The organism is Xanthobacter dioxanivorans, from assembly GCF_016807805.1.
Lineage (GTDB): Bacteria > Pseudomonadota > Alphaproteobacteria > Rhizobiales > Xanthobacteraceae > Xanthobacter > Xanthobacter dioxanivorans.
The window spans coordinates 3,691,046-3,745,630 of record NZ_CP063362.1 but is presented as its reverse complement, the minus strand read 5'-3'; the positions used below and the strand labels follow the sequence as shown (position 1 = coordinate 3,745,630).

At 68.3% G+C, this 54,585-nt stretch carries 56 protein-coding genes, 1 tRNA gene and 1 pseudogene (2 of these 58 only partly in view); 25 read left to right on the top strand and 33 right to left on the bottom strand.

Annotated elements, in window-relative coordinates:
* The 3 genes from EZH22_RS17465 to EZH22_RS17455 form a co-directional block, all read right to left on the bottom strand.
* Positions 1-435: the 5' portion of a DUF2865 domain-containing protein gene (locus EZH22_RS17465; protein WP_203191795.1), read on the bottom strand. 291 nt of this gene lie to the left of the window's left edge; 435 of the gene's 726 nt are visible here — the first part of the coding sequence; its start codon is at positions 433-435; its stop codon lies off the left edge, out of view.
* A 249-nt stretch (positions 436-684) separates the two neighbouring features.
* Positions 685-843, bottom strand: a complete 159-nt coding sequence (locus EZH22_RS17460) for a hypothetical protein (protein WP_203191794.1) — start codon at positions 841-843, stop codon at positions 685-687.
* Between the two features lie 156 nt (positions 844-999).
* Positions 1,000-1,296 (bottom strand): hypothetical protein, encoded by a 297-nt coding sequence (locus EZH22_RS17455; RefSeq protein WP_203191793.1) that lies wholly within the window; start codon positions 1,294-1,296, stop codon positions 1,000-1,002.
* A gap of 133 nt (positions 1,297-1,429) precedes the next feature.
* Here EZH22_RS17455 and EZH22_RS17450 point away from each other — a divergent pair, with 133 nt between their 5' ends.
* The 6 genes from EZH22_RS17450 (at position 1,430) to EZH22_RS17425 (ending at position 8,915) form a co-directional block, all read left to right on the top strand.
* A complete protein-coding gene (locus tag EZH22_RS17450; protein ID WP_203191792.1) occupies positions 1,430-2,359 on the top strand; it encodes a LysR family transcriptional regulator in 930 nt (309 codons plus the stop codon).
* 278 nt (positions 2,360-2,637) lie between these two features.
* Entirely contained in the window at positions 2,638-3,132 is a 495-nt protein-coding gene (locus EZH22_RS17445; RefSeq protein ID WP_203191791.1) for a formate dehydrogenase subunit gamma, read from the top strand.
* On the top strand, positions 3,132-4,694 hold the full coding sequence (locus EZH22_RS17440; protein ID WP_203191790.1) for a formate dehydrogenase beta subunit: 1,563 nt from the start codon (positions 3,132-3,134) through the stop codon (positions 4,692-4,694). The genes EZH22_RS17445 and EZH22_RS17440 overlap by 1 nt, the downstream gene beginning before the upstream one ends.
* 13 nt (positions 4,695-4,707) lie before the next feature.
* Positions 4,708-7,548 (top strand): formate dehydrogenase subunit alpha, encoded by a 2,841-nt coding sequence (fdhF, locus tag EZH22_RS17435; RefSeq protein ID WP_203191789.1) that lies wholly within the window; start codon positions 4,708-4,710, stop codon positions 7,546-7,548.
* A gap of 262 nt (positions 7,549-7,810) precedes the next feature.
* Positions 7,811-8,695, top strand: coding sequence for a formate dehydrogenase accessory sulfurtransferase FdhD (gene fdhD, locus EZH22_RS17430; RefSeq protein ID WP_231711548.1), 885 nt, complete (start codon positions 7,811-7,813; stop codon positions 8,693-8,695).
* On the top strand, positions 8,685-8,915 hold the full coding sequence (locus EZH22_RS17425; RefSeq protein WP_203191788.1) for a formate dehydrogenase subunit delta: 231 nt from the start codon (positions 8,685-8,687) through the stop codon (positions 8,913-8,915). Before fdhD ends, EZH22_RS17425 begins: the two co-directional genes overlap by 11 nt.
* Here EZH22_RS17425 and EZH22_RS17420 read toward each other — a convergent pair whose 3' ends face one another.
* From EZH22_RS17420 to EZH22_RS17405, 5 genes are all read right to left on the bottom strand, one after another.
* Positions 8,916-9,788 carry a cation diffusion facilitator family transporter gene (locus EZH22_RS17420; RefSeq protein WP_333473603.1) on the bottom strand — a complete coding sequence of 291 codons (873 nt, stop codon included), beginning with the start codon at positions 9,786-9,788 and terminating at the stop codon, positions 8,916-8,918.
* Complete coding sequence (locus EZH22_RS32635; protein ID WP_333473602.1) at positions 9,746-9,880, bottom strand: hypothetical protein; 135 nt, start codon at positions 9,878-9,880, stop codon at positions 9,746-9,748. Before EZH22_RS32635 ends, EZH22_RS17420 begins: the two co-directional genes overlap by 43 nt.
* A gap of 140 nt (positions 9,881-10,020) precedes the next feature.
* Positions 10,021-10,797: a 3-oxoadipate enol-lactonase gene (pcaD, locus tag EZH22_RS17415; RefSeq protein WP_203191786.1), complete on the bottom strand. Its 777-nt coding sequence runs from the start codon at positions 10,795-10,797 to the stop codon at positions 10,021-10,023.
* Between the two features lie 107 nt (positions 10,798-10,904).
* Positions 10,905-11,729, bottom strand: a complete 825-nt coding sequence (locus tag EZH22_RS17410) for a DUF2189 domain-containing protein (protein ID WP_333473601.1) — start codon at positions 11,727-11,729, stop codon at positions 10,905-10,907.
* A gap of 203 nt (positions 11,730-11,932) precedes the next feature.
* Entirely contained in the window at positions 11,933-13,033 is a 1,101-nt protein-coding gene (locus EZH22_RS17405) for a hypothetical protein (RefSeq protein ID WP_203191785.1), read from the bottom strand.
* A 259-nt stretch (positions 13,034-13,292) separates the two neighbouring features.
* On the opposite strand from EZH22_RS17405, the gene EZH22_RS17400 reads away from it, so the two are divergent.
* The 3 genes from EZH22_RS17400 to EZH22_RS17390 all read left to right on the top strand — a co-directional run bounded on the left by EZH22_RS17400 (position 13,293) and on the right by EZH22_RS17390 (position 15,299).
* Positions 13,293-14,045, top strand: a complete 753-nt coding sequence (locus tag EZH22_RS17400) for an alpha/beta fold hydrolase (protein WP_203191784.1) — start codon at positions 13,293-13,295, stop codon at positions 14,043-14,045.
* A 77-nt stretch (positions 14,046-14,122) separates the two neighbouring features.
* Positions 14,123-15,007 (top strand): serine O-acetyltransferase, encoded by an 885-nt coding sequence (cysE, locus tag EZH22_RS17395; RefSeq protein WP_231711020.1) that lies wholly within the window; start codon positions 14,123-14,125, stop codon positions 15,005-15,007.
* An 82-nt stretch (positions 15,008-15,089) separates the two neighbouring features.
* On the top strand, positions 15,090-15,299 hold the full coding sequence (locus EZH22_RS17390) for a DUF3126 family protein (protein ID WP_203191783.1): 210 nt from the start codon (positions 15,090-15,092) through the stop codon (positions 15,297-15,299).
* Between the two features lie 134 nt (positions 15,300-15,433).
* On the opposite strand, the gene EZH22_RS17385 is transcribed toward EZH22_RS17390, so the two are convergent.
* Positions 15,434-17,233 carry an ABC transporter ATP-binding protein gene (locus EZH22_RS17385; protein ID WP_203191782.1) on the bottom strand — a complete coding sequence of 600 codons (1,800 nt, stop codon included), beginning with the start codon at positions 17,231-17,233 and terminating at the stop codon, positions 15,434-15,436.
* 465 nt (positions 17,234-17,698) lie between these two features.
* Here EZH22_RS17385 and EZH22_RS17380 point away from each other — a divergent pair, with 465 nt between their 5' ends.
* From EZH22_RS17380 to EZH22_RS17370, 3 genes are all read left to right on the top strand, one after another.
* Positions 17,699-17,959, top strand: a complete 261-nt coding sequence (locus tag EZH22_RS17380) for a zinc-finger domain-containing protein (protein WP_203191781.1) — start codon at positions 17,699-17,701, stop codon at positions 17,957-17,959.
* Between the two features lie 46 nt (positions 17,960-18,005).
* On the top strand, positions 18,006-19,193 hold the full coding sequence (locus EZH22_RS17375) for an FAD-dependent monooxygenase (RefSeq protein WP_203191780.1): 1,188 nt from the start codon (positions 18,006-18,008) through the stop codon (positions 19,191-19,193).
* Between the two features lie 309 nt (positions 19,194-19,502).
* Positions 19,503-19,997: a GNAT family N-acetyltransferase gene (locus EZH22_RS17370; RefSeq protein ID WP_203191779.1), complete on the top strand. Its 495-nt coding sequence runs from the start codon at positions 19,503-19,505 to the stop codon at positions 19,995-19,997.
* 4 nt (positions 19,998-20,001) lie between these two features.
* On the opposite strand, the gene EZH22_RS17365 is transcribed toward EZH22_RS17370, so the two are convergent.
* Both EZH22_RS17365 and EZH22_RS17360 read right to left on the bottom strand, forming a co-directional pair.
* On the bottom strand, positions 20,002-20,454 hold the full coding sequence (locus tag EZH22_RS17365) for a DUF6790 family protein (protein ID WP_203191778.1): 453 nt from the start codon (positions 20,452-20,454) through the stop codon (positions 20,002-20,004).
* 77 nt (positions 20,455-20,531) lie between these two features.
* Entirely contained in the window at positions 20,532-21,089 is a 558-nt protein-coding gene (locus tag EZH22_RS17360; RefSeq protein ID WP_203191777.1) for a LuxR family transcriptional regulator, read from the bottom strand.
* 385 nt (positions 21,090-21,474) lie between these two features.
* Here EZH22_RS17360 and EZH22_RS17355 point away from each other — a divergent pair, with 385 nt between their 5' ends.
* From EZH22_RS17355 to EZH22_RS17345, 3 genes are all read left to right on the top strand, one after another.
* A complete protein-coding gene (locus tag EZH22_RS17355) occupies positions 21,475-22,284 on the top strand; it encodes an SDR family NAD(P)-dependent oxidoreductase (protein WP_203191776.1) in 810 nt (269 codons plus the stop codon).
* Between the two features lie 71 nt (positions 22,285-22,355).
* A complete protein-coding gene (locus tag EZH22_RS17350) occupies positions 22,356-23,558 on the top strand; it encodes an ABC transporter substrate-binding protein (RefSeq protein ID WP_203191775.1) in 1,203 nt (400 codons plus the stop codon).
* Positions 23,559-23,715: 157 nt separating this feature from the next.
* Positions 23,716-24,783, top strand: a complete 1,068-nt coding sequence (locus tag EZH22_RS17345) for a DUF3616 domain-containing protein (protein WP_203191774.1) — start codon at positions 23,716-23,718, stop codon at positions 24,781-24,783.
* A gap of 193 nt (positions 24,784-24,976) precedes the next feature.
* Here EZH22_RS17345 and EZH22_RS17340 read toward each other — a convergent pair whose 3' ends face one another.
* The gene (locus EZH22_RS17340) at positions 24,977-26,413 is read right to left on the bottom strand and encodes a class II 3-deoxy-7-phosphoheptulonate synthase (RefSeq protein WP_203191773.1); all 1,437 of its coding nucleotides are present in this window, start codon (positions 26,411-26,413) and stop codon (positions 24,977-24,979) included.
* 279 nt (positions 26,414-26,692) lie between these two features.
* On the opposite strand from EZH22_RS17340, the gene EZH22_RS17335 reads away from it, so the two are divergent.
* The 3 genes from EZH22_RS17335 to EZH22_RS17325 all read left to right on the top strand — a co-directional run bounded on the left by EZH22_RS17335 (position 26,693) and on the right by EZH22_RS17325 (position 28,959).
* Positions 26,693-27,097 carry a DUF6152 family protein gene (locus tag EZH22_RS17335; protein WP_231711019.1) on the top strand — a complete coding sequence of 135 codons (405 nt, stop codon included), beginning with the start codon at positions 26,693-26,695 and terminating at the stop codon, positions 27,095-27,097.
* A gap of 6 nt (positions 27,098-27,103) precedes the next feature.
* A complete protein-coding gene (locus EZH22_RS17330; protein ID WP_203191772.1) occupies positions 27,104-27,574 on the top strand; it encodes a hypothetical protein in 471 nt (156 codons plus the stop codon).
* 77 nt (positions 27,575-27,651) lie between these two features.
* Entirely contained in the window at positions 27,652-28,959 is a 1,308-nt protein-coding gene (locus tag EZH22_RS17325; protein WP_203191771.1) for a multidrug effflux MFS transporter, read from the top strand.
* 24 nt (positions 28,960-28,983) lie between these two features.
* On the opposite strand, the gene gor is transcribed toward EZH22_RS17325, so the two are convergent.
* The gene (gor, locus tag EZH22_RS17320; protein WP_203191770.1) at positions 28,984-30,342 is read right to left on the bottom strand and encodes a glutathione-disulfide reductase; all 1,359 of its coding nucleotides are present in this window, start codon (positions 30,340-30,342) and stop codon (positions 28,984-28,986) included.
* A 164-nt stretch (positions 30,343-30,506) separates the two neighbouring features.
* Between gor and EZH22_RS32415 the strand changes: the two genes are divergently transcribed.
* Positions 30,507-32,627, top strand: coding sequence for a glycosyltransferase family 2 protein (locus tag EZH22_RS32415; protein ID WP_203191769.1), 2,121 nt, complete (start codon positions 30,507-30,509; stop codon positions 32,625-32,627).
* Between the two features lie 78 nt (positions 32,628-32,705).
* Here EZH22_RS32415 and EZH22_RS17310 read toward each other — a convergent pair whose 3' ends face one another.
* The 3 genes from EZH22_RS17310 to EZH22_RS17300 form a co-directional block, all read right to left on the bottom strand.
* Positions 32,706-33,266 (bottom strand): DUF2059 domain-containing protein, encoded by a 561-nt coding sequence (locus tag EZH22_RS17310; RefSeq protein WP_203191768.1) that lies wholly within the window; start codon positions 33,264-33,266, stop codon positions 32,706-32,708.
* Between the two features lie 23 nt (positions 33,267-33,289).
* Positions 33,290-33,994, bottom strand: coding sequence for a ribose-5-phosphate isomerase RpiA (gene rpiA / locus EZH22_RS17305; RefSeq protein WP_203191767.1), 705 nt, complete (start codon positions 33,992-33,994; stop codon positions 33,290-33,292).
* Positions 33,995-34,135: 141 nt separating this feature from the next.
* Complete coding sequence (locus EZH22_RS17300) at positions 34,136-34,591, bottom strand: hypothetical protein (protein WP_203191766.1); 456 nt, start codon at positions 34,589-34,591, stop codon at positions 34,136-34,138.
* A gap of 164 nt (positions 34,592-34,755) precedes the next feature.
* Between EZH22_RS17300 and gph the strand changes: the two genes are divergently transcribed.
* Both gph and EZH22_RS17290 read left to right on the top strand, forming a co-directional pair.
* Entirely contained in the window at positions 34,756-35,484 is a 729-nt protein-coding gene (gene gph, locus EZH22_RS17295) for a phosphoglycolate phosphatase (protein ID WP_203191765.1), read from the top strand.
* 101 nt (positions 35,485-35,585) lie between these two features.
* A tRNA-Val gene (locus tag EZH22_RS17290) sits at positions 35,586-35,660 on the top strand.
* 458 nt (positions 35,661-36,118) lie between these two features.
* Here EZH22_RS17290 and EZH22_RS17285 read toward each other — a convergent pair.
* The 7 genes from EZH22_RS17285 to EZH22_RS17255 form a co-directional block, all read right to left on the bottom strand.
* The gene (locus tag EZH22_RS17285) at positions 36,119-36,727 is read right to left on the bottom strand and encodes a hypothetical protein (protein ID WP_231711018.1); all 609 of its coding nucleotides are present in this window, start codon (positions 36,725-36,727) and stop codon (positions 36,119-36,121) included.
* Between the two features lie 418 nt (positions 36,728-37,145).
* A complete protein-coding gene (locus EZH22_RS17280; RefSeq protein WP_203191764.1) occupies positions 37,146-37,976 on the bottom strand; it encodes an ABC transporter ATP-binding protein in 831 nt (276 codons plus the stop codon).
* 26 nt (positions 37,977-38,002) lie between these two features.
* The gene (locus EZH22_RS17275; RefSeq protein WP_203191763.1) at positions 38,003-38,995 is read right to left on the bottom strand and encodes an ABC transporter substrate-binding protein; all 993 of its coding nucleotides are present in this window, start codon (positions 38,993-38,995) and stop codon (positions 38,003-38,005) included.
* Positions 38,996-39,046: 51 nt separating this feature from the next.
* Complete coding sequence (locus EZH22_RS17270) at positions 39,047-39,841, bottom strand: ABC transporter permease (protein ID WP_203191762.1); 795 nt, start codon at positions 39,839-39,841, stop codon at positions 39,047-39,049.
* A gap of 24 nt (positions 39,842-39,865) precedes the next feature.
* Positions 39,866-40,705 carry a fumarylacetoacetate hydrolase family protein gene (locus EZH22_RS17265; protein ID WP_203191761.1) on the bottom strand — a complete coding sequence of 280 codons (840 nt, stop codon included), beginning with the start codon at positions 40,703-40,705 and terminating at the stop codon, positions 39,866-39,868.
* Complete coding sequence (locus tag EZH22_RS17260) at positions 40,702-41,394, bottom strand: DUF4286 family protein (protein ID WP_203191760.1); 693 nt, start codon at positions 41,392-41,394, stop codon at positions 40,702-40,704. The genes EZH22_RS17265 and EZH22_RS17260 overlap by 4 nt, the downstream gene beginning before the upstream one ends.
* Before the next feature lie 18 nt (positions 41,395-41,412).
* Positions 41,413-42,456, bottom strand: a complete 1,044-nt coding sequence (locus tag EZH22_RS17255) for an NAD-dependent epimerase/dehydratase family protein (RefSeq protein ID WP_231711017.1) — start codon at positions 42,454-42,456, stop codon at positions 41,413-41,415.
* A 226-nt stretch (positions 42,457-42,682) separates the two neighbouring features.
* Here EZH22_RS17255 and EZH22_RS17250 point away from each other — a divergent pair, with 226 nt between their 5' ends.
* Together EZH22_RS17250 and EZH22_RS17245 are read left to right on the top strand one after the other, a co-directional pair.
* Positions 42,683-43,561, top strand: coding sequence for an IclR family transcriptional regulator (locus EZH22_RS17250; protein WP_203191759.1), 879 nt, complete (start codon positions 42,683-42,685; stop codon positions 43,559-43,561).
* A 48-nt stretch (positions 43,562-43,609) separates the two neighbouring features.
* Positions 43,610-45,010, top strand: coding sequence for an enolase-like domain-containing protein (locus EZH22_RS17245; RefSeq protein ID WP_203191758.1), 1,401 nt, complete (start codon positions 43,610-43,612; stop codon positions 45,008-45,010).
* Positions 45,011-45,163: 153 nt separating this feature from the next.
* Here EZH22_RS17245 and EZH22_RS17240 read toward each other — a convergent pair whose 3' ends face one another.
* The 3 genes from EZH22_RS17240 to EZH22_RS17230 all read right to left on the bottom strand — a co-directional run bounded on the left by EZH22_RS17240 (position 45,164) and on the right by EZH22_RS17230 (position 47,509).
* Positions 45,164-45,670, bottom strand: a complete 507-nt coding sequence (locus EZH22_RS17240; protein WP_203191757.1) for a YciE/YciF ferroxidase family protein — start codon at positions 45,668-45,670, stop codon at positions 45,164-45,166.
* A 48-nt stretch (positions 45,671-45,718) separates the two neighbouring features.
* Positions 45,719-45,973, bottom strand: a complete 255-nt coding sequence (locus EZH22_RS17235; protein ID WP_231711016.1) for a stress-induced protein — start codon at positions 45,971-45,973, stop codon at positions 45,719-45,721.
* 240 nt (positions 45,974-46,213) lie between these two features.
* Positions 46,214-47,509 (bottom strand): hypothetical protein, encoded by a 1,296-nt coding sequence (locus EZH22_RS17230; protein ID WP_203191756.1) that lies wholly within the window; start codon positions 47,507-47,509, stop codon positions 46,214-46,216.
* 183 nt (positions 47,510-47,692) lie between these two features.
* On the opposite strand from EZH22_RS17230, the gene EZH22_RS17225 reads away from it, so the two are divergent.
* Both EZH22_RS17225 and EZH22_RS17220 read left to right on the top strand, forming a co-directional pair.
* Entirely contained in the window at positions 47,693-48,532 is an 840-nt protein-coding gene (locus tag EZH22_RS17225) for an alpha/beta fold hydrolase (RefSeq protein WP_203191755.1), read from the top strand.
* Positions 48,533-48,708: 176 nt separating this feature from the next.
* Entirely contained in the window at positions 48,709-49,296 is a 588-nt protein-coding gene (locus EZH22_RS17220; RefSeq protein WP_203191754.1) for a L,D-transpeptidase, read from the top strand.
* Between the two features lie 70 nt (positions 49,297-49,366).
* On the opposite strand, the gene EZH22_RS17215 is transcribed toward EZH22_RS17220, so the two are convergent.
* From EZH22_RS17215 to EZH22_RS17185, 7 genes and pseudogenes are all read right to left on the bottom strand, one after another.
* Positions 49,367-49,573: a cold-shock protein gene (locus EZH22_RS17215; RefSeq protein WP_203191753.1), complete on the bottom strand. Its 207-nt coding sequence runs from the start codon at positions 49,571-49,573 to the stop codon at positions 49,367-49,369.
* 395 nt (positions 49,574-49,968) lie between these two features.
* Positions 49,969-50,991, bottom strand: a complete 1,023-nt coding sequence (locus EZH22_RS17210; protein WP_203191752.1) for an ABC transporter substrate-binding protein — start codon at positions 50,989-50,991, stop codon at positions 49,969-49,971.
* Between the two features lie 23 nt (positions 50,992-51,014).
* The gene (locus tag EZH22_RS17205) at positions 51,015-51,824 is read right to left on the bottom strand and encodes an ABC transporter permease (RefSeq protein ID WP_203191751.1); all 810 of its coding nucleotides are present in this window, start codon (positions 51,822-51,824) and stop codon (positions 51,015-51,017) included.
* Between the two features lie 3 nt (positions 51,825-51,827).
* A complete protein-coding gene (locus tag EZH22_RS17200) occupies positions 51,828-52,676 on the bottom strand; it encodes an ABC transporter ATP-binding protein (RefSeq protein ID WP_408647610.1) in 849 nt (282 codons plus the stop codon).
* Between the two features lie 102 nt (positions 52,677-52,778).
* The gene (locus EZH22_RS17195; protein ID WP_203191750.1) at positions 52,779-53,279 is read right to left on the bottom strand and encodes a DUF2165 family protein; all 501 of its coding nucleotides are present in this window, start codon (positions 53,277-53,279) and stop codon (positions 52,779-52,781) included.
* A 63-nt stretch (positions 53,280-53,342) separates the two neighbouring features.
* Positions 53,343-53,617: pseudogene (gene infA / locus EZH22_RS17190) on the bottom strand (translation initiation factor IF-1).
* Between the two features lie 128 nt (positions 53,618-53,745).
* Positions 53,746-54,585, bottom strand: partial view of a DEAD/DEAH box helicase gene (locus EZH22_RS17185; RefSeq protein WP_203191749.1) — the 3' portion only. The gene runs 822 nt beyond the window's last position; only the last 840 of its 1,662 coding nucleotides appear in the window; its start codon lies off the right edge, out of view; it ends in the stop codon at positions 53,746-53,748.

Genomic DNA, 54,585 nt, shown 5'->3' with positions numbered 1-54,585 from the left:
ATAGGCGTTGGGCATCTCCGAATAGGGGGCCCCATCCCTGGACACGGCCAGATCGATGCCCCGCGCGGTATCGGAGGTGGTGTAGACCGCCATCCGGGCGGCCGGGCAGAAGGCGTTGCACTGGGCCAGCGCGTCCGGGTCCCCCGCGCCATTCGGCCGGCCCTGGAGCGGGAAGTACCGCCCATCGCAGGTCCGCACGCAGAATCCGGCGGCGACGTAGCCGCCGGAACCGCCCTCCCGCAGCTCCGGCAGCGGCGCGAGCGAAGGCTGGTTGAATGCCGGACGCGGCGGGGCTGCACGCATGCCGCCAAACAACATCGAGAAGAAGCCTTCGATGGGGGACGTCGGAGATGGCCTGGCAAAGAAGGTGGTCCGCGCGCCCTGCGCCTGCGCCTCGCCCGCGAAGCCGACTCCGCACAGCAGCGCCGCTGCCAAGATGAGCCGGCCGGCGGAAGGGCCGGCAGATCGTGGAACCGCCCGCGTCGGCGCGTGGTCGCGCCACCCTTCGCCCGGGATCGTTCGTTTCCCCAAAGCCCCCTCCCGAATTCTTTATTCAGAAGCGACGGGCACTCCTCTCCCGCGCCTGCTGTCGCTCCACATCTCACCTTTCGGCAACGTGCAAGCGGCCAAGCTCAAGCGATCACCGGTTTGTGATCAACAGGAAAATGCACGGCGCTCGCCGAATCAGGCGAGGGCGGGCTGCATCATGACGGGACGCGGCGTCTCCACCGGGCGTTCCTGCGGATGCGTCAGGACCGCGAGTGTCGGCGTCGCCACGAGCACGGCGGCGAAAAGCATAGCAACGAGCGAGATTAGAACAGAACCATGAGCCAAGCCGGGCATGGCGGGACTCCCTTTCCCCATTCCGCTCCCCCTCCGGTCCGCCGCACTGGAGACGAGCGTTAATGAAATGTTAATACCCGCCTCCGGGTTCCAACACATTTCTGTCACGTTTCCGAGAGCGTTTCGCAGTCGAATCAGCCGGCTTGACCGTTGCCGTTATCGGCACACCTGCTGCCAGTGCGCCTGCCCCTGCGGTCCCACGCGCCGAATGTAAGAGCAGTTCGGCCGCGTGGGCGGGCCCCAGCTTTGCGCATAGACCGGCACGCGCACCCGCGAGTGGGGCTGCCAGAGGCAGCGCCCGTCATTGCAGACCCACCGCACCGGAACTGGCTCCGCGCCCGGCAGATCCACCGCACCGGCGATGCCGGGGCTCGCCGCCCCCGCCGCAGCGGCGCCGCAGGCTGCCGCCCAGATGCAGGCGGTAAACGCCAGGGTCGCAAGTTTGTGCCGCACGATCCACCTCCATCGACGCCGTCGCGCCGGGATAGCGGGAAGAGGTGCCCTGCTCAAGCGCGCGGCGCCCACCGCTGCGCTGCGGCAACGATAGCGCCTTGCGCGGCACCCGCCGGCACCGTGATATGGAACCATGATAGACAAGCTCGAATACCTGATCGCCCTCGCCCGGGAGCGCCATTTCGGACGCGCCGCCGAAGCCTGCGGGGTGACGCAGCCGACCCTCTCCGCCGGCGTCAAGCAGCTGGAGGACACGCTGGGCGTGTTGCTGGTGCAGCGCGGCTCGCGCTTCATGGGGTTCACGCCCGAGGGCGAGCGGACGCTGGAATGGGCCCGGCGGATCGTGGCCGATGCGCGCGCCATGCGCCAGGACATCGACGCGCTGAAGCGCGGCCTCGCCGGCCCCCTGCGCATCGCCGCCATTCCCACCGCCCTGCCCATGGTGGCGGCGCTGACCACGCCGTTCCGCGCCCGCCATCCCGACGTGCGGTTCACGGTGATCTCGCGCACCTCCATCGAGATTCTCAACCACCTGGAGAATCTCGAGATCGACGCCGGCATCACCTATCTCGACAACGAGCCGCTGGGTCGGGTGAACACGGTGCCGCTCTATCGCGAGCGCTACCGGCTCGTCACCTCGCCTCAGGCGCACCTTGGCGACCGCGACAGCGTGACCTGGGCCGAGGTGGCGGAGCTTCCGCTCGCCCTGCTCACCCCGGACATGCAGAACCGCCGGATCGTCGACAGCCTGCTCGCCGCCGCCGGGGCAAGCGCCAAGCCCACGCTCGAATCCAATTCCATGGTGGTGCTGTTCACCCATGTGCGCACCGGCCTTTGGGCCAGCGTGATGCCGGCCATGCTGGCAGATTCGCTCGGCCTCACATCCGTGGTCCGGTCCATCCCCATCGTGGAGCCGGAAATTTCCCACTCCATCGGCCTCGTGGTGCCGCACCGCGAGCCCACCACGCCCATCACCGCCGCCCTGGTGGCCGAAGCGCGCCGCATCGCACCCAAGCTCGAACAGGGCGCCGTCGCCGATCCAGCGATTGCTGCGATGCAATAATTTCCCCGGCGAACCGGCGGAGCGGCCGTTCCGGAGCCGCCGGGGCATAGAGAAACACGATCAATATACCAAGAACCATCCCAGCCTGACGCGTTTGACGCAGCCCGGCGCCTTTGTTCTGGCCACAAGCTCCAAAGATACCGCTAATTTTGATAGAGATGTTCTATCGCAACATCCCACAGCTGCCTTGATTGAAAGGCCGCATGTGACAGACTTTCCCGCAAGCAAGACGAAGTGGCGGCAGCGCCCTTTGCGCCTTTCGGGAAAGCGAGACGTCCATGGCGGTCTTTGAGGATTGGAGCACCGAGCGCGCGGCGCAGGTGATCGCGGAGCACCGGCACCTCGAGGGCGCCACCATGCCCATCCTGCACGCCTTGCAGGAAACCTTCGGCTTCGTGCCGGACCCGGCCGTGCCGATGATCGCCGAGACCCTCAACCTCTCCCGTGCCGAGGTCTATGGCGTCCTCACCTTCTATCACGACTTCCGCCGCGAGCCGCCCGGCCGGCTCGTGGTGAAGCTCTGCGCCGCCGAGGCATGCCAGGCCATGGGCGGCAAGGCCCTCGCCGCCTATGCGGAGGAGAAGCTCGGCGTGGACATGGGCGAGACCTCCACTGACGGACGGGTGACGCTGGAGCCCATCTACTGCCTCGGCCTCTGCGCCTGCGCGCCCTCCGCGCTGGTGGACGGGAGGCTCGTGGGCCGGCTCGACCGCGAGGTCATCGACGACATCGCCCACTGCGTCGCCAACGGCACCAGCTTCGGAGACGCCTGATGAAATCCCACCGCATCTTCGTCCCCAACGACGCCACCGCAGTGGCCTGCGGCGCCGACCGCGTCGCCCGCAAGCTGGAGGCCGGCCTGCTCGCCCGCGGCATCACCGCCGACATCGTCCGCAACGGCTCGCGCGGCCTGTTCTGGCTGGAGCCCCTGGTGGAGATCGAGACCGAGCTTGGCCGCGTCGGCTACGGCCCGGTGAAGCCCTCCGATGTGGACGACCTGCTGCATGGCGGCTTCCTCACCGGCGCCGACCACCCCCTGTGCGTCGGCGTGGTGGACGAGATCCCCTACTTGAAGCGGCAGACCCGCCTCACCTTTGCCCGCATCGGCATCATCGATCCCCTGTCCCTCACCGACTACAAGGCCCATGGCGGCTATCGCGGGCTCGAGCGCGCGCTCACCCTCGGGCCGGCCGCCACCGTCGAGGAAGTGGTGGACAGCGGCCTGCGTGGCCGCGGCGGCGCCGGCTTTCCCACCGGCATCAAGTGGCGCACGGTCGCGGCCGCACCGGCCGACCAGCGCTACATCGTCTGCAACGCCGATGAGGGCGACAGCGGCACCTTCGCCGACCGCCTGATCATGGAAGCGGACCCCTTCTGCCTCATCGAGGGCATGACCATCGCCGGCCTGGCGGTGGGGGCCACCCGGGGCTACGTCTACTCCCGGTCCGAATATCCCCTCGCCTTCGTGGTGATGGAGAAGGCCATCGAGAAGGCCCGCGAGGCGGGGTTGCTCGGCGAAAACATCCTCGGCTCGGGCCTGTCCTTCGACATGGAAATGCGCATGGGCGCCGGGGCCTATGTGTGCGGCGAGGAGACCGCGCTGCTGGAGAGCCTGGAAGGCAAGCGCGGCCTGGTCCGCGCCAAGCCGCCGCTGCCGGCGCACAAGGGCCTGTTCCAGAAGCCCACGGTCATCAACAACCTCGTCTCCCTGGCCACCATCCCCGTGATCCTGGACAAGGGGGGCAAGTATTACCGCGACTTCGGCATGGGCCGCTCGCGCGGCACCATGCCCATCCAGATCGCCGGCAACGTGAAGTATGGCGGGCTGTTCGAGACCGCCTTCGGCATCCCGCTGGGCGAGCTGGTCAACGAGATCGGCGGCGGCACCCTCTCCGGGCGTCCGGTGAAGGCGGTGCAGGCGGGTGGACCCCTGGGAGCCTACCTGCCGGTGTCGCAATTCGACACGCCGTTCGACTACGAGGCCTTCGCCGCGCGCGACGCCCTCATCGGCCACGGCGGCATCGTGGTGTTCGACGACACTGCGGACATGGCCGGCATGGCCAAGTTCGCCATGGAATTCTGCGCCCACGAGAGCTGCGGCAAGTGCACCCCGTGCCGCATCGGCTCCACCCGCGGCGTCGAGATCATCGACAAGGTGATCGCCGGCGAGCGGCGCGAGGCCAACCTCGCGATCCTCACCGACCTTTGCCACACCATGAAGCTCGGCTCCCTGTGCGCGCTCGGCGGCTTCACGCCCTACCCGGTCATGAGCGCCCTCACTCATTTCCCGGAAGACTTCGGCGCCGCGCCGAAGCTGCCGGCCGCCGCAGAATAATTGGAGGAACGCCATGTCCCTCGTTCACGAAATCGACTACGGCACGCCGGCTTCCAAATCCGAGAAGCTGGTCACCCTCACCATTGACGGCATGAGCATCACGGTGCCGGAAGGCACCTCCATCATGCGCGCGGCCATGGAGGCGGGGAACCAGATTCCCAAGCTCTGCGCCACCGACATGATCGAGGCCTTCGGCTCCTGCCGCCTCTGCCTCGTGGAGATCGAGGGCCGCAACGGGACGCCGGCCTCCTGCACCACGCCGGTGATGGACGGCATCGTGGTGAAGACCCAGACCGAGCGGCTGAAGCAGATCCGCAAGGGGGTGATGGAGCTCTACATCTCCGACCACCCGCTGGACTGCCTGACCTGCTCCGCCAACGGCGACTGCGAACTGCAGGACATGGCCGGCGTCGTCGGCCTGCGCGAGGTCCGCTACGGCTACGAGGGCGAGAACCACACCAAGATGGGGAAGGACGAGTCCAACCCCTATTTCACCTACGAAAAGTCGAAGTGCATCGTCTGTAATCGCTGTGTCCGGGCGTGCGAGGAGGTGCAGGGCACCTTCGCGCTGACCATCTCCGGCCGCGGCTTCGACAGCCGCGTGTCGCCCGGCATGGACGAGCCCTTCCTCACCTCGGAATGCGTCTCCTGCGGCGCCTGCGTGCAGGCCTGCCCCACGGCCACGCTGAACGAGAAGGCCATGTTCGAGATCGGCACCCCCGAGCATTCGGTGGTGACCACCTGCGCCTATTGCGGCGTCGGCTGCACCTTCAAGGCCGAGATGCGCGGCGACGAGCTGGTGCGCATGGTGCCCTACAAGGACGGCAAGGCGAACCGCGGCCATTCCTGCGTGAAGGGCCGCTTCGCCTATGGCTACGCCACCCACAAGGACCGCATCCTCAAGCCCATGATCCGCTCCTCCATCCACGAGCCGTGGAAGGAGGTGAGCTACGAGGAGGCGATCGCCTACGCCGCCTCCGAGTTCAAGCGGATCCAGGAGAAATACGGCAAGCGCTCGGTGGGTGGCATCACCTCCTCGCGCTGCACCAATGAAGAGACCTACCTCGTCCAGAAGCTGATCCGCGGCGGCTTCGGCAACAACAACGTCGACACCTGCGCCCGTGTCTGCCACTCGCCCACCGGCTACGGCCTGTCGCAGACCTACGGCACCTCCGCGGGAACGCAGGACTTCGACAGCGTGGAAGCCTCCGACGTGGTGCTGATCATCGGCGCCAACCCCACGGACGGGCACCCGGTGTTCGGCTCGCGCCTCAAGAAGCGGCTGCGCGCCGGGGCGAAACTGATCGTGGTCGATCCACGCCGCACCGACATCGTGCGCTCGCCCCATATCGAGGCATCCTTCCACCTGCCGCTGAAGCCCGGCACCAACGTCGCCATCGTCACCGCGCTGGCCCATGTCATCGTCACCGAGGGCCTGGTGAACGAAGCGTTCGTGCGCGAGCGCTGCGACTGGGACGAATTCCAGGAATGGGCCGCCTTCGTCGCCGACGAGCGCCACTCGCCGGAAGCGGTGGAGAAGTATACCGGCGTCGACCCGGCCCTGGTGCGCGGCGCGGCCCGGCTCTACGCCACCGGCGGCAACGGGGCCATCTATTACGGCCTCGGCGTCACCGAGCATTCGCAGGGCTCCACCACGGTGATGGCCATCGCCAACCTCGCCATGGCCACCGGCAATGTGGGCCGCAACGGCGTCGGCGTGAACCCGCTGCGCGGCCAGAACAACGTGCAGGGCTCGTGCGACATGGGCTCCTTCCCGCACGAGCTGCCGGGCTATCGCCACATCTCGGACGACGCCACCCGCGCCACGTTCGAAGCCCTGTGGGGCGTGCCGCTGGACGACGAGCCGGGCCTGCGCATCCCCAACATGTTCGATGCGGCGGTGGACGGCACGTTCAAGGGCCTCTACGTGCAGGGCGAGGACATCCTCCAGTCCGACCCCGACACCAAGCACGTCTCGGCCGGCCTTGCGGGGCTGGAATGCCTCATCGTGCAGGACCTGTTCCTGAACGAGACGGCCAACTACGCCCACGTCTTCCTGCCCGGCTGCTCGTTCCTGGAGAAGGACGGCACCTTCACCAATGCCGAGCGGCGCATCCAGCGCATCCGCAAGGTGATGGCACCGAAGAACGGCTATGCCGACTGGGAGGTCACCCAGCTCCTCGCCAATGCGCTGGGCTTCCCCATGACCTACACCCACCCCTCGCAGATCATGGATGAGATCGCGGCGCTCACCCCCACCTTCGCGGGCGTGAACTATGCCAAGCTCGACGAGATGGGCTCGGTGCAGTGGCCGTGCAACGACAAGGCGCCGGAAGGCACGCCGATCATGCACATCGGCGGCTTCGTGCGCGGCAAGGGCAAGTTCATCCTCACCGAGTACGTGCCCACCGACGAGCGCACCGGTCCGCGTTTTCCGCTGCTGCTCACCACCGGACGCATCCTCAGCCAGTACAATGTGGGCGCCCAGACCCGCCGCACGGCAAACTCCGTCTGGCATGCCGAGGACGTGCTGGAGATCCACGCGCACGACGCCGAGAACCGGGGCATCCGCGACGGCGACTTCGTGAAGCTGGACAGCCGCGCCGGCTCCACCTCGCTGCGCGCGGTGATCTCGGACCGGGTGGCGCCGGGGGTGGTCTACACCACCTTCCACCATCCGGTGACGCAGGCCAACGTGGTGACCACCGACTATTCCGACTGGGCGACCAACTGCCCGGAATACAAGGTGACCGCGGTGCAGGTCTCGCCGTCCAACGGCCCCACCCAATGGCAGGAGGAGTACGAGAACCTCTCGCGCACCTCCCGCCGCATCGCCGCCGAAGCGGCGGAGTGAGGGCGGGCGCAACTTACAAGACGCGTGATGGCCGGGCTTGTCCCGGCCATCCAGACGGCCGGGCATCACGGTTTCGACCGGTAACCGGCGGAACAGGCCCATCATCCGGTCGCTGGGGCCACACAGGGCAGGCCGCCTGCCTTTTCGAAACGCCCGGCAACGAGGCGCCGCCTTGGCCTCGAAGCCTTCCTCTGCGGGCGGAGAAGGGCTTACCCTTCCAGGATCAGTGCCTGGCCCCATGTGAACCGATGACATGATCGACATGCCCGACCAGCCCGCCGCCTGCGCCCTGCCGCAAGACCTGCCGCAGGATCTGCCCCCGCCCCCTCCGGCGCGGCGGGTGGCGCGCGTGCAGGTGCGCGATGGCACCGTGTCCTCGGGCGAGCGGTCGGTGCCCGAGGAGGTGCCCGTCGCCCTCACCTTCAACGGCACCACCCATGCGGTGATGATGGCGAGCCCCACGGACATCGCCGATTTCGCCCTCGGCTTCGCCCTCACCGAGGGCATCGTGGCCTCGGCCGCCGAGATCCTGTCCCGCGAGGTGATCGTGGTGGAGGAAGGCATCGAGGCGCGCATGTGGATCGCCGAGGAGAAGATGAAGCATCTCTCCGCCCGGCGCCGCGCTCTGGCCGGCCCCACGGGCTGCGGCCTGTGCGGGGTGGAGAGCCTCGTCGAGGCGGTGAAGCCGGCGGCGCTGGTGGATGCCGCGGGCCTCTTCTCCCCCGCGGCCGTGCTCGACGCCATGGCCGCGCTCGGGCCGCTCCAGAGCCTCAACCACGAGACCCGCGCCGTGCATGCCGCGGCCTATTTCGAGCCCGGCCGGGGTGTGCTGGCGCTGGCCGAGGACGTGGGCCGGCACAACGCCCTCGACAAGCTGGTGGGCAAGGCGGCCGAAGCGGGCTTCGATACCAGCCGCGGCCTGCTCCTGCTCACCAGCCGCGTCTCCATCGAGATGGTGCAGAAGGCGGCGGTGCTCGGCGTTGGCGTGATCGCCGCCGTCTCGGCCCCGACCTCCCTCGCCATCCGCACGGCGGCGGCGGCGGGCATCACGCTCTGCGCCATCGTGCGCGCCGACGGCTTCGAGGTCTTCACCCATCCCGGGCGCATCGCGCTCATTCCATCGGAACGGCAGGACCATGTCGCATAGCACCGCCGAAAAGCTCGTCTACATGGCGAACCAGATCGCCACCGCCTTCTCCATGCAGAAGCACGAGGCGGCCGTGGAAGCGACGCGCATCCATATCCAGAAATTCTGGGACCCGCGCATGCGGGCCAAGATCGCGGAGCACATCGCCCATGGCGGCGAGGGCCTCTCGCCCATCGCGAGGGAAGCCCTCGACGGGCTCCGCCCGGCGAAGGCGGCCTGATCAGACCACGTCCTTCGGGGCGAGGGCGCACTGCAGGTGCCCCTCCTCCACCTGCAGCACCGGATGGGCGATGCCGAAGCGCGCCTTCAGTTCGGCGCAGGTCTCGCCGAGGAAATCGTCGTCGAGAGCCGCGCCCGGCCGCACGAGGTGCGCGGACAGGGCGACCGAGGTGGTGCTGAGGCCCCAGATGTGCAGGTCGTGCACCTCGCTCACCCCCGGCCGCGCCGCGAGAAAGGCCTCCACCTCCTCCGGGTCGATGCCGCCGGGAACCATGTCCATGGCGAGGTTCACGCTGTCGCGCAGCAGCCCCCAGGTCCCCGCGATGATGGCGACGGCGATGGCGAGCGATACCAGCGGGTCGAGCCAGAGCCATCCGGTGAGCGCAATCGCCCCGGCCACCGCCACCACGCCGAGGGAGACGGCGCCGTCGGCCACCATGTGGATGAACGCACCGCGCACGTTCAGGTCGCCCTTGCGGCCGGCCATGAACATGAGCGCCGTGCCCATGTTCACCGCAACGCCCACCAGCGCCACCACCATGACGATGCCGGTCTGGACCGGCTCGGGGTGCGACAGCCGCGAGACAGCTTCGAGGACGATGCCGCCCGTGCCCAGCAGCAAAATCATGGCATTGGCCAGCGCCGCGAGGATGGAGGAGCGGCCGTAGCCATAGGTGCGCAGCCGCGTCGGCGCCCGGCGCGACAGCCACGCCGCGCCCCAGGCCAGCACGAGGCCGAGCACGTCGGAGAGGTTGTGACCAGCATCGGCGAGCAGCGCCAGGGACCCGGCGTAGAGGCCGAAGATCACCTCGACGACGACAAAGCCGAAATTCAGCGCCGCGCCGATGGCAAAGGCGCGAAGGGAATCCGGCACCGCATGGGCGTGGCCGGCATGCCCGTGCCCGGAATGATCATGGCTTGCATGGTCATGCGCATGACCATCGCCGTGCGGATGATCGTGGTCATGATCATCGTGCGAGGCCGCCGGGCCTCCTGCGGGCGCCGTCATGCTTGTCCCCCACACATCCCGTGCTTCAGGTCACGTCCGCCGCGCATGTTCCACAGCCGAGCGCGCGAGTCACCTGTTCTCTCGGCCGCACCCGTCGTCAGCCGAGAAACCGCGCCACCGCCGCGACGAAGGCCTCCGGCTGCTCGACGGCGGAGAGATGCCCACCCGGCAGCCGCTCCAGTCGTGCGCCGGGAATGGCGGCGGCGATGGCCTCGCCCCAGGCTGGCGGCGTGGAGCGGTCGGCGTCGGAGACGAGGACCAGGGTCTGCGTGCGGATGCGATCGAGGCCGGCGCGAAAGTCCATGTCACGCATGGCGCAACTGGTGCCCATGTAGCCGGCCGGCTGCGTGCCCGCCACCATCGCCCGCACGGATGCGACCCGCTCCGGCGCCCGCGCCCGGAAATCGGGCGTGAACCAGCTGTCGATCATGGAATCGGCGATGGGTTCGACGCCGTCGCGGCGCACGGCCTTGATGCGCTGGTCCCAGAAGCGGGCCGGCCCGGCGTGGGCGGTGGTATTGGCGAGCACCAGCCGGGTCAGCCGCTGCGGCGCGTTCAGCGCCAGCCACTGGCCCACCATGCCGCCAAGGGAGAGCCCGCAGAAATCCGCGTGCGCAATTCCCAGCTGGTCCATGAGCGCCAGCACGTCGCGGCCGAGGTCGCCCATGGCGTAGACCTGATCGGGGGCGACGCTCTCCCCATGCCCGCGGGCATCGTAGCGGATCACCCGGCGGGATTGCGCCAGGAGCGGCGCCACCTCGTCCCACATGCCGAGGGTGCAGCCGAGGGAGTGGGCGAGCACCAGCGGCGGGGCATCCTGCGGCCCCGCCAGCTCCACATGGAAACGCTCCCCCGAAAGGTCGATGAGCGGCACCGCGCACCTCTTCTGGATTCAGTATGCCAAAAGAGGTGTAGCGCCTTCGATCGGCGACGCAAGCCTCGCCGCCGGCTTGGCTGCTGCCTTGGCTGCTGCCTTGGCCGCTACGGCACCAGCCGGCGATAAAGATGCCAGGTGGCGTGGCCGAGGATCGGCAGCACCACGGCGAGCCCGATGAAGAACGGCAGGCTGCCGGCCGCGAGCGCGGCGGCGACGATCATTCCCCACAGCAGCATGGTCCAGAAATTGACCGCCACCGCCCGGAACGACGTGCGCAGCGCGCAGGCGAGGGTTACCGGGCGATCCACCAGCAGCGGCAGGGACACCACCGACACCGCCATGGCGAGCAGCCCGAACAGGAGGCCCACCGCATTGCCGGCGATAACCAGCTTCAGGCCGTGCCGCGTCGAGGTGACATCGGACAGGAAGCTCGCGAGGGTGTGCGGGACATAGGCGCCATAGGTCCAGCGGTAGACACCCATGGCCGCCACAAGCCAGACGAGGAAGATCACCATGAGCACGAAGCCGATCATGGCGATGGCGCCGAAGGTGGGCGCATGCCGCACCTCCAGCGCGTAGCGCAGGCCGTGGGGCAGCCCCGCCTCCCGGCGGCGGCTCACCTCATAAAGCCCTACTGCGGCGATCGGGCCAAGGAAGGCGAAGCCCGCCACCAGCGGATAGAGAAGCGGCAGGACGTCGTGATTGAAGGCCAGGCGGGCAAGGAACAGGCCCACCAGCGGATAGATGAGCATCAGGAAGAACAGCTGGCTCGGATGCGCCCTGAAATCCGCCACCCCGGCGCGCAGGGCCGCGACGAGGTCCTCGGGGCCGATGTGGCGCACCCGCAGGGCAGCATCCGCATCGATGAAGGGCATGTAGTGAACAGAAGGCTGGGCAGGGGATGGGGTGGGCGCCGGTGCAGGCAACATGGCATTCCTCCCGTTTCCGGGCGGCCGATGCCCCGAACCAGAGGCATCCGCCCCGCCCGGGCCGCTCGCTGCGGCTCTGAATTGCCGCCATACTACCCCATCTTCCGGCTCCGGCGCCGGAACGGCGAACACGATCTCGGGACAATGGCCCCGCCATCCGGTTGCCGACCGGCCCTTTGCTTTCCGATCGCCACAAAGGCGTGTCAGGTTTTCCGGCAATCACCATGGCCCGCATCCTCGCATTGCTCACGCTCTTCATGACCCTCCTCGCCGGCACGCCCTTCCTGCTGCCGCTGGCCAAGGAGAGCATCAAGCTCGTCGGGGCGCGGGATGATCCCGCCACGCTGGCCGACCTCGGCCTTTCCGGCTTCCCGGCGGAAGATGCCCGCCGCGGCATCGAGACGGCGCTCGCCGACGACGACGCGGCGCTGGCCGCTTCCTTCCTGGCGCTCGCTGACGCACGCGGCCTTTCCGTGCCCTCCGATCTGCGGGCGAAGGTCGCCGCCACCAACAGCACGGCGGCGCAGACCCTGCGCTCGGCGAAGGAGTTCGGCCTCGGCTTCGTCACCGGCCAGCCGCAGGACCTCGCGGGTCTCGCGGGGGCGGCGGCAAGCGACCTCATGGTGTGGGGCGACATCCGCGACGCCGGCCGCGAGGGGCTGAAATTCGCCCGCGGCGAGGATGTGGACGAGCTCATCCTCGGCCTCTCCGCCGTGGGCCTCGCCGTCTCGGCCGGCACCTACGCCACCCTGGGGGCGAGCCTGCCGGTGCGCATCGGCATTTCGCTGGTGAAGGTGGCCAGGCACACCGGGCGGCTGTCCGCATCGCTGGCCCGCAGCTTTACCCGCGCGGTGCGGGAAAGCGTCGACTTCACCGCCCTGCGCCGCCTCGCCGCCAGCCCGGCGGCGGTGGACGGCGCGGCCCTCAAGGCCCTGGTGCGCGGCGACCGCGCCGCCGGCCTCACCCGCATGCTGAGCGACGCCGGTCGCATCCAGGCCAAGGCCGGGACCCGCGCGGCGCTGGAGGGGCTGAAGGTGGCGGAGGGCGGGCGCGACCTCTCCCGCGTCGCCCGCCTCGCCGACGCCAAGGGCGCCCAGACCCTCGCCATCCTGAAGACGCTGGGGCGGGGTGCCATCGCCATCACCGGCGCCCTGTTCCACCTCATCTGGGGGGCCATCGTCGCGGCGGCCTACGCCCTCGCCCTCGTTTCCTCGCTCAATTCCTTCTGCGTTGCCTGCGCCCGCCGCATGTGGCGCGGAAACCGCCGTGGCAAGCGGGAGCGAGGCGGGAGCCGCAAGGCGCATGGCGAAAGCCTCCCTCACCCCGCCGCGCCTGCGCCCCCGCCCTGCCGGCCGATGCCGGCGCGCTGGCGGAGCAACGCTTCGCCGCGGCCGCTCAGGCCGCGCGCGACCTTGCCGCCGAGCCGGCTCATCCCCCGGGATATGGCATGGCGGGCGCGCGCAACGAGGTATCAAGATCAGGATTGGCAGGGTCCGGGGGACCTTCTAGTTTCCCCGCCACGCCCAAGGCACCCGCCCCCATCGTGCCCCGAGAAGATCCGTCATGCCTCATTTCGATTCCGCCGGTGTCGACATCGCCTATTTCGACACCGGCGCGGGCGATCCGGTCCTGCTGATCCACGGCTTTGCCTCCTCGAAGGAGATCAACTGGGTCGGCCCGTCCTGGACCAGGACCCTGCTGGACGCCGGCTACCGGGCGATCGGCTTCGACCATCGCGGCCACGGCCAGTCCGAGAAGCTCTACGAGCCGGCGCAGTACCACACCCGCCTGATGGCGGAGGACGCCAAGCGCCTCCTCGATCATCTCGGCATCGAGCGGGCGGATGTGATCGGCTATTCCATGGGCGCCCGTGTCGGCGCCCAGATGGCGCTGCTGTTCCCGCAGGCGGTGCGCTCGCTGATCCTGGGCGGGCTCGGCATCCACCTGGTGGACGGCGTGGGCCTGCCCCAGTCCATCGCCGAAGCGCTGGAGGCGCCGCGCCTCGACGACGTCCAGGACCCCATGGGCCGCATGTTCCGCGCCTTCGCCGAAGCCAACAAGGCCGACCTGATGGCGCTCGCGGCCTGCATCCGTGGCTCCCGGCAGGTGCTCACCCGCGAGGAAGTGGCGCGCATCTTCCAGCCGGTCCTGGTGGCCGTCGGCACCCGCGACGCGGTCGCCGGGGCCGCCCAGCCGCTGGTGGACCTGCTGCCGGACGGAACGCTGCTCGACATTCCCAACCGCGACCACAACCCGGCGGTGGGCGACAAGGTGTTCAAGGCGGGGGCTCTCGATTTCCTGGCGCGACGGCCCTGACATGCGTTGCCGGAACCTCTCCCCTTCCCTCCGCTTGTGCTAGAAAGGGGTCAAGTTCGAGATCGCAGGAGGCAGGAATGCCGCAGTCACCCATGCCCGTTTCCCTGGCTGAAGAGTTTGCTCCGAAGCTCACCAAGGTCGGGACGGAGCGCTGGCACGACGTGGTCGATCCGGTTTGGGCGCGCCTGCGCAACGAGGCCGAGGAGGCGGCGGAGCGCGAGCCCGTGCTCGCCGGCTTCCTCACCGGCGCCGTGCTCGGCCAGCCGACCCTCGAGGCGGTGATCGGCGAACGCATCGCCGCCCGGCTTGACCATCAGGACGTGCCGGGCAGCGCCATCCGCGCCGCCTGGCTGGAAGCCATCCTCCGCGACAAGACCATCTCCCAGGCCCTGCGCGCCGACATCCTGGCGGTGGTGGACCGCGACCCGGCGGCCACCCGCACCCTGGAGCCGGTGCTGTATTTCAAGGGCTTCCACGCCATCCAGACGCACCGCCTCGCCCACTTCCTGTGGGAAAACGGCCAGCGCGACTTCGCGCTCTACCTGCAGAGCCGCGCCTCCTCGGTCTATTCCGTGGATATTCACCCCCAGGTTCCCCTGGGCCGTGGCATCTTCCTCGACCATGCCACCGGCGTCGTCATCGGCATGACCGCGGTCATCGAGGACGACGTTTCCATCCTGCAGGGCGTGACCCTGGGCGGCACCGGCAAGGAGACCGGAGACCGGCATCCGAAGATTCGCCGCGGCGTGCTCCTCGGCGCCGGGGCGAAGGTGCTGGGAAATATCGAGGTCGGCCGTTGCGCGCGCGTGGCGGCCGGCTCGGTGGTGCTGAAGGCGGTGCCGCGCAATACCACCGTCGCCGGCATTCCCGCCAAGGTGGTGGGCGAGGCCGGCTGCGCCGAGCCTTCCCGTTCCATGGACCAGATGTTCGAGGACAATATCTTCGCCGGTGCGGATATCTGACGCCTCCGGCCCCGCGGCGACTTGAACGCGGGCGCCCCGGCCGCCATAAGGCGGTCCTTCGTTCCCGTGGAGGAGACCACTCTTGGACAAAACCGAGCTCGAACGCGTTCAGCGCTATTTGCGGACGCTCTTTGGCAATCCGCAGATCAAGATCGTTGCCTTCCCCCGGTCCAAGGATTCCGCAGAGGTCTATCTCGGCGAAGAATCCATCGGCGTCCTGTCCAAGGACGAGGAGGACGGCGAGCTCTCGTACAATTTCAACATGGCGATCCTCGACATTGACCTGGAGTGAGCGGCGACCTGGAGTGAGCGGCGGGAGCGACCGGCGCGGTCCACTCCTTGGCTCCTCCGGACGAAAGACATCCCCCGGACGCGCGGGGGATGAGAAGGGGGACGAGAGCCGCGCCGAGTGCGCCCCGCCCCGCATCACGCCGCCAGCCCCCGCGACAGGTCCTGCGCCTGACGCTCGAACAGGCGACGGTAGAGGCCGCCCTCCCGGCGCACCAGGGCATCGTGGTCACCCTCCTCCACGATCCTCCCCTTGTCGAACACCAGCAGGCGATCGAGCGAGCGCACCGTCGACAGCCGGTGGGCGATGACGAGGGTCGTGCGCCCCACCATCAGCCGCTCCATGGCCTCCTGGATGGCTGCCTCCGACTCCGAGTCCAGGCTGGAGGTGGCCTCGTCCAGGATCAGGATGGGCGCATTCGCCAGGAAGGCGCGGGCGATGGCGACACGCTGGCGCTCGCCGCCGGAGAGCTTCACGCCCCGCTCGCCCACCAGCGTGCCGTAGCCGCGGGGCAGGCGCTCGATGAAGTCCGCCGCATTGGCGAGCTCCGCCGCCCGGCGGATCTCCGCGAAAGAGGCATCGGGCCTGGCATAGGCGATGTTCTCCTTCAGCGAGCGGTGGAACAGGATCGGCTCCTGCTGCACCACCGCGATGGCCCGCCGGAGCGAGGCCTGGGTGACCCCGCGCACGTCCTGCCCGTCCACGGTGACCCGGCCGGCGGACACGTCGTGCATGCGCTGGATGAGCTTCACGAACGTGGTCTTGCCCGAGCCGGAATGGCCCACGAGGCCCACCCGCTCGCCGGCCTCGATGGCGACGGACAGGTCGGTGTAGAGCGGCTTCGTATGGCCGCCATAGTGGAAGGTGACGTGCTCGAAGGCGATGCGCCCCGCCTCCACCTTCACCGGCGCCGCGTCGCTGGCATCGGCGATGGCGACGCCCTGATGGTGGATCTCCACCAGTTCCTCCAGCTCGTTCAGCGAACGCTGGAGATTGTGCACGTGCATGCCGATGTCGCGCAGGTAGGAATGCACGACGAGGTAGGTGGTGAGCACATAGGCGATGTCGCCCGCGCTCGCCTCGCCCCGTTGCCACAGCCACAGCCCCGTGCCGATGATGGAGGCCTGGAGCGCCACCAGCGCCAGAAGCTGCGCCGTGCCCGCCCAGGTGCCCGCCATCCAGGTGCGCAGCGTGCGGCTGTTCCACTTGGCCAGCATCCGGTCGAGTCGCTCCTCCTCGCGGGTTTCGGCGCCGAAGCCCTTCACCACGGCGTTGCAGCCCACCGCATCCGCCAGCACGCCGCCCACGCGGGTATCCCACGCATTGGAGAGGCGCGCGGCGGGAGCGACGTAGTTGAGCGACAGGGCAAGTGTCAGCGACACGAACGCCACCGCCCCCACGGCCACCACCACGCCCATCACCGGCCAGTGCCAGCCGAGCAGCACGGCCGAGCCGGCGAGCGCCACCAGCGACGGCAGGAGCGCGACGAGCAGCGTGTCGTGCAGCACGTCGAGGGACCACATGCCGCGCGAGATCTTGCGCACGGTGGAGCCGGCGAAGGTCGAGGCGTGCCAGTCCGCCGAGAAGCGCTGCACCCGGGCGAAGGCATCCGCCGCCACATCGGCCATCATGCGCAAGGTGAGCCGCACGATGACGACGTAAGTGACGTGGCGCGCGCTCACCATCACCGCCCCGAGCGCCACGATGGCGAGGAAGGCCGCGACGGCCGCGCGCCAGCCCACCGCTCGGTCGGCGCCCGACAAGGCGTCGATGAGCCGTCCGGCGAAGAGGGGCACGAACACCTCCGCCACGGTTGCGACCAGCACGGCCGCCATGGTCGCGGCGATCACGCCCTTGCGGCGGCGCCAGTGGGAGAACAGGAAAGCGAAGACGGCACGGATGGACACACCGCGCCGGTGAGCCTGAAAGAGCGACATGACACGTTCCGGCCACGCAAGGCGCAGGGCCGGTCCCTGGTTCGGACAAGGAGAAGGCGGCGCCGGACGCGCCGCGTGAGATGAGTCGGAAGGCAATCGCAGGCGCAGCTGCCGCCGCCCTGCGCCTTGGGCGGCGCCGGCGCAGGGAGGATCTCGCGCGCTACGGGATGGGCCGACCTAGCGGCGAGGACGCCTGGGGATCACGTCCGTATGGTGCGTGCGCCGGAACATGCCGCGCACGAGGGACGGCTCATCAGACATGATGTGATGCATCGACACGACCCTCCCTCTTCTCGGACCTGACGCAAGGATAACCGCGCCGGAACGATCCGTCGAGGCCGGCCCCCTGCTCGCGCAGGGTGGGGCTCCTCCCATGCGGCCGATCTGCCGCGGGACGGGGCCTTTCACCGCGGCGCACTAGACGCTAAGGTCGCGGCGCTTTTTTGAACGCGCACGGGCGGAACCATGGCGGACACCGGTATTCCCCACTTCTGCAACGACCTCGGCGTCACGCTGATCGAGGTGGGCAGCAAGGAGTTCATGTGCATCGGCGCGAAGCCACCCTTCGACCACCCGCACATCTTCATCGACCTTGGCGACGACACCGAGCACGTGTGCCCCTACTGCTCCACGCTCTATCGCTACAATCCGGCCCTCGCGGCCGGCGAGGCGAAACCCGAGGAATGCGTGTGGCATGACGATCCCGAGGCGCGCACCGCCGCCTGAACAAGACGAGAGTTCGCCGGCCCCGCATGCGAGGCCGGAGCAAACCATGGTCCAGCCCATACCCTTTCGACCGAAACCCAGGCCCGCGGCGCGCAGCGCCGTGGTGGTCGGCGCGGGGATCGGCGGTCTTGCCTGCGCGCTCACGCTGCGCCGCGCCGGCCTCACCGTGCAGGTGGTGGAGCAGGCCCGCAAGCTGAAGGAGGTCGGCGCCGGCCTCCAGCTGACCCCCAACGCCACCCGCATCATCCGCGATCTCGGCCTGCTGCCGCGTCTCGAGGCCGTGGCCGTGACGCCGCGCTCCCTGGATGTACGCGACGGGCGCAGCGGCTCCACCATCACCCGCGCCCATTACGGCCCCGCCACCACGCGCTACGGTGCGCCCTTCCTCGTGGTCCATCGGGCGGATCTCCAGAACCTCCTCGCCGATGCGGCGCGCGAGGCGGGCGTGATCATCGCCCTCGGCGCCGACCTGACGGCGGTGGAGCCGGCCTTCGGCGGCGTGCGGGCGGTGGTGAAGCAAGGCGGGAACCTCTACGCCCACGGCGCCGATATCCTGGTGGGGGCGGACGGCGTGCGCTCGGCGGTGCGTGCCCATCTCGGCGTCGCCCGGCCGCCGGTCTTCGCCCGCCGCCTCGCCTATCGGGCGACGGTTCCCGTGCCGGCGCGGCATCCCCCCGACGTGCGGCTCTACCTCGGCCCCGATGCTCATCTCGTCGCCTATCCGGTCAAGGGCGGCGCGACGCTGAATCTCGTCGCCATCGTGAAGCAGGAGGAGCCCGTGGCCCGCTGGAGCGCGCCCGGCGACAGCGCCGCGGTGCACGCGGCCTTCGCCAGATGGGCGCCGGAGGTGCGCAGCCTGCTGGAGAGCGCGCCGCACTTCCTGTGCTGGGGCCTCTACGACATCGATCCCCTGCCCCGCTGGGGCTCCGGACGGGTGACCCTGCTGGGCGACGCCGCCCACGCCATGCTGCCCTTCCTCGCCCAGGGCGCGGCTCAGGCCATCGAGGATGCGGCCAGCCTCGCCAGCGCCATCCTCCGCGAAACCGACGCCGCCGCCGCCTTGCGCGCCTACGAGGCGGAGCGCCGCGCGCGGACCGCGCGCATCCAGAACGAGGCGCGGCGCAACGGCCTCGTCTACCACCTGTCAGGCCCGCCTCGCATCGCGCGGGACCTGGTGCTTCGCCGCTCGGGCGCCGGCCTCCTCGATCGCTACGGCTGGATCTACAAGCAGTAGCCGCCGGCCGGTTTGCCCGGATCCGCTTCACGGGGCCTGCCGGAGCGGGCATGGCAGGGGCAAGGTCGTGCCGATTTCGCCCGCTCGCCAAGCTCGCCCGCCACACCCACTGGACCTTGCCGGGCGGGCATGGTATCGGCCCGCCCCATTCTCGTGAGGAACTCATGGCGATCCGGCTTCAGCGACGACGACAGGACGTGCTGCGCATCTGCGCACGCTGTGCCCTGCCCGCCTGACGCCCGCGCCCACGCCCGGTCCACGACCGAAATCCGCGCGCGGGCCCTCTGCCCTGCCCGCGAAACGAGCCCCATGACCGAGCTTCCCCTGTCCATCGCCGTCGAGACGGCGGCCGATGACCGCGACATCGACAAGCTGCACGAGCGCACCTTCGGCCCCGGTCGGTTTGCCCGCACGGCTTTCCGCATCCGCGAGCAGACGCCGCACGAGCGCACGCTGTCCTACACGGCGCGGGTGGGCAACATGCTGGTGGGCTCGCTGCGCCTCACGCAGGTGCATATCGGCACGACCCCCGCGCTCCTGCTCGGCCCGCTCACGGTGGAGCCGCCCTTCCAGTCGGTGGGCATCGGCGCCCGCCTCATGGACGTGGCGCTCGAGGCGGCGAAGGCGGCGGGCCACCGGCTGGTGATCCTGGTGGGCGACGAGCCCTATTATGCCCGCTTCGGCTTCCGGCGGATTCCCACCGGCCTTGTCACCCTTCCGGGCCCGGTGGATCCCGCCCGCTTCCTGGTCGCCGAACTCGCCGAGGGCGCATTCGCCGGCGTGGGCGGGATGGTCGGCGCCTGAGCCGTCACAGGGTGCGGACGACCAGATAAAGCGCGAGGAGCAAGGCGAGGCCGAGATCGGAGACCATGGCGATGATCTCCTTCCGGCTGCGTTCGGCATTGAACACATGGCCCATGCCGGCGAGCCCCAGGAAGATGGCGCCCGCCACCGCCCCGGGCACGGCGAAGGCCGGGACAGGCAGCGCCAGGAAGCCGACGACACCCATGGCGGTGTTGGCGAAGCCCAGCTCGCGGACCACGATCTGCGCTCGCGGGTCCTCGATACCGAGCATGCCCGCGGTGAATTGCGGCCGCACCATCTGGCTCACGCCCGCCGACAGCAGCCGTGCGCCGATGCCCCACACCACGAACCAGCGTCCGGCGACCATGAGCGGCGCCCCGCCGGCGACAGTGAGCTCCGCCACCGTGGACGCGAGGGGGAGCACGAGCATGGTGAGCAGGACGACGGCGAGATACATGGGAACAGCGCTCCAGAGGCCGGCGCATGCTACAGGCCCTGGGCCGCGAAGGCAGAGGCCGGCGTCGAAAATGCGCCTCAGACGAGCCGGGCCTCGACAAGTGCATTCAGCTCGGCCGCATTGCGCACCTGGAGCTTGCGCATGAGGCGCAGGCGATGGCCCTCCACCGTGCGCGGCGACAGGCCGAGCAGCTTGGCGATCTCCTTGCTCGTGCGCCCCCGCGCCACATGGCAGGCCACATCCCGCTCGCGGCGCGAGAGGGCGCCATCGAGATGGACCGGGGTGGGCAGCTCGGTGAAGCTCCAGACCGCCAGCGCCAGCGGATCGGCCGGCGTCAGGGTCTGCCCGGCGACACGGCACCAGAAGATCTCGCCGTCGCTCCGCTTCATGAAGCGCTCGTCGGCGAAAAGGCCTCGCTCCCGCAGCGGCGCCATCCAGCGGTCCACCACAGCGGCAAAGTCGTCGACACAGGGATAGATCTGCGCCAGCGAGCGGCCGGTGAGCATCTCCACCTCCCGCCGGAACAGCGTGGCGAAGGCGTCGTTGCACGCATGGATGATGCGGTGCTTGGACAAGGCCAGCGCCACGGGGGCCATGCGGAAGCCCAGCACCAGTTCGCCACCCTCGAAGCTCACGCGCCGCCTCTCGCCGAAACCGAATTGCGTGATTCTACGCATTGCGGCGGCGCTGTCACCCGAGCTTACGTGAACGCCAAGCATCAGCGACGCGACGCCGGCCAACCGGCGCGCCGGGGAGCTCGGCTCCTGCAAGGGAAGGACACATGACGCCAAACCATTGCGGCCGCCGTGCCGCATCGCACCGTCATCCGCGCATCGCGGCGGAAGGCCGGTCGTGACCATCTCCCGCCGGCGGCGGGTCGAACGGCGCAACAGCATTTTCAGCACCAGCCGGAGCATGGCGGCGCGCGCCGAAATCGCCGCGAGGCAGGCGACCGCGAGGGCGTGACGCCGCCTGCGCAGGCATCGGCACGACACAACACGGACAAAAGGGAGAAGCGCGATGGCGCAGCGGCTTTCAGGCAAGACGGCGATCGTGGTGGGCGCGGGCTCGGTCGGCCCCGGCTGGGGCAACGGCAAGGCCACCGCCGTTCTGTTCGCCCGTGAGGGAGCGAACGTGCTCTGCGTGGACGTGAACGCGGCGGCGGCGGCCGAGACCGTGGAGATCATCCGCGGCGAGGGCGGTTCGGCGGAGGCGTTCCATGCGGACGTCTCGAAGGGCGAGGAGATCGCCGGCTTCGTTGCCGCCTGCCTCGATCGCTACGGCCGCATCGACGTGCTGGACAACAATGTGGGGCTGGCCGAGGTCGGCGGGGTCGTGGAGCTCAAGGAAGAGGTGTGGGACCGCATGTTCGCGGTGAACCTGAAGAGCTGCTACCTCGCCATGAAGCATGTCATTCCGGTGATGGAGCGCCAGGGTGGCGGATCCATCATCAACATCTCCTCCATCGCCTCCATCCGCTGGACCGGCGTGCCCTACTCCACCTACTACGCGACCAAGGCGGCCATGAACCACCTGTCGCGCACCACCGCCGTGGAATACGCGGCCAAGCACATCCGCGTGAACTGCATCCTGCCGGGCCTGATGAAGACGCCCATGGTGGAGAAGTCGACGGGCCTCGCGCAGAGCTACGCCGCCCCTGGCGACGTGGAGGCCATGTGGAAGGCCCGCGACGCCCAGGTCCCCATGGGCCACATGGGCACCGCCTGGGACGTGGCCTACGCCGCGCTGTTCCTGGCCAGCGACGAATCCCGGTACGTCACCGGCCTCGATCTGGTGGTCGACGGCGGCGTCACCCTGAAAATGGTCTAAGAGACGCCGTGCGACGAACGTCGTAGTTTTCGCGGCGATCCGTTCAACAAGGACGCGAGAGGGAGGACTTCATGAAGATTGGCAAGTTCCTGGCCGCCGCCGCCGTGTGCGGCCTCATGGCCGGCACCGCCCACGCCGAAGACATCGCGGTGAAGCTCGGCGTGCTCAACGACATGTCCGGCGTCTATGCCGACATTTCCGGCCCCGGCTCGGTGGTGGCCGCGCAGATGGCGGCCGACGACTTCATGGCCAAGAACAAGGGCGTCAAGGTGGAGGTGGTCGGCGCCGATCACCAGAACAAGCCGGACGTCGGCTCCGCCATCGCCCGCAAGTGGTACGATCAGGAGAATGTCGACGTCATCATGGACACCACCACCTCCTCGGTGGCGCTGGCGGTCAATGACGTGACGCGCGAGAAGAACAAGATCTTCCTCGTCTCCGGCGGCGGCAGCTCGGACCTCACCGGCGCCAAGTGCTCGCCCAACACCGTGCATTGGACCTACGACACCTGGGCGCTGGCCAACGGAACCGGATCGGCTATCACCAAGCAGGGTGGCTCGCCCTGGTTCTTCATCACCGCCGACTACGCCTTCGGCGCGGCGCTGGAGCGTGATGCGGCCGCGGCCGTGAAGAATGCGGGCGGCAAGGTCGCCGGCAGCGTGAAGCACCCGCTCAGCGCCACCGACTTCTCCTCCTTCCTGCTGCAGGCGCAGTCGTCCGGCGCCAAGGTCATTGGCCTCGCCAATGCCGGCGGCGACCTCATCAACGCCATCAAGCAGGCCTCCGAGTTCGGCATCGTCGAGGGCGGCCAGTCGCTCGCCGGCCTGCTGATCTTTTCCAGCGACGTGAAGGCCATGGGGCTGAAGGCGGCGCAGGGCCTGCTGCTCACCGAGGCTTTCTACTGGGACCTCAACGACCAGACCCGCGCCTTCTCCAAGCGCTTCGCCGACAAGTTCGGTGGCAAGATGCCGACGAGCTCGCAGGCCGGCGTGTACTCTAGCGCCATGCACTACCTGGACGCCGTAAAGGCTGCCAACACGAAGGATGCGCCGAAGGTGATGGCGCAGATGCGCGCCACCCCCATCGACGATCCGCTGTTCGGCAAGGGCGAGGTGCGCATCGACGGCCGCGCGACCCATCCCATGTACCTGTTCAAGGTGAAGAAGCCGGCCGACTCCAAGGGGCCGTGGGACCTGTACGAGCTCGTGGCGACGATCCCCGCCAACGAGGCCTTCCGCCCGCTGGCCGATGGTGGTTGCCCGCTGGTGAAGTAGGACAGGCGAGGCCGGGCCTCCCCGGAGCCAGCGGCCAGTGATCCGGCCCTCCCCCGCGGGGAGGGCCTTTTTATTGGCGGGCGCTGCGCCGGGGGGATGGCGAAGCGCACCAGAAAGTGCGACTTGATTACCCATACTCTTTTTGCGGGAAGACCTCATGCGCATCGCGGCATCCGTGGGGCTTGTGCTGCTCTCGGCTCAGGTGGCATCCGCGGACATCGTCCGCGCGCCGCAAGCGTGGCGCGTCGACCCGGCCCCCTTCCGCCAGGCGGACGGCAATAAGAACAAGGCGAACGAGGAGCTCAGCGGCGCCGCCTGCGCCACCGGCACCAACCGCTGCCTGGTGGTGAACGACGAGGGGCGCTTTGCCCAGTTCTTCGAGATCAACGGCACCACCATTGCTCCCAAGGAGGTCATCGGCCTGCTGCCGCCGAAGATCGGCGGCAAGACCATGAAGGAGCTGGATGCCGAGGCCGCCGACTACGTGGCACCACGCGCGGGCGCGGTGGGGGCGTCCGGCTATTTCTACGTCACCGGCTCCCACGGCGCGTCGCGCAAAGGCAAGGCGCAGCCCTCGCGCTCGTTCGTGCTGCGCTTTCCGGTGGATCCGGCCACGGGGCACCCCACCTTCGCCTTTGATGCCGAGGATGCGGCGCCGCAGATCGAGCGTAGCGCGGCCCTGCGCGCCGCACTCGCGAAACTGCCCGAGGTGGGGTCCTTTGCCGAGCGCAGGCTGGATGAAAATGGCGTGACGGTGGAGGGCTTCGCCGTCCTGGGGCAGGAGGCCCTGTTCGGCCTGCGAGGCCCGTGCATTGCGGGTCATGCCTTCGTGGTCCGCACCCCGGTGGAAACGCTGTTCTCGGGCGAGCCGGTCGTTGCCGGGGCGAGCCGGCTCGCCCTGGGCGACAATGTGGGCATCCGTGATCTCGCGCGCGTCCAGGGCGGCGTGCTCATCCTCAGCGGCCGCAGCAACGACACGCGCGATCAGGCCGCCTTCAATTGCGAGAAGCCCGGCGTCGCGCCGGAGCCGGGGGCGCAGGTGTGGTTCTGGAGCGGCAAGGACGGTGATGCCGCCCGCAACCTCGGCACCCTGCCCGGCCTTCCCGCGACGCACAAGGCCGAAACCCTGCTGGTGCTGGGGGAGGACGCGGCGCGCTATCGCGTCCTGGTCTGGTTCGACGGCGTTCCCGACGGCGATCCGACGGAGTTCTTCATCGGCAAGTGATGGCGGGGGGCGCGACGCTTAGCCCGTCCCACTCGCCAAGACCTCCGCAAGCGGGGTTTCCGGCACACGGGCCGCCGACAGCACACGCTCGCGGCCTCTCAAAAACGCCCCCGGAACGATGGTTCCGGGGGCGTTGATGTTCCCAGGCCCCGTTATGAGCCCTTTTCCTGCGCACCGTCACCGGCTCTGCGGATCACTCCGCCGCGACCACCTGCGGGCGGCCGCGGGCGAGACGCTCGCGCTTGAGCAGCTCGGCCACAAGGAAGGCGGTCTCGATGGCCTGCTCGGCATTGAGGCGCGGATCGCAATAGGTGTGGTAGCGATCCCGCAGATCCTCGTCCGAGATGGCCCGGGCGCCGCCGGTGCATTCGGTGACGTTCTTGCCGGTCATCTCCAGATGCACGCCGCCGGCGAATGTGCCCTCGGCCGCATGGATGTCGAAGAAGGAGCGGATCTCCGACTGGATGCGCTCGAACGGCCGCGTCTTGTAGCCGGAGGCGGCCTTGATGGTGTTGCCGTGCATGGGATCGCACGACCACGCCACCACGCGCCCCTCCTTCTCCACCGCCCGGATGAGGGCGGGCAGGTGGTCGCCCACCTTGTCCGCGCCGAAGCGGCAGATGAGGGTGATGCGGCCCGCCTCGTTGTCCGGCTGGAGGATGTCCAGCAGGCGGATCAGCCCATCGCCCGAGAGCGAGGGCCCGCACTTGATGCCGATCGGATTGCGGATGCCACGGAAATATTCCACATGCGCATGGTCCGGCTGGCGGGTGCGGTCGCCGATCCACAGCAGGTGGCCGGAGGTGGCGTACCAGTCGCCGGACGTGGAATCCACCCGCGTCAGCGCCTGCTCGTAGCCGAGCAGCAGCGCCTCGTGGCTGGTGAAGAAGTCCGTGGTCCGCATCTCCGGGTGGCTCTGCGGATTGATCCCGCAGGCGCGCATGAAGTCGAGCGCCTCGGTGATGCGGTTGGCCAGCTCCTGGTAGCGCGAGGACTGGGGTGAGTCCTTCACGAAGCCCAGCATCCACTGATGGGCGTTCTCGAGGTTGGCATAGCCGCCATTGGCGAAGGCCCGCAGCAGGTTGAGCGTGGCCGCCGACTGGCGGTACGCCTCGATCTGCCGGCGCGGGTCGGGAATGCGCGCCTCGGGGGTGAAGGCGATGTCGTTCACGATGTCACCGCGGTAGCTGGGCAGCGTCACGCCGTTCTCGGTCTCGGTATCCGAGGACCGGGGCTTGGCGAACTGGCCGGCGATGCGGCCCACCTTCACCACCGGCGAGCCGCCGGCGAACGAGAGCACCACCGCCATCTGCAGGAACACGCGGAAGAAATCGCGGATGTTATCGGCGGAGTGCTCGTCGAAGCTCTCGGCGCAGTCGCCGCCCTGGAGCAGGAAGGCTTCGCCCTTCGCCACCTTGGCGATCTCCGCCTTCAGGCGGCGCGCCTCGCCGGCGAAGACGAGGGGCGGGTAGGAGGCGAGCTTGGCTTCCACCTCGGCGAGCACGGTCTTGTCCGGATAATCGGGCATCTGCACGCCGGGATAAAATCGCCAGCTGTCCGGACGCCAGCCTTCGGCGCGGCGAGAAACCTCGGCGCCAGGGACAGGTGCGGATTGCGGGCGGGTCACCATTTCACTCTCCATTTTCGAAAGCCGGCCGGTTCTTCCGTGCCGGTCCGCCCCGCTGGTGCGCCGTTGGCGTTCCTCTTGTGTTCGCGAGGCCGGAAGGCGGGCTTATACACGAAGGCGCGCCGCGCCGAAAGCACACGCCGCAACAGGCTCGCCCCTGCGGCCGGCCGGCTTGACGGCCATGTGATGTCGATGCGGGGGCAGCGCCTTCATTCCGTTACGGAACAAGGCCATCCTCCCGGCACTTTCCCCTGGTCGACAACCCGCCCGGAGATTCCAGCGATGACCTCGACCCACCATCCGCCGCTTCCGCATCACACCCCCGCCCGGCGGACCTCCCGCACCCTCGTGCCATGGGTCCTCGCCGGATTGCTTTCGTCCGTCGGGGCGGCCGTCGCCCATCACGGCTGGGGCAGCTACGACACCTCCAAGGCCTTCACCATGACCGGGCCGGTCGCCCATCTCGAATGGTCCAACCCGCATGCGCACCTCGCCATGCAGCATGATGGCTCGACCTGGATCGCCACCCTCGCCCCCATCTCGCGCATGCAGACCCGCGGCCTCACCCCCGAGATGCTCCAGACGGGCACGCAGGTGAGCATCTACGGCTATCCCTCGACCCGCACCGTGGGGGAGATGCGGGCCGAACGCATCACCGTGGGCGGCAAGACCGTGGAACTGAGGTAGGCGTCGATGGAGAGCCTGTTCGCCCTCGCCGCCGCGCTGGAGGGCTCCGCGCTCGGACAGGCGGCGCGCGCGAGCATCTGGCTTTATCCCGTGGCGAACCTCACCCACGTCCTGGGCGCGGCCCTGCTCGTGGGCGCGTCCGCCACCTTCGACATCGCCATCCTCAGGGGCGACCGGGCGGCACGGTGGGTGCTGCGCGCCGGCATGTGGCTGGCAGCGCTCGGGCTCGTCGTCCAGGTGGCCTCCGGGGTGGTGCTGTTCGCGGCGGAGGCCGGACCGCTGCTGCGCAATGCCGCCTTCCTCGCCAAGCTCGCCTTTATCCTCGTGGGGCTGGCGAACATCGCCGTCTTCCACCTCTTCTTCCGGCCGGAGCCGACCGGAGGACGGTATGCGCGAGGCGCACGGCTCGCGGCGGGGGTGTCCCTTCTCGCCTGGGTCGCCGCTCTTCTCCTGGGCCGCACCATCGCCTATGTGTGACCCTCAGGCTGCCGCCCCGCGCGGCGCCCCGTCCAGTCCGTGTCTGTTGCGGGACACGTCCAACACCAGAGCGTATCATGTCCCTGCCCCAGCGTGCCGCCGCAACCCGCGACCCTGCCTCCGGAGCGGGGCAGGCGGCCGCCAAGTCCTCCGCCGGAAAGACTCGGACGCCCCAGCCCCTGCGCCCCGCCTTCCCGGAATTCGTCGCCCTCATCGCCCTGCTGATGGGAATGACGGCCTTCTCCATCGACAACCTGCTGCCCGCCTTCGGCGCCATCCGCGCCGACTTCGCGCTGGCGGATCCCAATCGCGTGCAGGTGATGGTCTATGCCTACCTGCTCGGCATCGGCGCGGCGCAGTTCTTCTATGGCCCGGTGTCCGATGTGCTGGGCCGTCGGCCGATCCTGTTCGCCGGCCTCGCCATCTATGCGGCGGGCAGCCTCATCGCCCTGTTCACCACCGATTTCAACGTTCTTATCGCGGCCCGCGTCATCCAGGGCGTGGGAGCGGCGGCGGGGCGGGTGCTGGCCATCGCCATCGTGCGCGACCGCTTCGAGGGGCGCGAGATGGCCCGCATCATGTCGCTGAGCATGATGGTCTTCCTCACCGTGCCCATCGTTGCTCCGGCTCTCGGCAGCGTCATCCTCGTCTTCGGCTCCTGGCACCTCATCTTCGTGGCCATGCTGGCGCTGGCGCTGCTGCTGTGGGTCTGGTTCGGCCTGCGCATGCCCGAAACGCTGCATCCCGAATACCGCATCCCGTTCTCGCTGCGCGGCATCGGGCGGGCGGTGGTGCTCACCCTCACCACGCGCCGGTCGGCGGGCTATGCGGTGGCCATCGGCCTGATGATGGGATCGCTGATGGCCTATGTGGGCTCGGCCTCGCAGGTCTTCCAGACCGACATCTACAAGCTCGGTCACCTGTTCCCGGTGGCGTTCGCGGCAGTGGCCGGCATCATGGCGGTCGCCGCGTTCATCAACGCCTCGCTGGTGCGGCGCGTGGGCATGCGGCGGCTCTCGCACGGCGGTATCTGCGGCTTCATCGCCACCGGCGCGCTGATGGTCGGCTCCAGCCTCGCCTTCGACGGCAAGCCGCCCCTCGTGCTGTTTTGCGCCCTCGTGGCGTCGGCCCAGTTCCTGTTCGCACTCACCGTGCCCAACTTCAACTCCATGGCCATGGAGCCGCTCGGGGCGGTGGCGGGCACGGCCTCCTCCTTCATCGGCGGCTTCACCACCCTGATGTCGTCGGTGCTCGGCTTCTTCGTCGGCCGCGCCTTCGACGGCACGGTGCTGCCCCTGAGCCTGGGCTACATGGTACTGGGCGCCATCGCGCTTGGGTGGGTGCTGTGGGCGGAGAAAGGCCGGCTGTTCGGGCACAATCCCTGAGCCCCGCCCGAGAGCTGCGCCTTCTCAGGCCTTGGTGCGCAGCGTCACCAGTTCCTCGGCGGAGGTGGGATGCACGGCGACGGTGCGGTCGAAATCCGCCTTCGTCGCCTTCAGCCCCAGCGCCACCGCGGCGAGCTGGATCATCTCGGACGCCGCATCGCCCATGATGTGGCAGCCGAGCACGCGATCGCTCTCCTGGTCCACCACCAGCTTCATGAAGGTGCGCGTCTCGCGCCCCGACAGGGTCGCCTTCAGCGGGCGGAACGAGGTCTTGTAGATGTCGATGGCGCGCCCGGTGGCCCGCGCCGCCTCCTCGGTGAGCCCCACGGTGCCGATCTCCGGCTCGGAAAACACCGCGGTGGCGACGAGCGAGTGGTCCACCGTCCAGGGCTTGTTGCCGAACACCGTGTCGGCGAAGGCGTGCCCCTCGCGGATGGCGACCGGGGTCAGGTTGATGCGGTTGGTCACGTCGCCCACCGCATAGATGGAGGGCACGTTGGTGCGGCCGGCCTCGTCCACCACCACCGCGCCCACGTCGTCGAGGGCGACGCCGACCTCGGCCAGGCCGAGATTGCGGGTATTGGGCACGCGGCCCAGAGCGAGCATCACGTCGTCCACCTCGAGGCTGCTGCCGTCGGACAGCACGACGCGCTTGCCGCCGGCGATGACCTCGATCGACGCGATGGTGCACCCCGGCGCGAGGCGGATGCTGGCGCGAGAGAGCTCGGCCTGCAGATGGTCGCGGATCTCGCCGTCGAAGCCGCGCAAGACCCTGTCGCCGCGATAGACGAGGGTCACATCCGCCCCGAGGGCGCGGAACAGGCCGGCAAACTCCACGGCGATGTAGCCCGCCCCCTGGATGAGGATGCGGTCCGGAAAGTGCGTGAGGTTGAACGCCTCGTTGGAGGTGATGGCGAGCTCGCAGCCGGGAATGGCCGGCCCCAGCGCCGGATGCGCGCCGGTGGCGACGAGGATGTAGCGCGCCGTGATCTCCTCGCCGGTGGAGAGGATCCGCACCGTGTTCGGTCCGGCCACCACGGCACGGGAGGCGACCACCTCCACGCCGGCATTTTCCGCATTGCGGCGGTAGATGCCTTCCAGCCGGGCGATCTCCTTGTCCTTGTTGGCGACGAGGGTGAGCCAGTCGAACTCGTGCTCGCTCACGCGCCAGCCGAACCCGGCCATGTCCTCGAGATCGTGGGCGAACCGCCCGGCATAGACGAACAGCTTTTTGGGCACGCAGCCACGGATGACGCAGGTGCCGCCGATGCGGTACTCCTCCGCCATCATCACCTTGGCGCCATATTGTGCCGCGATCCGCGCCGCGCGGACGCCGCCCGACCCGGCGCCGATGACGAACAGATCCACTTCCCGCTGTGCCATGCCGAGCTCCCGGCTTCCGCGACCGCGCACAGTCGCGCCTTCGACTTTGAACGCGTGACTTGAAGGACCCCTGCCCCGCCGTCAAGCGATCGCGCGGTCACGGCTGCGCGCTTGCAGGGGCGGCATTTGAGTGCTTCAAGGCGGGCAAATGCAAAGACAGGCCCATGGCTGAGACCGCAATTCCCCCGCTGTGGCTCGCGAGCGCGCCAGCAGCGGACGGGCGAAGGTGCTTCCGGCTGCCGCTCCTGCTGCGCCTCAGGGCGATCCGGCACGGTTTGCCGCTGGTGCTGGAGGCGGCGGGGGCGGATCGCGCGCTGGATCTCGTGGTGCGTGACCGGGCCGGCGCCGCGCTGGCGCGCGAGACACTGGGCGCGACGGGCCCGTTCGTGGTGTTCCTGCCACCGGGCGCCAGGACCCTGGAGGTGGCCGGCGCGGGCGACCTTGCCGCGGTGCGGCTCGGATACTTCCCGGTGCAAAAGGTGGCCCTCAAGCTGCATGCCTTCGCCAACGGGCGCTTCCCCGACACCGGATCGGGCCGGCGCTGGAAGGCGGCAGGCATCGCCGCGCGGACCCTGCGCGGAGCCCTCCACGCGCGGATCTCCGCCTCTCCCGCCCGCAGGCGCGGCGAGGCGGCGCGCTATCGCGCTTTCCGCGCCCGCTTCGTGGACGATTTCCGCACCGTGCCGGCGAGCGAGGCCGCGCCGCGCCTCAGCCTGGTGTCGGATGCCTCCACCGTCACGCCGGCGGCGCTCGCCCGTTGCGCCCACGCCCTCGCCGCGCAGACGGATCACGCCTTCGAGTGGGTGGTGGCCCTGCCGCCGGAGCGCCTGCCGCAGGAGGCCGACGTCCTTGCCGCCGCCGGAGCGCAGGTGATTCCCGCCTCCACCCCGGGAGTGGAGGCCCTTTCCTCCGCCCTCCAGGCCGCCGCGGGCGGCCTCGTCCTGTTCCTCGATGCGGCCGGGAAGCCGACGCGGGATGCGGTGGCGCTCATCCGCTCCACCTTCGCCCGCCATCGCGACTGCGCCCTCGCTTATGCCGACGAGGAGCGCCTGGATGCGGACGGAACCCCGCTCCACGGTGTCTTTCACCCTGCCTTCAACCGGCACCTGATGGAAGCCTCAGGCTATCTCGCCGGCTTCGCGGCCCTGCCCCGCGCCGACGCCCTGCGCCTCGGCCTGTCGGAAGGCGCGGGTCCGGCGGCGGTTTACGACCTGCTCCTGCGCCACATCGCCGGCCTCGACCCCGCCCGCATCCGCCACATCCCGCGCGTCGCCTTCGGCATCGAGGGCCGGCCGCCGGGCTTCGCGCCGGGCGCCATCGGCCCGGCGTCGCGGGCCCTGGCGCAACGGCTCGGCGTGCCGGTGGAGGTCGTCGGCGGGCGGCACCTGAGGCCGATTTATCCGGTGCCCGACACAGCGCCCCTGGTCTCCATCGTGGTGCCGACCCGCGACCGGGCGGCGCTGCTGGGCACCGCCCTGCGCTCGCTCATCGCGCGAACGGACTATCGGACCTTCGAGATCATCGTCGTCGACAACGGCTCGGTGGAACCGGAGACGTTCGACCTGTTCGAGGAGATCAAGGGCCTGTGGCCGCAGACCACCGTGGTGCGGGACGACGGCGGCTTCAACTTTCCGCGCATCTGCAATCTCGGCGTCGCGGCAGCGCGCGGCGAGCTGATCCTCCTCCTCAACAACGACATCGAGGTGGTGGATGGCGGCTGGCTTTCGGAAATGGTCGCCCTCGCCGCCCTGCCGAAGGCCGGGATCGTCGGGGCGAAGCTGCTGTTTCCCGAGCGCACGGTGCAGCATGCCGGCGCCATCGTCGGGCTGTTCCGCTATGCCGACCACTGGTTTGCCCACAGCGCGGCCGATGCGCCGGGCTATGAGGATCGCCTCCTGGTGCGGCAGAACCTCTCCGCGGTTACCGCCGCCTGCCTGCTGATCCGGCGTGATGTCTGGGACACCATCGGCCCGCTCGACGCCGAGCGCTTCGCCGAGGACTGCAACGATATCGATCTGTGCCTGCGGGCGCGGCGGGCGGGGTACGACGTGGTGTTCACGCCCTTCGCCGTGCTGCTGCACCACGAATCCGCATCACGCGGAAAAAAGCGCTCCAAGGCGCATCGCGAGCGGCTGAAGGCGCAGCGGGCACGGATGGAGGCCATCTGGCACACTTCCACCGTCGTGGACCCGCACTACAGCCCCAACCTCAGCCGCAAGAGCCTGTTCGCGGCCCAGTCGCCGGAGCCGGAGGGGGCGCGGGAACCGCGGACCGACACCGTCTGACGGGCATCGCGGCGGGGATCAGCCGGCATGACCGGCAAGCGGGCGTGATCCGGTCCCGCCCGGATCACGCCACCGGGGTCACAGATTGACGCCGCGCTTCTTCATCTCGGCGCGGATACGCTCCGATGCCTCGTTGCCCACCTGGGCGCTCCAGGTCTGGACGCCCTTCATGGCATCCTGGAAGATCGCCGGGCGCTCCTGCACCAGCTTCGCGCCGGTGGGGGTACGGTAGAAGGCGATGGCATCCTTGAGTTCCGCCTCGGAGAAGCGGCTGGCATAGACGCTGGCGAAAATGTCGACGACCTCGGCTTTGCGCTTCTCGAGATCGGTGGCCACCTGCATCCCGACCTCCCCGAGCTGCTTGGCCAGGTCCGGGTTGGTCTGAAGGAGACGGCGGGCGGCCTGCTCGACCACATTCGCGATCACGCCGTCGAAGATGCGCGCCTCACCGTTCACGGCAACGAGCTCGCGCGACAGCTGCATCTGCGCCGCACTCGGAGGCTTGACCGCCGGGGCGGCCTGCTGCGCGCTGGCCGGCAGGCTCAGGAGCGCCGGCGCGCCAGCGACCGCGAGGGCCATCGCAAGCACGAGCCGGGTGGTGGTGGCACGCTTGAAAGCGACCGGAAGGGAAACGCGCATGGATTTCTCCGGAAAGAGGAAAACTAGAAGCTGCCGTGTTCCAGCACGATGACACCGTCCGGCCCGGCCAGGACGGCACGCCGCGCGAGGCCGAGGAAGAGACCGTGCTCGACCACCCCGGGCACCTCCTCCAGCGCACGCGCGAGGCGGGCCGGGTCGGGAATGCGACCGAGATGGGCATCGAGGATCAGGTGCCCCTGATCGGTGACGAAAGGATGGCCGTCCCGGTCGCGGCGCACCGTCACCGGTCCCTCGCAACCGGCGGCACGCACCGCCTCGCTCACATGGCGCTCGATGGACACGACGCCGAAATCCACCACCTCGATGGGCAGGGGAAAGCGGCCGAGAACGTCGACCTTCTTGGATGCATCAGCGATCACCACCATCTCGCGCGCGGCACGGGCGACGATCTTCTCGCGCAGCAGCGCGCCGCCGCCGCCCTTCACCAGCGCGAGGCCGGGGCCGATCTCGTCGGCGCCGTCCACGCACAGGTCAAGCTCGCCCGCCTCGTCGAGGGTGGCGATCGGCACGCCGAGGGACACCGCCTGCTCCAGCGTCTGCTGGGACGTGGGCACGCCCAGGATGGTGAGGCCGTCGCGCACCTTTTCCGCCAGGAGCTCCACGAAGTGGCGGGCGGTGGACCCCGTGCCGAGGCCGAGGCGCATGCCGTCGGTCACATAGGTGAGGGCATGGGCGGCGGCGCGGCGCTTGAGGTCTTCGGGGGGCATGGACATTTCCGTTCCGGCCGCCCCTGCAGCGTCCGGCGGCGACCGGGACGACCGGGATGGCTCATCGTTGCCAAGGGGACGGCTGCGCCGCCCTCCCCGCCTCTAGCCCCGATCCGCTCCGGCGACAAGCGGCGCGACGCCTCACCGCGCCGGGGCCGTGCACACCAGGAGGGATTCGACCGCGCCCTTCACCCCCGGCACCTCGCGCACGTAGCAGATGCTCATTTCGCCGGTGGCGCGGTTGACGCGGAACACGCCGGTCTCGCCCTCGTATCGGGTGGGGACGAGGACGTAGTCGCCCGCTTGCAGAGGGCCGGCGCCCTGTCCCTGGGTGAAGCACCGCGTGACGCCCACGGGATTTCCCTCCGGGCGCTCGAACTGGCAGGCGTTCATCTCGCCGGTCTGGCGGTTGACGCCGAACACGCGGTTCGCCTGCGCCGATGGCGGGGCGGCGAAATCGTAGCCCGCACTGCCCGGCTGCTGCGCGCGTGCGCCACCGGCCCCCGCCAGCAACCCGGCCATGCCGCACAGGCCGGCAACCACCACCGCGAACATATGGCCCCGCTTGCATGCCTGTCCGAGAATAACGCCCTGCATTCATCCCTCCTTGTGTCCGCGCACCCCGACCCTTGGCCGGGACTGCGCCACGCGGCCGCAGCCACATGGACGGGGCGACGCTCGCGCGGAAAAGCGGCAGGATTTATGGCAGAGGGTGGGGACGGCGCCCCCAACACCTTGACTGCCCCCGAGGAGACGCCTGCATGACCACTCCCCTTCCCCCCAATCGCCTTCCCCCCACGCCCCTTTCCCCGAGCCGCCCCTTGGTCGCCTTCGACCTCGACGGCACCCTCGTCGATACCGCGCCCGATCTGCTCGATGCCCTCGACCTCGTGCTCTCCACCCACAAGATCCCGCCGGTGGACCGCGCGGCCGCGCGCAACATGATCGGGGGCGGGGCCCGCCTGCTCATCGTGCGCGGCCTGAAGAGCGAGGGCCTGGTGCTGCCCGACGAGGAAGTGGCGGCGATGACGCAGCAGTTCATCGCTCATTATGCCGAGCACATCGCCGACAGCTCGCGCCCCTTCCCCGGCCTCATCGAGGCGCTGGACCGGCTGGAGGCGAAGGGCGCCTGCCTCGCCGTGTGCACCAACAAGCTGGAACACCTGGCGCGGCTGCTGCTCGACGCCCTCGACCTGACCAAGCGATTCTCTGTCATCACCGGCGCCGATACCTATGCGCGCAGCAAGCCGGACCCGCTGCCGCTCCTCTCCACCATCAGCGCCGCGGGCGGCTCGGCGGCACAGGCGATCATGGTGGGCGACAGCATCACCGACGTGCTCACCGCACGCGCGACCGGGGTGCCGGTGGTGGCGGTCTCGTTCGGCTATACCGAGACACCTCCCCACGCGCTCGGCGCGGACGTGCTGATCCACCATTTCGACGAGCTGGAAAAAGCCGTGGATGCCCTGCTCGCCCGCGGCGCGGCCTGATCGGCCATCCACAGGCCGGCGGGGCGCACCCGCCGGCTTTGGCAACGCGCACTTGACAGGGAGGGCCGCACGGCTCTAAACGGCCCTCCTCGCAATGGCGCGGGCGATTAGCTCAGCGGGAGAGCACTCCCTTCACACGGGAGGGGTCGCAGGTTCAATCCCTGCATCGCCCACCATTTTCCAGCGTCCGGCAGCAGAGCAAGTTTCAGGGCCAAAACGCGGCCTGAAGGTAGCCGGTGGCTGGCCCTGGACCCGCCGTCCGTTCCACTCGTGTTCGAGCAGCTTGACCGCGACAGATGGGCTCCATCCGGCTCGGTTGATCCACCAGCGCAGGATAGGCCGTGACGTGGCCCACATCCGTAAATCATCCCACGGCGCGGGGCGCCTTGCCTGCGAGCGGACGCGGGCGCCACGGGAAGCTTCGCACCGACGAGGCGCTGCGGGCCGATCCCCGTCCGCGCGCGCCATCGGGAAAGCACGCCAGACCGGCATCGTCTTCCACGCCGATGGGGTAGGCCGGACCGCGCGCGGGGCGTTGGGCTGAAAAGGGTACAAAGAAAAGCCCCGCCGAAGCGGGGCCTATAATAGGACACGAAAAACAAATCGCGCCAAGATGGGAATGCCAGATCACCAATCAGCTGGCATTCTTGATCTTCAACCCATCCTCATAAGATACTTCCTTATAATCCGAGAGAGAAGAATATTTCAGACCAACGTCAGCGAGCGCATCAAGCTTGGCGGCCGTGTCGAACTTCTTCAACTTTACCTTATCGACATAAAATGTATCGATAAGCTCATTGTATACCGACGTTTCGTCAATGAAGATTGCGAATATCTTCACATCTCCAAATCGTATGAACAGCCGGTTTCCCTGCGGCAGATCGGCGATATAGATGAAATAATTTCCATCCGCATCGAGTGCCGCTCCGAAGCTCTCAACGAGTTTGGGCAGGGTTTCATAATTTGCAATTGACCCGGCGAGGAAACCGATCCCCGGCTTACCGCTTTCAGAAACGGAAAAGACCTCCTTGATGACGGTCTCGGGACCATCGTAGGAAATCTCGCCGCGATAGCCGAAGCGACCGGCAACGTGGGTATCGGCGTTCAGGAGAGGCTTCAAAAGCCGGCCTTCGGTGTCGAGCTTGCCGAAAGGCGTATCTGCAATAGCCGTCATAAAATAGCCCTCTTCAAAAGTCGTTACGGGCATGCCCGGGAGTATCCCGCCGTTTTCATCAACGGGCACTTGTCGTATTTCAGAATTATTACTTAAAGATACTACTTGCAGCGCCCTGCCATTATAACTTCGGCAACGCGGGTTTTGGTCTACCGCCTCAGGGACATTCTCCGCGTAGCGCCCAGCTACGATCGTCCCGATGACGAAGGATGTCCTAGCACGGGAGGAACCAATCGAGAAATCGGGTTAAGCCCGGAGGAGCGGGGTCGCGCGGTCCCTGAAGACCCCCTGAGGAAATTTCGAGCCGGCCTGCGGCGGGTGGAAGCCGGCGCAGCCGCTCCCCCGACGCCGAGGCGGATGGCAAGGCCTGGATGCGCTCTCCCCGCCGGACCGTTCGGGGATCCGGCGGGGAGATCGTTGATGCGCTATGGCCGCCACTGGCGGGGTCGTCGCCCGCCAGGCCCTGTTCGCCAATGGCCTGCCCGGCTCAATGGTCCAGGTTGCCCTCGGCGAAGAAGTGCTTGCGGATATCCTGGGTGAACCGGACGAACTGGGATTCGCCCATGATGGAGAGTTCACGCGGGCGGGGCAGATCGATGTCGTAGATCGCCTCGATCGCCCCCGGCCGGTTCGACATCACCACCACCCGGTCGGCGAGATAGACCGCCTCGGGAATGGAATGGGTGATGAGCAGCACCGTCTTGCGGGTTTCTATCCAGATGCGCTGGAGTTCGGCATTCATGCGCTCGCGGGTCATGGCGTCGAGCGCGCCGAACGGCTCGTCCATCAGCAGGACGCTGGGATCGTGCACCAGCGCACGGCAGATGGCGGCGCGCTGCTGCATGCCGCCGGACAACTCCCACGGAAAGCGTTCCTCGAAGCCATCGAGCCCCGCCGTCTTGAGGAGCCGTGCGGCCGCCGCGCGATAGGCCGCCTTGTCGCGCCCGCGCATCTCCACCTGGAGCAGGATGTTGTCGCGCACGTTGCGCCACGGCAGCAGCACCGGGCTCTGGAACACGATGCCCACGTCGTCCAGCGGCTCCTTCACCGTCTTGCCGCCGATGGCGATGGCGCCGCTGGTGGCGGGCAGCAGACCCGCCACCAGCTTCAGCAAGGTGCTCTTGCCGCAGCCGCTCGGCCCGACAATGGCGACGAACTCGCCGCGGGCGATCGTCAGGTCGATGGGCCGGAGCGAGGGCACGTGCCCGCCCTTCGACTTGTAGGTCTTGGTGAGGCTGGAGATTTCGATGTGCGCCTCGCGCGCCGCGGCAACGGGCGACGGTGCAGCAGGCGCCGGGGCGACGGCGTGGAGGGCCATTCGAGCTGCTCGCGTGACATGACCTGTCATGGGAGGAATTCCGCCGTGTAATAGTCGGTGGGCTGGCCGCGCTCGGACGCCGTCATGCCGCCATATTGGGTCAGCACGTCGAGCGTGTCCGCGATGAGCGCAGGATTCATCTGGAAGGGGCGCGGGCCGAGCGCGTTCGGGGCGCTGTAGAGGGCCTGCGAATATTGCAGGCTGCGCAGTTGCGCGTCGGGAAGACCCATCTTGGGATAGGCGGCGAGGAGCACGTCGATGGCCCCCTTCGGGTCCTTCTGCGCCGCCTCCACGGCTCGGGTCGTTGCCCGCATGAACCGCTTGACCAGGTCGCCCCGCGACTTGATGGTCTCGTTGCTCGTCACGATGCCGAGGCTGACGATGTTCACGCCGACATCGGTGAAGCGAAGCATCGTCACCGGCTTGTTGATGATGTCGGGCAGGCGCGCGCCCTGTTCCGTGGTGTAGCCGATCAAGCCGTCCGCCTGGTTGTTCACCACCGCGTTGAGCTTGGTCTGCGCATCACCGGAAACAGTCCGGACGCTGGAGTCGGCGACACCGATCTTCTTCAGGTAAAGCGGCAGCAGCGGCGTCACGGCATCCCCGGGGGTGATCGCGATGATCTTGCCGGCGACGTCCTTCGGGTCCTTGATCTTGCCCTCGGGCGAGACGATGGCGGCGGGGGTGCGCTGCAGGAGCACGCCGACCGCTTTCAGCGGCGCGCCCTTTGCGACCGCCTTCATCATCACCGTCACGTCGGCCAGGCCGAAGGTCACCGTACCGGCGGCCGCCGCCTGGACCGTCACGCCGGAACCACGGCCCTCCTGGATCTCGAGGTCGATGCCCTCGTCCCGGTAGAAGCCCTTGTCACGGCCGAGAACGAAGGGCGCATGCTCGCCGTAGGCGAACCAGTTGAGCATCAGCACCGCCTTGTCGAGCGGCTTTGCGGCGGTCTGGGCCAGAGCCGGAGCGACGAGGCCGGATGCGATGCACAATGCGATGACATTTCGCCAGATCATGATTTCCTCCACCGTTGGTTTTGTTTTTTACGTTTATGTCCTTGCGCGCCTTCAGGCGGCGCCGGCCGCATCCGTGCGGCGCGAGGCGTGCCAGGGGATCAGCAGGTGTTCCAGCAGGTCGAGGGCGGTGAACAGGATCACCCCCATCATGGACAGCACGAACAACGCCGCGAACATCAGCGGCAGGTCGAAATTGCCGTTGGCGATCTGCAGGACGTAGCCGATGCCGGAATTCGACCCGACGAACTCGCCCACCACCGCCCCCACCACCGCAAGGGTGATGGACACCTTGAGCCCGCCGAAGATGCCGGGCAGGGCATGGGGCAGCCGGATGCGCAGGAACGTGCGCACCGGCCCGGCGCGCATGGAGCGGGCAAGGTCGATCATCTCCGCGTCGATGCTCTTGAGCGCCAGCACGGTCGCAACCACCACCGGGAAGAACCCGAGCAGGAAGGCGGCGATGATCTTCGGCACGATGCCGAAGCCGAACCACACCACGAACAGCGGCGCCACGGCGATCTTCGGCACGCTCTGGGAGAAGACGAGGATCGGGTAGAGATAGCTCTCGATCGTGCGGGACGAGGCGATCAGCAGCGCCACCGGAATCCCGAACAGCGCACTGAGCAGGAAGCCGCCGAGGGTGGCGTAGAGCGTCGGCAGGCTCTCGCGCAGCAGCAGCGGCCACTGGGCCACCACCTGCTCCACCACCAGCGACGGGGCGGGGATGAGGTACGGCGGAATCTTGAAGATCCGCACTCCGATGTCCCATCCGACCAGGATCACCGCCACCAGCAGCAGCGGTCGGGCGGCCTCCGAGGAGGCCAGCTTCTTGAGGGTGCCGAGCATGACATGCGCCTTTCCGGTGCTGCGTCAGACGACGCTCTGGTGCTGGTCGCCCAGCCCGGCGATGCCGAGCCGGACGCGGGCGCCGCGGGTGAGGTAGGTGGGCGGCTTCAGGCCGAGGCCGACACCGGCCGGCGTGCCGGTGATGATGAGATCGCCGGGCGCGAGCGTCATGAAGCGGCTGACATAGCTCACCACCTCGGCGACGCCGAAGATCATCTGCGCAGTGGAACTGGACTGGCGCATGAGGCCGTCCACCTCGCAATACATGTGGAGGGCCTGCGGGTCCGGCACCTCGTCCGCCGTCACGAGATAGGGGCCGACCGGGCAAAAGGTGTCGTGGCTCTTGCCCTTGGTCCACTGACCGCCGTGCTCCAGCTGGTGGGCGCGCTCGGACACGTCATGGGCGACGCAGTAGCCGAACACATGGTCGAGCGCGGCTTCCGCCGTCACGTCCCGCGCGGTGCGGCCGATGACGACGCCCAGCTCCACCTCCCAGTCGGTCTTCTGCGATCCTTCCGGCAGGCGAATGGCATCGTTCGGGCCACAAAGGGAGGTGGTGGCCTTCAGGAACAGAATGGGCTCGGAAGGGATGGCCGCGCCGCACTCTCGGGCGTGATCGTGATAATTGAGCCCGATGCCGACGATCTTGCCGATCCGGGCGAGCGGCTCCGCGAGACGTACCGTGCCGTCCACCACCGGAAGCGTGGCTGGATCGAGAGCGCGCAGGGAGGAAAGGCGGGCCGGGTCGTCGAACATGGCCTTGTCGATATCGCCCACATGTCCGGCGAGGGAACGCAGCGTGCCGTCCGGGGCGGCGAGGCCTGGGCGCTCCTCGCCGGGCGCGCCGTATCTGAGGAGCTTCATTGCATGTCCTTCCGGGCGGAGGCGCGCAGGTCTTCAGCGCGGATGCGGGTTTCCAGCCAGTAGATGCTGCGGTCGAGGTCGCGGGCGCCGGGCGAGAGGCGCCGTTCGAGACGCTCCGCCCCCTCCTCCGCCTGGGCGCGGTCGAGGGCCTCGATGGCGATCAGGTAACGCTGCCTGCCGGGGCCGCCGGCATAGATCCGGCGCTCCGCCGTCATGATGCTGGAAGCCTCCGCATCCACCTCGTAGAGGGCCCCGGAAACGGCCGCGAAGCCGTTGCCGGACAGCGCCTCGACCACCTGGTTTTCCAGTGTTTCGGCCGGCCGCTCATCGTCGAAGCGCAGCAGCAGGACATAGGGCGCGTAGCCCCCCTCCGGCCCGACCGCACGCAGCTTGCGATAGAGTGTGCGGGTGGGATTGCGGAAGTGGGCCAGGGCCTCCTGCGTCCAGGGCGTGGGGCGGTTCAGGGCGGAGAGATAAGCCTCGCTCCGCAACACTTCCGGCCCGGCCGTGACGTAGCACATGAAGAAGTTGGGGCCGCCGGGGGCGCCGCGATAGCGCCGCCCCTCGATAAAGCCCGGTATGCCGAGGCGCTCGGGAATGTGCTCGCAATTGTGCCATTCCTGGTAGCGCAGCTGGTAGTCCTGGTCGATGTCGGACCAGAAGCCCATGAAGCCGAGATAACCGTTCATCGGTGCGGCCTCCCGGGCTCAGAACAGGCCGTCGCGGACTTCGTAGCGGGTGGGCTTGCCGTAGATGGGCATGTCACGCTCCACCCAGTGGGCCACCCAGTCGATCATCCGGGCCAGCGGCACGTTCGGGTAGCCGAACAGGCGCTGCGACAGGAACGTGCTGTTGACCCAGCCGGTGGGCTCCTCGGCGCCGTCGAAGATGGGCGCCTTGCCGAACTTCTCGCCGAAGGCATGGGCGATGGCCCGCACGCTCGCCTGCTCCGGCCCGCCGATATTGATGGGGGAGGTGGGGCTGGTGGCGTGCTTCAGGCAGCGCAGGATCTGCGCATTGGCGTCGCCCTGCCAGATGACGCTGGCGTGGCCGGTGCGGATCGGGATGGGCTCGCCCTTGATGACCCACTGGGCGATGTCATGCAGCACACCATAGCGCAGGTCGATGGCGTAGTTCAGCCGGATGAGACGGCCGGCCGTGCCCCAGCTGTGGGAGCCGTACTGGAACGCGCGCTCGCGGCCGACGCAGGAATTGGCGTAGTCGCCCACCGGGCGGGGCTCCACCCGCTCGTCCCAGCCATTGTGGGCGACGACGCCGAAGGGATAGACGCACAAGGTGGAGAAGGCGACGATGCGTGAGGCGCGATAATGCGACGCGACGGTGGCCGGAACCATGGTGTTCATGGCCCAGGCGAAGGAGGGGTCGTCATTGGTGCCGAACTTCTTGCCGGCCATGTAGACCACGTTGGCGGCGCGCGGCAGCTTCGCCACGGCGGCCTGGTCGAGCAGGTCACACTTGATGGTCTCGATGCCCCAGCCCTCAAGCTCTTCCTGCGATCCGGCCTCGGAGAAGCGGGCGACGCCGATCACCCTCTTGCCGGGCGCGGCGCGCTTGGCCATGCGGGCGAGGGAGGGGCCGACCTTGCCGGCGACGCCGAGGACGACGATGTCACCGTCCACGGCGGCGAGATCGTCGATCAGGCCTTGTGTCGGCCGGGAGATCAGCTCCTCGAGCTGTTCTTCGGTGTCAATGAGGTCAGGCAGGGTTTCGAAAGTCAGGCGTCCACTCAAGATACTGCTCCCTGGTGCCGGGCTGGTCCTGCCGCGGGGACATGCCCATCGGCGGCTGCCTCAATTTAGGTAACTGCGTTACCATTCATAAAAGGGCTATATGGAGCGTTTTTCGCTGTCAATCGCCAATTTGAGTAATTTTATTGCGCGCCGATCGCTTGTATGGTCGATAAATAAGGGTAACATCGTTACAACAATGACTGCCGCGGGTTTTCGGGCGAGAGAGATGGTGCGTCAGATGGTGCGAGAGACGGCAAAGATCACAGCCCAGGGGCGGCCGGAGAAGGTCGACGAGACCATCGTGTCGGTGGAACGGGCGTTCGAGATCGTCGGAATGTTGGCCGACTCCGTGGACGGCCTGCCCCTGTCCGAGATTTCCCGCCGCCTGAACCTCAACAAGGCGATCGTCAGCAAGCTGCTGAACACGTTGGAAGGCATGATGCTGGTGTGGCGGGACGAGCGCGCCCAGCGCTATTACCTCACCTACCGCATCAGCAATCTCGGCCTGCGCCACCTCCAGACCAGCCGGCTCCTCGACCAGTGCTCCGCTGCCCTGCGCCAGCTCGCGGAAGAGACCGGCGAACTGGTCCGCCTCGCCATTGTCGAGCCCGGCGGACAGAGGATCGTGTGGGTGCAGTCCTTCGCGGGCAGCAAGCGATCCCTGCGGATTGACCCGAACTACACCCTCGAAATCGGCCTCCACACCCACGCCACCGGCAAGGCATGGCTATCGACGTTACCCTTTGATGCCGCCCTGAAGCTGCTGCTTCAGCACGGGCTTGAGCCGGCGACGGCCCATTCCAAGACGTCCATCTCCGAGATCCGGGCGGAGCTGGAAGAGGCGGCGCGACGTGGCTTTGCGCTGAGCTATGAGGAAAACGAGCTGGGCGTGGGGGCGGTGGCCGCGCCCATCAAGGCATCGACCCTGGGCGGGGCCTCCGAATGCGTGGGGGTGGTGAGTCTTGCCGCCCCGACCAATCGCATGAGCCGGACGGATCTCGAAAGCTGCGGCTCTATCGTCGTCTCCACCACCACGCGGCTCGGCGAAACCTGGCCGCTGGAGGCGCGGGCGCGCAGTGGGGCCTTTCCCCGCATGGTGGAATAGAGCCGGCACCCACCCTTCCCAAAACAGATCTGCCAGAAGGTCCCTCACATGAGCCAAGGGGAAGGCGTGCGCGTGCGCCTCGTCGACGCCGAGCTGATGGAGCGCACGGTGCGCCTGCGCCTGCCGTTCCGCTTCGGCATCACCACCATGACGCAGGCGCGTCAGGCCGTGCTGCGCGTACGCGTCGAGCGCTCCGACGGCGCGTCCGCGGCGGGGATCGCGGCGGAATGCCTGCTGCCGAAATGGTTCGACAAGAGCCCCGACCTGAGCGACGCCGACAATGTGGAGCAGTTGCGCACGTCGCTCGCCATCGCCCTCGACCTCTACCGGCAGGCCGGCGCCGACACGCCTTTCGGCCTATCGGCCAGCGTCTATCCGCAGCAGCAGGCCCGCTGCGCCGCCTTCCAGCTCAATCCCCTCGTCGCCTCCTACGGGCCGGCCCTCGTGGACCGGGCGGTGATCGATGCGGTGGGCCGCATGCTCGGCCTCTCGTTTGCGCAGATGGTCACCCGCAACGTGCCCGGCCTCGCCGTCACCGCACTGACGCCGGACCTTGCGGGCTTCGACCTCGACGCCTTCCTTGCCAGCCTCGCGCCCCGGCCGAGCATCGCGGTGCGCCATACGGTGGGGCTGGTGGACGCCCTCGGCGAGGACGATCTCGATGCGAGCGCGCCGCACGACGGGCTGCCGCGCACGCTGGAGGAAGTCGTGCGGGCCTATGGCTGTCGCTATTTCAAGATCAAGGTCGCCGGTGATCCCGCCGCGGATCTCGACCGGCTGGAGCGCATCGCCGCCGTGCTCGACACATCCGCCGGGCCCTATCTCTCCACGCTCGATGGCAACGAGCAATATGGCGACGTGGAAGGGATCACCGAGCTCTGGCGCCGCATCGGCGAGCGGTCGTCGCTCCGGCAGCTTGCGGCCTCGGTGCTGTGCATCGAGCAGCCGATCAAGCGCGCCGTCGCCCTGGAGCGCGACGTGCGCTCGCTCTCCGCTCTCAAGCCCATGATGATCGACGAATCGGACGGCAATCTGGATGCCTTCCCGCGCGCCTTGGCGCTCGGCTACCAGGGCGTTTCCAGCAAGAACTGCAAGGGTTTCTACAAGTCCATCCTGAATGCGGCCCGGGTGGCGCGGCGCAACGGGGAAGACGGCGGCGCGCGGTTTTTCCTCTCCGCCGAGGACCTGTGCACCTGGGCGGGCGTCAGCACGCAGCAGGACCTCGCGCTCGTCTCGCTGCTGGGCCTCGCCCACGTGGAGCGCAATGGCCACCACTATGTCGACGGCATGTCGTTCGCGCCTGATGACGAGCAGGACCGTTTCGTGGCGATGCATCCGGACCTCTACCACCGCGCTCCGGGACAGCCGGCTCGCCTGACGATTCGCCAAGGGCAACTGGCCATCGGGTCCCTCAACTGTCCGGGGTTTGCCGTGAACGTTACGGTGTGAGGTCTTACGAAGGGGCGGCAGTTTGGGCACGAGCAGCGCGGCGCCGGCATGAAAAGGCCCCCGCCGCGCGGGCGAGGGCCAGGTTCGTGGGTTTCTTTGCTCGCGCGTCTTGCAGGCTTTCAGGCCCGATCCCGGAAGCTGCAGGACGAACGGCTACTCCGCCGCGCGCATGTTGAGCCTCGCCTCAGCGAGGCCGGTGAGCTTGGCGTCGGCCGCCTTTTCCTCGTCCAGGGTGCGCTGGAGCACGGTGGCGCAGTCATTGCGCCCCAGCCGCTTGGCCCACGCGATCAGCGTGCCGTAGCGCGTGATCTCGTAATGCTCCACCGCCTGGGCGGCCGCGGCGAGGGCGGCGTCCAGCACCTCCTCGTCGGCCACTTCGCTGGCCACGTCCTCAGCCTCCTCGATGATGCCGTCGATGGCGGGACATTTGACCGTCTTCGCCTCGACGCCATGCATGCGGAACACCTCTTCGAGGCGCGTCACATGGCCCTCCGTCTCCCCGAGATGGGTCTGAAATGCCTGCTTGAGGCTCGAACTCGAGGCCTTCTCGATCATGGTGGGAAGCGCCTTCAGGATGCGCTTCTCGGCGTAATAGATGTCTCGAAGAGTGTGGACGAACAGGTCGTCCATCGAATGGATGTCTTTTGAGAAGAAGCCCATGGTCGTCTCCTGTGCTATGGGGTCGGCAGTCAGGCGAAGCCCGGCGCCTCAGCGCCCGGTGCTCTTGCGGACAGGCTCGGAGGCAGGATTCCGCTCGCGCGCTGCGTGCTTGTCGTCCGCCCCGCCCTGGCCGCTCTTGCGGCCGGCTTCCGAAGCCCGCTCGCGCTCGCCTTCGAACCCGCCACCCTGCTGGCCACGGCCATGGTCTTGCTGCTGCTGGTGCTCCTCCGCACGCTTGCGCTCGGCCTCGGAGGCGCGATCGTTGGTGGGATTGCCTGAACCACCCTGCTGTCGATTGTTCATCGATGTCGTCCTCGTTTGCCCCCGTGGACCAACGGAGGGCAGCGAGGTGTGTTCCCGCATCCCTTGGAAAGAAAAAGGTCAAGCTTGGCGACCCTTTCCGGATGGCGGACGAGATAAGCAGACGCCTCTCCGTGGAAAGACATCGGCACAGCTCGTGCTTAAGCTTTATAAATCCACATCGAATGGCAGTGCCTACCGAGACAAGCCTCGCCTGTGCAGCGGGCGCCGAAGATCTACAGCTCAGTTATCGTCCGGAAGCTGCGCCTCATCCATGGCGACATTGGTGCAGGAGAGGCTGTCCTCCGGCTCGTCGAAGGGCACCCGCGTCAGGAACACGCACCGCGTCCCTTCCGCCGCCGCGAGCCAGGAAACGAGGCGCTGGCTGATGCCGGCTGACACCTCCGAATCGTCCACCGGCTTGAAGGCTGCGTCGGCCGGCAGTTGCGGCCCGCTCTTCCTTGCGCCCTTCAGGTCGCTGATGGCCGGGACCAGGGAAAGGGTGTCCGCCGCGTCGGTGGCGGTGACGAGGGGCATGAGCGTGAGGGTGAACTGGTCCCATGCGCCCTTGCCGAGCCGGGTCGCCTCCGCCTCGCCGGTCACGGTGGCACGGAACATCGGCTGGCCGCCGGGACCCGCCACGACGGTCGCATTCTGGATCTTGAACTTGCGCTGCCCCGCCGCCCCGCCTTCCGGCGCCCCCCCGGACAGGAGGCGGGCGAGAGTCCCCTCCGCATAGGATTTCAGCTTCGCGTCGGAAACCTTGTCGCCGTCAGCGATCTTGGCCCGGGGAATCACGGCGAGAACCGTTTCCCCGCACTGCGCCGGCAGCGTGACCGCGACCACCTGCGGGACGCGGCGGATCTCCTGCGCCGTCTTCGCCTCACTGCCCACCGGCACGGCGATCTCCACGTTCACATCGTCGCCCGAGCGCGCGGCGAGGCGCAGCCGGCTCCAGAGATCCTTCATCTTCACCCTGGCCGTTCCGCCCTGCTGCGGCTCCACCATCACGTCGAGGTCGGCGAGCACAGCGGGCGCGGCGGGCAGGCTCGTGAGGTCGGCCGCGCGCAGTTGCAGGCTGAGGGCGCCATAAAGGGCTCCGCACCAATTGTCCGCGTCGTGCTGGAGCGCGAGGGCCGCCTCGGAGAAGCCCGCCGCCGGCCGGAACAGGGTGACGGCGTCGACACCCGGGACGCTCGCCGTCTCCTCCAGAATGCGGTGCAGACCGCGCTGGTTCTCGCTGAAGGCGAGACTGTAGGCCTGCGTGCCCTCCCCGATCGTGAGGCGCAGCACGCCGTCCGCCTGCGTGCCGGACACCGGGATTGCCGCGCGGGGATCGCCGACGGGTGGCGCAACCGTGCCGGTTACCTTGCCGCCGCTGATGTCGAGGGTGACGATGGCGATGCGGTAGGGCTCGAAGAAGGGCAGGCCGGTCGCCATGAACGGCTCCGCCGCGCCCGCCCCGTGGCCGGCCGCGAGGAGGCCGAGGGCGGCCGCGAGGCATGTGAAGCCGGCACGGGGTGCGATCTTCCGGGACATGTGCATGCCTCCCTCTGGGACTGCCGTGTTCGGCGCGCTCAATAGCACGCGCGTTCCCTAGGCCCAAAGGCCCGCAAGTTCGCCCGCCGAGAAGCGCAAGAAAACCGCGGGGACGCGGGCGGGACTTAAAGCGTGCACGGGGAAATGCTAGAGGCGGCGCATTCCCCAAACGGATGCTGCGCCATGACCTCCCCCCTCCCCGCCCGGCGCACCCTGCGCCTTTCCACCCCCGACGGAGTGGGCATCGCCGCCGAATTGTCCGGAGCCGAAGCGGGGCGCTCCCTTCTCTTCATCCATGGCTTTTCCCAGTCCGGCCTGTGCTGGAGCCGGCAGACCGAGAGCCCGGTCCTCGCCGGCTTCCGCATGGCCACCTACGACTTTCGCGGCCATGGCGGATCGGACCGCCCTCGGGGCGCGACCTTCTACAACGAGCCCGCGCGCTGGGCCGACGAGGTCGCGGCGGTGATCGACGCTTGCGGCCTTGATCGCCCAGTTCTGGTGGGCTGGTCCTATGCCGGGCGCATCATTTGCGACTATTTGGGCCGGCATGGCAGCGCGGGCATTTCCGGCATCGTGTTCGTGGATGCCGCAATCAGCAACGAGCGACGCTTCTACGGGCGCTGCAACCGCCTGATGCGGCAGATGTGCAGCACCGATCCGGCGGAGAACATCGCCGCCACCCGCGCCCTCCTGCGCCGCTGCTTCGCGGCCCCGGTGCCGCAGCCCTTGTTCGAGCTCCTGTTCGGCGTGAACATGCTGGTGCCGGCTGAGGTGCGGGCAGCCCTGTTCGGCCGGGCGGCGGACTATGACGACCTGCTCTCCCGGCTCGACGTGCCGGTGCTCGTGGTGCATGGGGAAGAGGACGAGGTGGTGGCCCCCGCCATGGCGCAGCATCTGGCCAGCCTGGTGCCTGGCGCGACGCTGGATCTCTATGCCGGCGCCGGCCACGCGCCGTTCATCGAGGCCTCGGATCGCTTCAATTCCCGCCTCGCGGCCTTCGTCCGGGACGCGAGGCAAGCCTGAACGTTGCGGCAGGGCCGCAGCCTCGGGAAAACCGCATCACAGTCCCGTGCAGGCGGAACCGTGCCGCCACAAAGCGGTTGCAGTCATGTCCAATTTGCGGCGACAACAAAGCAGCAATCCAGTGCACGTCACTGGTGCCGTGTGATCCCCCTTCGTTCCGACTGAGACGCGCAATCATGAAGAACCTGAAAGCCCTCGCTCTCGCGGCCGCAACGGCCGTGATCCTGACGGCAGGGTCCGCACGGGCCGATGACCGTTACGATTTCTTCAATTTCGGCAAGCTGTTCGGCGGCTCGAACATGGGGTCGGTGGGCAGTTCCTCGCCGCTGGGCCGCCAGATGGTTTCGGTCGACCCGAAATATGCGCCTGGCACCATCGTCATCCGCACCTCGGAGCGGCGGCTCTATTACGTCACCGGGCGCGGGCAGGCCATCCGCTATGGCATCGGCGTCGGCCGGGACGGCTTCCAGTGGTCCGGCGTGAAGACCGTGAGCGCGAAGAGGGAATGGCCGTCGTGGACGCCTCCGTCGCAGATGCTGCGGCGCCGGCCGGACCTGCCGCGCTACATGCCCGGCGGCATCGACAACCCTCTCGGTGCCCGCGCCATGTATCTGGGCTCCTCACTCTACCGCATCCATGGCTCCAACGAGCCGGAAACCATCGGCCAGGCGGTGTCGTCGGGGTGCTTCCGCATGACCAATGATGACGTGGTGGACCTTTACAACCGCGTCCGCGTGGGCGCGACTGTCTATGTGATGCGCTGAGGCAGGCGCCGGAACGAAAAAAGCCCCGGGCACCTTGCGGTGCCCGGGGCTTTTCCTTGGCCGAAACGGCTCAGAGCGCGGCGAGGTTGGCCGCTTTGTTCTTGCCGCGGTTGTCGGCAACGATATCGAAGGACACCTTCTGCCCGTCATTCAGGCTGTAGAGGCCGGAGCGCTCCACATCCGAGATGTGCACGAAGACATCGGGGCCGCCCTCATCCTGCTGGATGAAGCCGAAACCCTTCTGAGAATTGAAAAACTTGACGGTGCCCGTGGCCATGGTGGCCTCCTGGTGCGCGCATGCCGGCCGCTGCCGTGCGATGCGCCGATCGTCCCGGCGCACGACCTTTGGGGTCGCGGCGCGGCGGGACGCAGTTCAGGACGAGTTCGATATGGGAGGCTTTTGCGTCGCGGCCCGAAGGAAACGAAGAAGAAGGCCGATGACGAACTGTCCGCTCAGCTCGCCCCTCCGCACATCCATGAACATGGAAAGCGGAGGAACGAACACCCTTTGCCGCAGCGGGATCGGAGTACATCCGTCCGTCTCCCGAAAAGCGCTCGCGCAATGACGCGCGCCGCATCCGGCGGCTGGGGTTGAATGTGATATAAGGGCCGACTGCGGCGTTTCAAGGGCGCTGCGGAAAATTAGCTCCGCCCTGCCCCCGGTCCTCCATGTCACTTGGTGGCGGCGGCCGCCTTCTTCACGAAGCTGTCGTCGAAGGTCTTGGCGAGGTCGATCTTCGTAGCCTTCAGCTCGGGATCGAATTCCACCAGCATGGCCAAGGCGTTCTTCATGCCCTGCTCGGGGATGATGCCGGTCCGCGAATAGACCGGGAGGGAGTTTTTCACCGCGTTCAGATAGAGCGCCTTGTCGCCGAGGAGATACTCCTCCGGCACCACGGCGGCCACGTCCTCCGGGGTGGCGGTCTTCAGCCAGACCAGGGTGCGGTAGAGGGCGTTCACCAGCTTCTGGGTGGTGACGGGGTTCTGCTCCATGAAGTCGCGCTTCAGATAGAGCACGGCCGCCGGATTGGCGCCGCCGAATATCTTGTCGTTGCCCGCCTCGGTGCGGCTGTCGGCCAGGACCACCACGTCTCCGTCATCCTCGAGCTTGGTGATGACCGGGTCGAGGTTGGACATGGCATCGAGCTCGCCGCGCTTCATCTGCGCCACAGCCGAGGCGCCGCCGCCGACGCCCACGAAGGCCACGTCATCCGGCTTCAGCCCCTCCTTGGCGAGGAGGAAGTTGACGAAGAAGTTGGTGGAGGAGCCGGGCGCGGTGACACCGACCTTGGCGCCCTTCAAATCCTTTATCGACTTGATCGGTCGGTCCTTGCGCGCCACCAGCACGATGCCGGGGAAGCGCCCGAGCTCGATGACCGAGACGATGTCCTGCCCCTTGGCCTGCATGCGGATGGTATGTTCGTAGGCGCCGGTGACCACGTCGATGGAGCCGCCGATGAGTGCCTGCAGCGACTTCGCGCCGCCGCCGAAATCGTTGATGGTGACGTCGAGCCCCTCGTCCTTGAAGAAGCCCTTCCGCTCGGCGATGGTCAGCGGCAGGTAATAGAGCAGCGGCTTGCCGCCGACGCCGAGGGTCAGCTTCGGCTTTTCTGCCTGCTGCGCGCCGGCGGGCACCGCCGCGACGGCGAGGGCAAGGCCGGCGGCGAGCGCCGCCGCGAACTTGAACATCCGCATGTGGTCCTCCCTATCGTTGTTTTTCAGCCCTGCCCCACCGGCGCCGGGCGCCAGACGAGCAGGCGATTCTCGATGGCGCTGACGGCGGTGTCGATGATGATGACGAAGATCGCCAGCACCAGCATGCCGGAGAACACGCCGGTCACGTCGAACACGCCTTCCGCCTGATGAATGCGGTAGCCAAGGCCGGCGGCGGAGCCGAGATACTCGCCCACCACCGCCCCCACCAGCGCAAACCCCACCGCCGTGTGCAACGAGGAGAACATCCAGGTGAGGGCTGATGGCCAGAACACGTGCCGCATGAGCTGGCGCTCGCTCATGCCCAGCATGCGGGCGTTGGCGAGCAGCGTCGGGCTCACCTCCTTCACGCCCTGGTAGACGTTGAAGAAGACGATGAAGAAGACCAGCGTGACCCCCAGCGCCACCTTGGACCAGATGCCGAGCCCCAGCCACAGGGCGAAGATGGGGGCGAGCACCACGCGCGGCAGAGCGTTGGCCATCTTCACATAAGGGTCGAACACGGCAGCCAGCACCGCCTTGCGGGCGAACCAGAAGCCGATGAGCACTCCGCCCGCCGCGCCGATGACGAAGGCCAGCGTCGTCTCAAGGAGCGTGATGCCGAGGTGGTACCAGATGACACCGGTGTAAAAATCCTTCCACGTGCGCTCGAACACCGCGAGCGGCGTGGAGAAGAAGAAGGGATCGAGCGGATAGAAGGGCTTCGGCGAAACCGCCGGGATGTTCAGCTTCACCGTGGAGCCGAAATGCCAGGTGGCGATCAGCACCACGGCCACCAGCAGCTGGAGGACAAGCAGGGTGAGGCGCGAGCGCATGGGTCAGCCCACCGCCTCGGACTGCCGATAGCCCTTGACCACCTCGTCCTTGAGCGCCGTCCAGATCTCCCGATGAAGCTGGTGAAAGACCGGCTCCAGGCGCACGTCGATGTCGCGCGGGCGGCTTATGGGCACCTGCCACTGGCCGATGATGCGCGAGGCCGGCCCAGCCCCCATGATGACCACGCGATCAGCGAGCGCGATGGCCTCCTCCAGATCGTGGGTCACGAACAGCACCGCCTTGCGGTCGGCGCTCCACAGGTCCAGCAGCAGGTTGCCCATGATCTGGCGGGTCTGGGCGTCCAGCGGCCCGAACGGCTCGTCCATGAGCAGGATCTTCGGATCCCGGATCAGCACCTGGGCAAGGCCCACGCGCTTGCGCTGCCCGCCGGAAAGCATGTGCGGATAGCGGTCGGCAAACGCCGAGAGCCCCACGCGGGTGAGCCATTCGCGGGCCAGCGCCCGCGCCGCGCCCTGTGCCCTGCCGGCCACCTCGAGACCGAGCGCAACGTTTTCGAGCGCGGTCTTCCACGGAAACAGCGCTTCCGCCTGGAACAGGTAGCCCGCCTGCCGATTGAGGCCGGAGAGCGGAACGCCGAAGATGGAGACGGTGCCGGACGCCGGAGCCAGCAGTCCGGCAGTGGCATTGAGCAAGGTGGACTTGCCGCATCCGGTGGGTCCGACGATGGCGACGAATTCCCCGTCCGCCACGTCGAGGTCGACGCCTTCCACCGCCACGAAGGCCGGATCGGCGCGACGCGGCGAGGGGAAGGCGATGCGCAGCTGTCGCAGGGCGACCGCCGGGCTCGGCACGTCACGGCCGCCCTGAACCACGCTGAAAGGTGGGGACACTCAACTCCTCCCGCGTCCTGCCCGCGCCGGTTCCGGTCGCGCGTCCGGTTGACCGGATCAGGAGCAAAGGTAGCGGTGGAGGAGAAAGAGGCAAGCGCGGGGTCAGCGCCGCCCGGCGTCCGGCTCGGGCAAGGCCACAAGCAGAAGCACCCCGAGCACGGCCACGTAGAAGCGGAAGGCCGCCTCCTGACCGTTCCAGTCCTTGGACTGCCACATGGCGAAATATTCCCCGGCCACCACCATGAAGCCGAAGAACCAGAGCAGGAAGGCCAATGTCGCGCCGAGATACACGAGCCGCTTGGCGCGCTCGAAATCGGCGGTTGGCGCCCTCAGTCGCGCCAGCATGGTGAGCGCGCCGATGCCGAGCAAAATGCCGCTCGCCGCCTCGGTGGCGATGATGCCGGCATAGGCCAGCTGCCATGCCAGCGGATCGGTCACCGCGCGGGACATCAGCCCATTGCCGGGGAAGGTCGTGTCCATGCTCAGCACATGGCGCACGAAAGTATAGTTCGACCCGTAGTCCGCCAGGTTGCCATAGGCCACCATCAGGCAGAATGCCGACAACGCGGCAACCAGGATAGCCTTCGTCAGCCGCAATTCCATGTCGTCCCCCAGCCTTGGAAGGCGACGGTCCCGGCCGGCAATCGCGCGACCGAGGACCGGATATCAGCGGCGGCGGAAGTTCTGCTGGCGACGGGCGCCGGGCGGCGGGGCGTTGCCCTCGGCCTTGTGGCGGAAATTGATGCGGCCGCGATCGAGATCGTAGGGCGACATCTCCACCACCACGCGGTCACCCTCGATGGTGCGGATGCGGTTCTTCTTCATCTTGCCGGCAGCGTAGGCCAGGATTTGATGATCGTTGTCGAGTCGCACCCGGAAATTGCCGTCCGGGAGCACCTCGGTCACCGTCCCTCGAACTCCAGCAGTTCTTCCTTCGCCATATAGTCGTCTCCAGCGGCCCCTTTGACGGAGCTGAATTGGCCGGGCTTATCTCACGAAATCGCCCGCGCGCCCATAGGTGAGATACGCGGGGCCGTGCATTTCGCACAGCCCCGCGCAGTCCCGAAAATCAACGAACGGGGCGCTTGGCCCCCTGAGGTGCCGCGCCCGAGCCCTGGCCGCGGTTCGGCACCGCCTTCATGAAGCCGAGCCCGCCCATTTCACCCGTCGGCCGCTGGCCGCGCTCGGTGCGCGCGCCGCGCCCCTCGGCCCGTGCTTCGGACCGTGCCGGCTGGCCGGCACCGTTAGCGGAGCGCTGGCCGCCGCCATGATGCCCACCGGCCGCCGCGGGACCCTTGCCCTGTGCGCGACCCTGGCCCTCCGGACGCGCGTCGGCGCGACCTTCACCCGGACCACGACGGCCTTCGCCGCGCGGCTGCTGCGGACGGGAGCGGCCCTCGCCGGAGCGCGCCTCATCGCCTTGGGCGTGGCGGCCGCGGCCTTCGCCGGAGCGGCCCTCGGGCCGACCTTCGCCGCTACGCGGACGCGGCCCTCGATGGCTCTGGCCACCGGAGCGGCGCCCCACATAGTCCGAGCGCTCGGCCGTCTCGTCCCGCTCATCGAGAATGATCGGGGCGGCATCGGGCACCGCGAACCGGGTGCCGGCGCCGCGCCGGTCGGTGGCGGGAAGCTGCATCCGGATCAGCTTCTCGATGGACTTCAGGAACGCCCGTTCCTCCTGGTCACAGAAGGAAATGGCGATGCCCTCCCGACCCGCCCGCGCCGTGCGGCCGATGCGGTGCACATAGCTTTCGGGAACGTTGGGCAGGTCGAAGTTGATGACGTGGCTCACGCCGGTGACGTCGATGCCGCGGGCGGCGATGTCGGTGGCGATGAGGGTGCGGATCTTGCCCTCGCGGAAGGCGAGAAGCACCCGGTCCCGCTGGTTCTGCGACTTGTTGCCGTGGAT

What these genes read in the sequence shown, in the direction of transcription:
- EZH22_RS17195 (WP_203191750.1), bottom strand. Translation starts at nt 53,279, where the DNA reads ATGGAATTGCGGCTGACGAAGGCTATCCTGGTTGCCGCGTTGTCGGCA.
- EZH22_RS32415 (WP_203191769.1), top strand. Translation starts at nt 30,507, where the DNA reads ATGGCTGAGACCGCAATTCCCCCGCTGTGGCTCGCGAGCGCGCCAGCA.
- EZH22_RS17340 (WP_203191773.1), bottom strand. Translation starts at nt 26,413, where the DNA reads ATGGTGACCCGCCCGCAATCCGCACCTGTCCCTGGCGCCGAGGTTTCT.
- EZH22_RS17280 (WP_203191764.1), bottom strand. Translation starts at nt 37,976, where the DNA reads ATGGCCCTCCACGCCGTCGCCCCGGCGCCTGCTGCACCGTCGCCCGTT.
- EZH22_RS17205 (WP_203191751.1), bottom strand. Translation starts at nt 51,824, where the DNA reads ATGCGCTCGCGCCTCACCCTGCTTGTCCTCCAGCTGCTGGTGGCCGTG.
- EZH22_RS17355 (WP_203191776.1), top strand. Translation starts at nt 21,475, where the DNA reads ATGGCGCAGCGGCTTTCAGGCAAGACGGCGATCGTGGTGGGCGCGGGC.
- EZH22_RS17405 (WP_203191785.1), bottom strand. Translation starts at nt 13,033, where the DNA reads ATGCGCCTTGCGGCTCCCGCCTCGCTCCCGCTTGCCACGGCGGTTTCC.
- fdhF (WP_203191789.1), top strand. Translation starts at nt 4,708, where the DNA reads ATGTCCCTCGTTCACGAAATCGACTACGGCACGCCGGCTTCCAAATCC.
- EZH22_RS32635 (WP_333473602.1), bottom strand. Translation starts at nt 9,880, where the DNA reads ATGACCACGATCATCCGCACGGCGATGGTCATGCGCATGACCATGCAA.
- EZH22_RS17425 (WP_203191788.1), top strand. Translation starts at nt 8,685, where the DNA reads ATGTCGCATAGCACCGCCGAAAAGCTCGTCTACATGGCGAACCAGATC.
- EZH22_RS17350 (WP_203191775.1), top strand. Translation starts at nt 22,356, where the DNA reads ATGAAGATTGGCAAGTTCCTGGCCGCCGCCGCCGTGTGCGGCCTCATG.
- EZH22_RS17330 (WP_203191772.1), top strand. Translation starts at nt 27,104, where the DNA reads ATGGAGAGCCTGTTCGCCCTCGCCGCCGCGCTGGAGGGCTCCGCGCTC.
- EZH22_RS17265 (WP_203191761.1), bottom strand. Translation starts at nt 40,705, where the DNA reads ATGAAGCTCCTCAGATACGGCGCGCCCGGCGAGGAGCGCCCAGGCCTC.
- cysE (WP_231711020.1), top strand. Translation starts at nt 14,123, where the DNA reads ATGCCGCAGTCACCCATGCCCGTTTCCCTGGCTGAAGAGTTTGCTCCG.
- EZH22_RS17260 (WP_203191760.1), bottom strand. Translation starts at nt 41,394, where the DNA reads ATGAACGGTTATCTCGGCTTCATGGGCTTCTGGTCCGACATCGACCAG.
- EZH22_RS17300 (WP_203191766.1), bottom strand. Translation starts at nt 34,591, where the DNA reads ATGCAGGGCGTTATTCTCGGACAGGCATGCAAGCGGGGCCATATGTTC.
- EZH22_RS17450 (WP_203191792.1), top strand. Translation starts at nt 1,430, where the DNA reads ATGATAGACAAGCTCGAATACCTGATCGCCCTCGCCCGGGAGCGCCAT.
- EZH22_RS17335 (WP_231711019.1), top strand. Translation starts at nt 26,693, where the DNA reads ATGACCTCGACCCACCATCCGCCGCTTCCGCATCACACCCCCGCCCGG.
- fdhD (WP_231711548.1), top strand. Translation starts at nt 7,811, where the DNA reads ATGCCCGACCAGCCCGCCGCCTGCGCCCTGCCGCAAGACCTGCCGCAG.
- EZH22_RS17275 (WP_203191763.1), bottom strand. Translation starts at nt 38,995, where the DNA reads ATGATCTGGCGAAATGTCATCGCATTGTGCATCGCATCCGGCCTCGTC.
- EZH22_RS17250 (WP_203191759.1), top strand. Translation starts at nt 42,683, where the DNA reads ATGGTGCGTCAGATGGTGCGAGAGACGGCAAAGATCACAGCCCAGGGG.
- EZH22_RS17460 (WP_203191794.1), bottom strand. Translation starts at nt 843, where the DNA reads ATGCCCGGCTTGGCTCATGGTTCTGTTCTAATCTCGCTCGTTGCTATG.
- gph (WP_203191765.1), top strand. Translation starts at nt 34,756, where the DNA reads ATGACCACTCCCCTTCCCCCCAATCGCCTTCCCCCCACGCCCCTTTCC.
- EZH22_RS17245 (WP_203191758.1), top strand. Translation starts at nt 43,610, where the DNA reads ATGAGCCAAGGGGAAGGCGTGCGCGTGCGCCTCGTCGACGCCGAGCTG.
- EZH22_RS17225 (WP_203191755.1), top strand. Translation starts at nt 47,693, where the DNA reads ATGACCTCCCCCCTCCCCGCCCGGCGCACCCTGCGCCTTTCCACCCCC.
- EZH22_RS17325 (WP_203191771.1), top strand. Translation starts at nt 27,652, where the DNA reads ATGTCCCTGCCCCAGCGTGCCGCCGCAACCCGCGACCCTGCCTCCGGA.
- EZH22_RS17410 (WP_333473601.1), bottom strand. Translation starts at nt 11,729, where the DNA reads ATGTTGCCTGCACCGGCGCCCACCCCATCCCCTGCCCAGCCTTCTGTT.
- EZH22_RS17240 (WP_203191757.1), bottom strand. Translation starts at nt 45,670, where the DNA reads ATGGGCTTCTTCTCAAAAGACATCCATTCGATGGACGACCTGTTCGTC.
- EZH22_RS17365 (WP_203191778.1), bottom strand. Translation starts at nt 20,454, where the DNA reads ATGTATCTCGCCGTCGTCCTGCTCACCATGCTCGTGCTCCCCCTCGCG.
- EZH22_RS17310 (WP_203191768.1), bottom strand. Translation starts at nt 33,266, where the DNA reads ATGCGCGTTTCCCTTCCGGTCGCTTTCAAGCGTGCCACCACCACCCGG.
- EZH22_RS17270 (WP_203191762.1), bottom strand. Translation starts at nt 39,841, where the DNA reads ATGCTCGGCACCCTCAAGAAGCTGGCCTCCTCGGAGGCCGCCCGACCG.
- gor (WP_203191770.1), bottom strand. Translation starts at nt 30,342, where the DNA reads ATGGCACAGCGGGAAGTGGATCTGTTCGTCATCGGCGCCGGGTCGGGC.
- EZH22_RS17230 (WP_203191756.1), bottom strand. Translation starts at nt 47,509, where the DNA reads ATGTCCCGGAAGATCGCACCCCGTGCCGGCTTCACATGCCTCGCGGCC.
- EZH22_RS17220 (WP_203191754.1), top strand. Translation starts at nt 48,709, where the DNA reads ATGAAGAACCTGAAAGCCCTCGCTCTCGCGGCCGCAACGGCCGTGATC.
- EZH22_RS17345 (WP_203191774.1), top strand. Translation starts at nt 23,716, where the DNA reads ATGCGCATCGCGGCATCCGTGGGGCTTGTGCTGCTCTCGGCTCAGGTG.
- rpiA (WP_203191767.1), bottom strand. Translation starts at nt 33,994, where the DNA reads ATGCCCCCCGAAGACCTCAAGCGCCGCGCCGCCGCCCATGCCCTCACC.
- EZH22_RS17235 (WP_231711016.1), bottom strand. Translation starts at nt 45,973, where the DNA reads ATGAACAATCGACAGCAGGGTGGTTCAGGCAATCCCACCAACGATCGC.
- EZH22_RS17445 (WP_203191791.1), top strand. Translation starts at nt 2,638, where the DNA reads ATGGCGGTCTTTGAGGATTGGAGCACCGAGCGCGCGGCGCAGGTGATC.
- EZH22_RS17210 (WP_203191752.1), bottom strand. Translation starts at nt 50,991, where the DNA reads ATGCGGATGTTCAAGTTCGCGGCGGCGCTCGCCGCCGGCCTTGCCCTC.
- EZH22_RS17400 (WP_203191784.1), top strand. Translation starts at nt 13,293, where the DNA reads ATGCCTCATTTCGATTCCGCCGGTGTCGACATCGCCTATTTCGACACC.
- EZH22_RS17385 (WP_203191782.1), bottom strand. Translation starts at nt 17,233, where the DNA reads ATGTCGCTCTTTCAGGCTCACCGGCGCGGTGTGTCCATCCGTGCCGTC.
- EZH22_RS17370 (WP_203191779.1), top strand. Translation starts at nt 19,503, where the DNA reads ATGACCGAGCTTCCCCTGTCCATCGCCGTCGAGACGGCGGCCGATGAC.
- EZH22_RS17440 (WP_203191790.1), top strand. Translation starts at nt 3,132, where the DNA reads ATGAAATCCCACCGCATCTTCGTCCCCAACGACGCCACCGCAGTGGCC.
- EZH22_RS17375 (WP_203191780.1), top strand. Translation starts at nt 18,006, where the DNA reads ATGGTCCAGCCCATACCCTTTCGACCGAAACCCAGGCCCGCGGCGCGC.
- EZH22_RS17380 (WP_203191781.1), top strand. Translation starts at nt 17,699, where the DNA reads ATGGCGGACACCGGTATTCCCCACTTCTGCAACGACCTCGGCGTCACG.
- EZH22_RS17215 (WP_203191753.1), bottom strand. Translation starts at nt 49,573, where the DNA reads ATGGCCACGGGCACCGTCAAGTTTTTCAATTCTCAGAAGGGTTTCGGC.